This window comes from Nostoc sp. FACHB-280 (genome assembly GCF_014697615.1).
Classification (GTDB): Bacteria; Cyanobacteriota; Cyanobacteriia; order Cyanobacteriales; family Nostocaceae; genus Nostoc_B.
This window is the reverse complement of sequence record NZ_JACJSD010000052.1, coordinates 1-45790: the sequence shown is the minus strand read 5'-3', so window position 1 is coordinate 45790 and position 45790 is coordinate 1. Positions and strand designations below refer to the sequence as shown.

The following is a 45790-nucleotide window of genomic DNA, read 5'->3' as shown; positions in this document are numbered from 1 at the left end:
AGCAAGAACTTATTCTGATTTAGCGAAAGCGATTGAAAATGCTTTTAGCCAAGTCTCATTAAATGACATTTATAATTGGTTTACACATTCTTGTTACTGCACCTCACCAGAGTAGAAAACGCTATATATATAAACATAGAGACGGGAAATTTCCCGTCTCTTTTAAATTTAAAAAATAATTGCGTTTTAAGAATTTAGTGATTACAGGCTAGATAAAAGCCCAAAAACGCCATGTCCAGTAAATACTTCTAATGCTATCAGCGAGATAAAACCAATCATTGCTAAACGACCATTGAGAAGTTCTGCATAGGGTGTAAAGCCAGTGCGATCGCCTTGCTCATCTACATAAACTTTTGGCTCAACCGCAAAGTTATTCATCTTGCCCTGATCATCAACAATAGAACCGTTGGTACGCATTGAATTTTCCCCAATTGCTTTCGCTTGTAAAGAAGTGTAACAGTATTGGTAAACTTTTGTAAAGTATCTGAGTCTACCCAAAGCTATATGATGATGGTCTGAGTTTTGAGTCATGTGTCACAAACAGGCTCTACTCCTCATGTCAACTCTGAGAAAACCCATGCAGCGATTCCGAGTAGAGGTTATTACCAAAACACCAAATCCGCAGCAAGTTATTTACGCTGCGATGCACCAGGACTATACTGACGCATTTGTGGTTGATGAACGAGACTCATGGCCTTCGGAATCACAATGCGGTGAAGTTATTGTTAAACGACTGTTAGCAGGAGAACGGGGACACTACGGGCCGCTAGAACATCCGCAAATTGTCTTCAACTGTGGTTATTTTCCCCACAGCGTCATGCAACAAGCCCGGACTCATCGCGTCGGCGTGAGTTTTGATGTCCAATGTCTGAGTGGAGATAGTGAGGTTACTTTTGTTAAAACTTCGGGTGGTTTAACAAAAATCAAAATTTCCGAACTTTACGATTTATGGACTAACGGTGAAAAAGCCCTTCGTGAAAGAAAAATTCGAGGACGTAAGGGAGAAGCACCAGGAATATATCGCAGAGATTGTAAAACACGACTGCGAAAAATGAAATTGCGTGTTCTAAATGAAGAAACGGGCATTTTTGAAATCGGCAACATTAAAGAAGTTTTTGACCAAGGACTACAACCTGTTTACCGCTTAACTTTAGAAGATGGCAGAACGTTAGACTGTACAGAAAATCATCGCTTGCTAACTGAGCGAGGTTGGCAGACTATGGGAGAAGCTTTAGAGTTAGTAACGAATAATAATAGAGAAGTTATTACATATAACCAAAATTGTTACTTAATGACCAACGGAGTTATTGTTGGTAAGGGGTTGTATCAAGATAAAACTTGGTTGCAAGAACAGTTATCGGCTGGTTTAACTGCGAGACAAATTCATAACCAGGGATTAGAACTAGAATTTGCCCAAAATTTTGTTCCTATTGTGGCTCTTGCTCAAAAACCAAAACCCACGGGACGAAAATTAAAAGCGCACCCAATGAAAGTTGTGCAAGTGCGTTATTTAGGGTTGCAAAAAACTTACGATTTAGAAGTAGATGGCAAATGGCATAATTTTGTCGCTAATGGTGTAGTTGTTCACAATTCATTTCGTTATACAGGTAATCAATTTTTACAAGTATTAGAAGGAAAAAAAGACATAGAAGATGTATTCTATCTGCGTCCTGTAGGTCATTACACAGATAGACAAGGAAAAAAATATTACTACTCACCAGAGCAACGAGCCGCAGATTTAGAGTGGTGTATGGAAGCTGCTAAAAGATATGCGGCAAGTTTCCAAGCTGGGATGTCAGAAGAACATGCTAGAGGAATAGTACCGTTTGATTATCGCCAGCATTTTGTTGTGAGCTTTAATGTCAGGTCATTTTTGCATTTTTGTGACCTGAGAAATAAAAAAGATGCCCAATTAGAAATTCAGAAGTTGTGCGAATTAATGTGGCCGCATTTTGCCGAGTGGACACCAGCGATCGCACAATGGTATGAAAAGCAGCGTCTAGGTAAAGCTCGATTGGCACCTTGATTTGTGAGGGTAGGGGGACAAGGTGGACAAGGGGGACAAGGTAGAAATTATGTTTCTTCTCCCTTATCTACCCCCTCTACCGTGTCTACCCTCTCTACCTTGTCTCCCTCCCACTCCCTACTACTCAACTACCTCATTCACTGGGAACCTATCAATTAACTGCATCGCCCGGTAGGCGTTGCGTTGCAAAATGTCTGGGAGATGGGGAACATGGGGAATTTGAGATAATAAATCGAGAGTGCGGCGTAAAATTCGCACCACATCGCCTTCATCTAAGCTGGTGTGGCGACAAAGTTCTGTCCACTCCGTACCCAATGCCCATTGTTCAACGATCGCAATTAACTCAAATTCTAACCAGATAGGTAACGCCACATTATATCGCCGTTGCAGTTGGAACATTTGACGGCGGATACCCCGGAGTTTGGCTAAAGCCTCAACCACTTCTTCACTTAAATCAAAGTTAACTCGACTATCGGGGCGGGGAGTTTCTGTCACCAAAGCGGCGACGGCTGCGGCTAAGTGCTGCGGATCTAATTGGTTAAATTCACCACTCGCAAACACTAAACCAAGCCATAATTCGTTTTCACCCCGAATAGCCGCAGCCATTTGTCCTAATTCTGTAGGGACTAAGTTATCCAAACAGCCGAAGTGTTGCAAAATCTCAATTAAATTGAGAAATTCTTCCCAATGGCGTTGTGATTGTTGGGCGACTTGTCCTTGCAGCTGTTCAAGTTCGGCTTCAAGTTCTACATAACGCGCTCGGCGTTTAAAAATTGTCGAAGCATTACCAGACTGGCGCAGTGGATGATTTTCGATTTGTTCTTCCACGGCGGTAACGCGACTGAGTTGTTCGGCAACTTCTGGTGGTAAATTTAGAGTTTCATCGGGGCTGGGAATAAGTTTAGCGATCGCGGCTGTTTGTTCATTCCCACGGTAAGATTGTCCTGGCTTAAAGATTAATTCTGATGGTGGGAGGATATCTCCTGGCACGTCCAGGCGGGGTAGTTCCGCATGTAAATTCATCACATCTTCCGTTGTCGCCACATACCAACGGTTATCCTGTCCCAAACAAACCAAATATGGTGCTTGTACTCCAGGGCTTTTACCAACTAAAACTGCCATCACAGGTGCAGAAACAGTGATATTTTTGCCTTTGAGACTTAATAATGTGCCAGAAACAGCAAAGCCCAACATCATGACTAACTCTTCTTGACGGTCATCTTGGGCTTGTCTTTGCAGAGTTTTTAATAACTGGCGTTCAGTTTTCAGACGTTGGCGTAATTTCTCATAAATAGCAATTTCGTTTTCATCTACAGCCGCGATTTGTTCATGGAGTTGAGCTAACTGGGCTTGCAGTTCAGCAATCTCATCGAATTCTGGTTTGAGGTGCAAGTTAGCTATATACTGCCCAAAACTGCGTTCTACTAGTTCTCTGGCTTGTTCTATGGTGTGAGTTTGCAGCAAATTCAACACCATACCGTAGCTTGGTGTAAATTGGCTGACTAGAGGATCTGGTTTTGATGTTGCCAGATATGCTGCTTCCTTCGCGCCTTCAAAGGGAGTTTGGACTGTCACCACATGACCTTGTTTATCCATCCCCCGCCGACCAGCCCGACCAGCCATTTGCAGAAATTCGGAGGCATTTAACAAGCGGTGTCCGGTATCGGTACGTTTTGACAAGGTGGAAATTACTGTGGTACGGGCAGGCATATTAATCCCTGCGGCTAAGGTTTCCGTCGCAAATACCACCTTAATCAACCCTTGCTGGAATAATTCTTCCACCAGTACTTTCCACGCAGGTAAAATCCCGGCATGGTGGGCAGCAATACCGCGATAAAGGGGGGCAATTTGTCCCGAACGTCCGGCTTCGGGGTTACGGTTTAAGAAGTCGTCGATTTGTTCTCGTAAAATTTGTGACTCTTGGCCATTCACCAACCATAAATCACCCACCTCGGCCACAGCTTTATCGCATCCCCGACGGCTGAAGATAAAGTAAATGGCGGGGAGCATATCTCGCTGTTGGAGTTGGCTTAAGGTATAGATGATGCCTGGGGCTTCTGGTCTGCCGTTTTTACCTTTGTCAGCTTGTCCTTTGCGATGTTTCTTAATGAGGCGGGGATTAATTTTGTTTTGCGTATCATTCAGCAACGGAAACAGACCTTTGGGATTACAGAAATGAAATTCCAAAGGCACTGGGCGAAAATCAGAATAAATCAAGTCTGTGGGGCCGTGGACTTGATTTAACCAATCTGTTAATTGTTCGCTGTTGGCAACTGTGGCGGAAAGGGCTACAAGTTGCACTTCACGAGGACAGTAAATAATCGATTCTTCCCAAACTGTACCGCGTTGGCGATCGTTCATGTAGTGGCACTCATCCAATACCACTGCTTCTACATCAACCAAGGAAATGCCAACTTGCCCGATGGGTGTGCCATAGAGCATATTGCGGAAGATTTCTGTGGTCATAACCAGAATTGGTGCATCTCGGTTAATAGACGCATCACCGGTTAACAGTCCTACTAAATCAGCACCAAACTTCTCCCGAAAATCGCGGAGTTTTTGGTTAGATAAGGCTTTGAGGGGTGTGGTGTAGAATACGCGCTTTTTTCGAGCTAGGGCGCGATAAATAGCGTATTCTCCGACTAAGGTTTTGCCAGAACCTGTGGGCGCACATACAACTACGGAGCGTCCAGCGTTAAGGGACGCGATCGCATCTTTCTGAAACTGATCCAGATCAAAGGGAAATATCGACCCTAAGTTGATTTCTGGAGACGGTGCGGGATAGTTCACTCAATCACATTTGCAACCAGACTGTTTACTATATTAACGGGTCTTTTGTCAACTTCGTCATTAGTCAATGGTCATTTGTCCTTTGCTATTGACTAATGACCATTGACAAAGGACTAATAACTATTTTCCCAATTCTTGCGATCGCGCTGTGGCGGCTTTGACTGCTTCAATTAAGGCAGAACGAAATCCAGCTTTTTCTAATTGGCTAATGCCAGCAATGGTTGTCCCACCAGGACTAGTTACTCGGTCTTTTAATTCTGCCGGGTGCATTTTGCTGGTGTGTAGTAATTGTGCGGTTCCCAAGACAGTTTGCAAGGCGAGTTGATTGGCGATGCCTCTAGGTAAACCTGCGGCGACTCCACCATCCGCTAAAGCTTCTACTAATATGGAGACGTAAGCCGGGCCACTACCAGATAGGCCTGTGACAGCATCCATCAAGCTTTCGGAGACTTCCACCACTTCTCCCACGGCGGAAAATATCTCTGCTGCTATTTGGTGGTGTTTAGCGTTGGTGTATGCACCTAAACAGATAGCTGTCATCCCCGCCCCAACTGTGGCTGGGGTGTTGGGCATAGCTCTAATTACTGGTAATCCTGGGAATGATGCTTCTAGGTGATGTAAAGGCACTCCTGCCAAAATCGAAATCACCAAAGGGGAATGTTCTGTTAAAACAATATCTGCTAATTCTTGAGCGATCGCACTAAATACTTGCGGTTTTACAGCTAAAAATATGACTTCCTGAGCTTGTTGAAATACCAAGCTATTATCTGTCGTCACAGTCACATTGTATTGCTGCTGTAAAAAAGCCTGACGCGTCGTTTGGGGTTCGCTAATGATTACTTCTGAGGGCTGGTAGATGCCCCGATCAAGCAGGCGGGATAACAGCGCCTCTCCCATTACCCCACCACCAATTAAGCCAAATTTTCTAGTCATTTATGATTGGTCATTAGTCACTTGTCATTAGTCATTTGTATCTTAGAACGAGGGACAAAGGACGAAGGACAAAAGACTAACGACTAATTTCAATTTATTGCGCCATGCGATTAGGTTCATTACCCCAGTTTGGTGTGGCAGTTGGGGCGGTGCGTACAGGACGCGCTGGCGGTTGTGGTACTTCATGAATAACTCCACCTTGGGTGCTGACTTGCACGCAGCTTGGCGTAAACAAAAAGATGCTTTCTCCAATCCGCTCTTGATGTCCATCTAATGCGTAAGTTCCACCAGCAACAAAATCAACTGCTCTTTGAGCTTGATCTGGATCCATGATTGTCAAGTTGAGTACAACTGATTTGCGCTCACGTAAGGCTTGAATTGCCTGGGGCATTTCTTCAAATGTACGAGGTTCAAGCACTAATACTTCAGAAATCCCGTTTACTGCTCCTGGCATACCAATTACGTTCCCCATCGTAGACTTTGATCCTGTTGCTACATCATTACCCATTGTAGACATGGGTTCCCGCCAACGTCGATTCTGTGTAGTAGCTTCCGCTGGTGCAGGTTGAGGATTTTCCTCTTGATACAAATTTTGGTAGTGATCTGTATCTGGCTCTTCCTCGTAATATTCGTATTCTACCTGCTCGTTCAGCCCTACGAAATCTCGCAGTTTGGAAAATATATTGTTCATTTGGTACGCTCCTGATGCAAATTACCTTTATCGATTTGGCTGATAGTTGATGTAGCCACTAAAGATCACTACAAAGGACGGACAATCTAGTAATCTTATCGTTGTTTGTAGCTTCTGTTACAACTATAGATAATGAATGGACGCTTTTGTAAACGCCTGTACCTTAACCTAGATACAATAATGAGTCAAGATTATATCCCAAAGATTTTAGGATATAAAGCTTAATTGCAGGTTTTTTTGATGTTTCGTTACTTTTGTTAATAATTTTTTTAGTGTTTTATTGTACCAGCAGTCTAGGACTATTATCTGTATTTCCTACCTAGAACCTCTGGTACAAATAATAAATAATTGCTGTCAGCAAAATTAATGGCGATCGCCAAATAAAATAGTTCCCAATCTTACCATCGTTGCTCCCGCTTGGACTGCCAGTTGATAATCTCCAGACATACCCATCGAAAGTTCCCGCATTTGAATATTTGGCAAGTTTTGTAACTGAATTTGTTTTGCTAAATCGTATGTGCTATTAAATACATTGAGAATTTCCGCCTCCGTTAACCCCAGAGGCGGAATTGTCATCAATCCTTGAATTTGTAAAAACTGGCACTGGTTGAGTTCCCCTAAGTCAGCCAGTAATTCTGGAACAGTCCAACCTGATTTTTGCGGGTCTGGAAGGATTTTGACTTGCAGACAGACTTTGGGGGAAACTCCTAGCTGCTGGGCTAATTGATTTAATCGCTGCGCCAGCTTTAAATTATCTACAGAGTGAATCCACTCAAATAGTTCTAGTGCCTTTTTGGCTTTGTTACTTTGTAAATGTCCAATCAAGTGCCAAGTAATATCTGATAAGTCTTGCAACTGAGCTTGCTTACTGGCAGCTTCTTGGATACGGCTTTCGCCAAAATCACGAATTCCGGCGTTGTAAGCTAAACGAATCATCTCCGCCGGAACTTGCTTGCTGACAGCAATTAACCTGACAGAAGAGGGCAGCGTGGGGCGAATATTGGCAATATGTTCGTCAATCGAACTAATCATTGGAACGTGCGTTGGAAAACACTCTGAAGCTGATCGTACTCCTGAGATGAACCATTACGACGTATAGTCCGTAAACGATTTTCTAACATCATTCTGGCTTCAGTGCGTCCAATGGGTTGAAATTTAATACCTTTAACGTCGTTTGTTACCAGAAAAAATAAGCGTTGGGCATAAAGTGTAGTGAACATATCTTGGTTGTCGTCAACCACACAAATCCGATAAAGTAAGCCCCAAGTTGGATGATTGATGTAGATTTCAGGATTTTCTGGAGTCATTTAAGAGTCAAGGTAGGAGTATGTATATTGATTTGTAGTTTTAGACAAACATCCAGACGCTGATCATACCTGTTCGTCAGAATATTTAGTTAAAACTACTCCAATTGAGTGATTTCTGCCATCGCTTGGCAGTGATGAAATCCTTGATGATGCCTAGTAGGACTTCGCAGTAAGACGAAAAACCACGGGTGGAGGGGCGGAATCAAGTCAAAAGTCAAAAGTTAAAAGTCAAAGATTCTCTGGCTTTTGAATTGTGACTTCCCTGTAAGGGTGTAGGTGTTCAAAACTCTGACACCGTTCGGCTGACGCAGAAATTGAGCAGTTGGCAAGCTCACTGTATCACTGGGCGCAACTCACCTGTAACCTGTCACCTGTGACCTATCACCTGTAACCTATCCCCTGCTACAAAAATAGCCAAAGCTGACCTAAAACTGATGTTGGCGCTGGCTTCTCTCCATGTTGCCATAATTATTATTTTGTGGCAAAAAATTGCCAACAATTGCCAACTTTTGATGAGTCATCATTCAGGAATTAGGTGTTGCACCAATTTAATTCAGCGTGATTCATGGGTGATTTATGAGGTTCAGGGCTGCTAGTTGTGCTTGGGCTTTGTGCAGAGATTCATACCATTCTCTTTCAGGATCACTGTCTGCCACAATTCCTGCACCCACTTGTCCCCAGACAGTTTTGAGTGCTGAGTGCTGAGTCAGAGATTCTTCCTCTGCCCCCTGCCCCCTGCCCCCTGCCCCCTTGCTTCCTGCACCCTTGTCCCCTTGCACCCCTGCCCCCTGCGCCTCAGATGGAGATGCGGGTGCTAACAGTAGGGTACGAATCAAGATATTTAAGTCCAAGTTACCGCGCCAGTCGAGATAGCCACAGGAACCATAAAACAGGCTACGCCGCACAGGTTCTAATTCTTCAATAATTTCCATGCACCGCACTTTAGGACACCCTGTGATTGTGCCGCCTGGGAACATGGCACGAATCAAATTAACGGCGCTTTGGTCAGATTTTAAAGTACCTTTAACGTTGCTGACAAGGTGCATAACGTGGCTATATCGCTCAATTGTGAGCAGTTCGTCAACTTTTACTGTTCCCCATTCACACACTCGCCCTAAATCATTGCGTTCTAAGTCTACCAGCATGATATGTTCTGCACGTTCTTTAGTATTGCTGAGTAGTTCTTGTGCCAGTTGATGATCTTGTTCTGGGGTTTTACCGCGCGATCGCGTTCCGGCTATTGGTCGAGTCTGCGCTTCCTGATTTTGCAAAAGTACCAACCGTTCTGGTGAACAGCTAACTACTTCACCCCAAGGAGTCTGCCAGTAGCTGGCAAAGGGTGAAGGATTGATTTTCTGTAATGCTTGGTAAATTGACCAGCCAGAAGCCGTTGTAGATGCGGCAAATCGCAAAGAAAGATTCGCCTGAAAGATATCTCCAGCCTGAATATATTTTTTGGCGCGGTTGACTGATGTTTCATAATCTGACTGCGATGTGAAGAACTCAGGGGCAGAAGTGATGGGTATATGCGGTGAGGAGGTAACTTGGTAGAGTGAATTCCCTGAATTTTTATCTTCTAAAAGAATTTTTAACCTATCTACATCATTAATGTCACTACCTGCTAACCAAAGAATTTGTTCAACATGATCTAAAACGGCAAACGATTCCGGTTCATACCAAAAAGCCACGGGGAAGGGTAAAGTATCAGATTTAGCAAAAGGTAACTGTTCAATTTCCCAAGCAACATCATAGCCAAGCCAGCCTAGCCAACCGCCGGTGAAGGGGAGATTAGGAGGTGGGGGGTTAGGGGTGCAGGGGGGCAGGGGGGCAGGGGGCGATGGGAGAAACATTTCTTCCCCTACACCCTTATACCCTTGTACCCCTAAACCCCTACTTTGTAGCAACTCCTCCAAAAATGGGAAAACCTGACCTAATTGCGGTGTCCACATCTGCGGTACACCATCGATGATGCGGGGTGCGCCTGCACAGATGGAATAGCGGCTGAGTTGGGGTTGACTTGTGGGGGTTGGGTAGGGGCTTTCTAGCAGGGTAGCAATGCCTGATGATGTGGTATGGAGAAATAGGGCGGCGAAAATTTCCGCGCCAGTACGATTTTCTAGGGGGAGCGATCGCCAATGCCAAGGCTTGGTCATAATGAGTGAACAGCTTAAAATTTATTACCGGAAATTACCCGCACTCCCCAGAATAAAGTTAAAGTGGCGATCGCAAACCAATCCCATCTTTTGAGTCGTAATTCATGCCACTGCACTTTGTGTTCGTTAGGGCTGGTAAAACCGCGCACCATCATTGCATTTGCCATTTGGTCTGCCCTTAAGAGCAAATTTTCTAACAGTCTTTCGGCGACAATCATCCAAACTTTAACCGCACCTTTTAACCCTAGTTTTTTCCAATTAATCGCCCTGGTCATGACTGAGCGAATCAAATTCTGTACTTCTTCTAGAACTAGGGGAATAAATCGCAAAGATAAAGTTAAAGTCAAGGTAATTTCGGTTACAGGCAACTTGAGTCTGCGTAAGGGCTGCATAAGACTTTCAATAGCCGCCGTGATTTCTTCTGGCGCAGTTGTCAACAGATACAAGTTGGTGCTGTAGATTACCGTAAATAAAATGGTACTGAGGCGCACTGCCAAATCTAAAGAACGGCGGGTGATTCTGACTGGCCCTTGATGGAAGAGGACGTAGGAGTATTTCTTAGTGCTGAGTGCTGGTTGGGGAGTTGGGACGGGTGAGTTAGACTTAGGAGCTAATATTTGCTCATTAGCTGGGAGACGGGGTTGATAATTCACACCCAAGCCATCGGGGCTAACGGCGGCAATAAATAATACTAAAACTGTAAGGGTTAATAACCAACCTAATTGTTGCTGCCAAACTCGGCGGGGAATTTTGGCAACTAAGGTAAACAGAATTAACAGCACGACTAACAAGATGCGCCATTCGTTAGTCGCAAAGCTGTAACTCGTTAAAAAACTCATCAACCAAGCAATCTTGACGCGGGGATCAAGTTTATGCAGCCAAGTTTGCGGTTGTTCTAAATATAGCCCTAGTGGGAGCGATCGCAGTAAATCCATAAGATAAGGTAAAAGTTAAAAGGCAAAAGTAAAAAGAGAAAATTTTACCTTTTTACTTTTTACTTTTTACTTCATTACACGCGAGTTGCGCGGTTGACATTACCACTTTCCATATCCCGGACTTTCTTACTCCGCCAGAGTAGACGAATGGGTGTACCTTTAAAGCCTAGTTGTTGGCGGAATTGTCTTTCGATATAGCGGCGGTAGTTGTCGTTGAAGCGTTTCGCATCGTTTACAAACAGAGCAATTGTCGGTGGTTGGCTGCTAACTTGAGTACCATAATAAATCCTGCCCTGACGACCACCGCGAGAAGTTGGGGGTGAGTGCCATCTTACCGCTTCTTCTAAAACTTCGTTGATTACCGATGTCGTCACACGTCGCTTGTGTTCTGCTGCTGCTTGCACAACTAATTCTAAAATTTTTTCTACCCGTTGTCCTGTTAAGGCGCTGACAAAGATAGTCGAAGCCCAGTCGGTAAAGTGTAGTCGCTCTTGCAGACTTTTTTCGTAATCGTAGATAGTATGAGAGTCCTTTTCAACAGCATCCCATTTATTGACAACAACGATGCAAGCTCGACCTTCTTCGATGATCCGCCCTGCTAATTTTTGGTCTTGTTCGGTAACTCCGTCTAAAGCATCTAAGACTAATAAAACGACATCGGCGCGGCGAATGGCTTTAAAAGCACGATTGATGCTGAAAAATTCCGTCCCGTAGTCTATGTTTTTCTTTTTGCGAATCCCGGCGGTGTCAATCAGCCGATATTGTTGTCCATCGCGTTCGATAAAAGTGTCTATAGCATCTCGCGTTGTGCCGGAAATAGGGCTAACAATGGCTCTTTGTTCACCCACAAAAGCATTTAATAAACTTGATTTCCCCACATTTGGCCGACCAATGATCGCTACTTTAATTTCTTTGGTTTCTGGTATTTCTGTTACCGACGGAATGTGTTTAATTAACTCGTCGAGTAAGTCGCCTGTACCGTTGCCATGAATTGCAGAGATCGGGTACGGTTCTCCTAACCCCAATTCCCAAAACTCGGCCGCTTGAATTAAGCCTTGTTCTGGAGATTCGCATTTGTTCACAGCCAGGAGTACTGGTACTGGTTGTTGGCGTAACCATTCAGCGATTTCTTCATCAGCTGATGTGGGGCCTGTTTGACCATTCACTACAAAAATGGCCGCACTTGCTTCGTTGAGGGCTGCTAGTGCTTGCTGACGAATCAATGGCAAAAATTCGGTGTCATCGTTAAAGACTAAACCACCTGTATCTACCACTAAATACTCGCGATCATTCCAAAAAGCAGGCAGATAAGTGCGATCGCGGGTCACACCTGGTTCATCGTGGACAATCGCCGTTTGTTCCCCAGCGAGACGATTAACCAGGGTGGATTTGCCGACATTCGGTCGGCCGATAATTGCAACAATTGGCAGTCCCATAAAACCAGGAGTAGAGAAACAGTAAGTATATCACATCTGTTTATTTTAGCGACTTTAAGTCTTTATTTAATTTTCTCTGATAAAAGAAAATTAACCTCGAAATTTTAAATAACAAGCTTGGCAAGAAAACTGGCAATCACAGCGAAGGAGATTGTGTGTTGAAAACTCGTAAGTGGTTGATAAAAGCCAGCAGTTCAGCTTTTCGATGTATAAGATTGTGCTTATTGCTTGGCTGCTGCACTTTACTATACGCCCATTTAATTGAACCGAATTGGATTGAAATTAATTCTTTACAACTGACATTACCCAATCTCGCCGCAGAATTTAATGGTTATCGCATTGTCCAAATTAGTGATATTCACCGCGATCGCTGGATGACTCCGCGACGACTCAAGAGAATAGTCAGACTAGTTAACCAACAAAAACCCGATTTAATTGCAATTACAGGTGATTTAGTCACACGTAATTTACCACAATTCATCCCTTCATTAACAGTTTCTTTAAATCACTTCACACCCAAAGATAAAACTGTAGCCATATTAGGAAATCACGACCACGAGAATGATACTCCAGCAATTATCAAAGCCATAAAACAAAGCAATATTGTTTACTTAGGCAATGATACTTACACACTCAAACGCGGAAATGCAATGTTACATATTGCGGGTGTAGATGATGTGCAGATGGGTAAAAGCCGCCTAGATTTAGTAATGCAGAAATTACCCAAAACAGGCGCAGCAATATTGTTAGCCCATGAACCAGACTTTGCTATTACCAGCGCAGCAACAGGACGATTTGAGTTGCAACTGTCAGGACATTCTCACGGTGGACAAATTCGCCTACCGTTAATTACACCGCCTATACTCCCACCTTTCGCAAGACAGTATTATTTAGGAAAATATCAGGTAGGTAAGATGTTTTTGTATACTAACCGAGGTTTAGGAATGACAGGTTTACATCTGCGTTTCTTTGCTCGCCCTGAAATTACTGTGTTTACATTGGTTGCACCAATGTATTGAAATAATTGAGAGTGTAATTTATAAATTCCAATTGCGGCGGAAATGGAAGAAGCCTTCTAATTTATCTTGCACATCGGGATGGTTATTTAATCTTTGCTGATATTCTTGGACGGTTTGGGCGATAATTTCGGAAAAATTAGGATATATGGGTGCTAAGTTAGCTAAATCTTTAACTATAATTTTTTGGTTGATGGCTAACGCAATTACATTTATTAACTCTCCGGCGCTTTTACCTAAGATAGTCGCGCCTAAAATTTCGCCGTTATGTAGGACAATTAATTGACAAATACCTGTAATGTCGCTATTAATTTGGGCTGCTGCTAGAGATTTAAAATACTGTCGTAAAACTAAAAATTCATCAGGGTGAAATTGCCTAATAGCTTGGGCTTGGGTTAAGCCAACTTGCGCTAACATTGGCTGGGTAAATATTCCCCAAGGTATGTCTTGATAATTCACCTCTAATCTAGGGAAAAATAGGGCATTGTTGAGGGCAATTCTGGCTTCATAATTAGCAATGTTGATAAAGTCATAACCACCGATGACATCACCGCAAGCATAAATACGTTTGTTGGTAGTTTGCAATTTATTGTTGACTACTAAACGATGCTGATACCATTTCACGCCGACGGCTGCTAAGTTTAAAGAGGCAAAATTTGGTTGTTGTGCAGTAGCTACTAAAATTTCATCAGTTTCAATTGCTTTATCTCCGGCTTGCACCCATTTTTTATCATCAATTTGTCTGACTTGCGTGACGGCTGTTTGCGTCAAAATATGTACACCATCAACTTCTAATTGGGCTTGTAGCAGTTGAGCAATTTCTGGGTCAATATTTGGCAGAATATAAGGATGTTTAATAACTAATGTCACAGTACAACCCAAACGGGCTAAAGTTTGGGCGATTTCAATACTTTGAGGCACGCCACCCAGTATTACCCAATTTTGGGGTAATGTTCTTTTTTTCAAAGATTGCCAAATATTATTTACGGTAATGTATCCAGTATTTTGTAACCCTTCAATATTGGGAATTTTGGTACGGGAACCACTGGCTAATAAATAGGTGCGTCCCCTTAACAAGCGGAAGATTTGCTGAGGTGCAGATTGGGTTGATTTTTCATCATTTTGATAAACAGCAAATGCCAAATGTGGCGAAGGTTGAAATTCACCTTTGCCAAAAATGACATCAACGCCTTGTGCGGCTAATGTGGCTGGAGAATTCAGTTCTTGGATGTTGGCGGCAACTGTGTCAGCATATAGTATTGCCTCTTGCCACGCGAGGGATATATGGCATTTTTCGGCGATGTCCGCATGATTGGTACGAATACCAAAACCATCAGCTTGATTGAGAGACTGTAAGCGGTTGGCAATTTCGCTGAGGGTGTGATGATAAATAAATCCGTAATTTATTTGTGGTTCTACTAGGGCAACTTTAGCGTGTAATTTGGTTGCAGCTAAAGCCGCATAGCGTCCGGCGAGGCTACCGCCAATAATCACGACATCATAATCAATGGTCATTAGTTGTTAGTCAATGGTCATTTGTCATTAGTTAATTGTAGAGACGCTAATCATTTCGTCTCTACAATTGTTGGGTGACGAATTACTTACTAATTGTTCAGTAATGCTTGCAGGGCTGTTAATAAACGTTGGTTATCGGACACAGAACGCACAGCGATGCGGAAGAAGCGATCGCCTAATTCTTTAAAACTCAGGCAATCTCGAATTAAAATCTGATGATGCTGGAGTAATTGTTGCTGTAACTGCAAACTCGATTTTTGTGATTGCACAAGTAAAAAGTTGGCAGCACTGGTGTAAGGTTGCAGTCCAGGAATGGCGGCTAAACCTTGAAACAGTTGGTTTCGGGTAGGTGGTAGCCATTGCCAAGTTTGCTGTTGAAAATTTTGGTCGCTGATGACTGCAATAGCGGCGGCCGCAGCGAGATTGTTGACAGGCCAAGGATCACGCCACGTCTGCCACCGTGACAAATGATCCGGGTGGGCGATCGCATATCCCAGTCTTAGCCCCGGTAGACTGTAAAATTTGGTTAGCGATCGCAACACAACTAAATTCTTATGTTCCTGCACCACAGAAATCAGGCTTTGTTCTGCTTCTGGTGGCACAAAATCCATAAACGCTTCATCCACTACCACTAAGGCAAATTCTTCTAACAGGGGTAAAATTTCCTGCCGTGAAAACATTTTGCCTGTAGGGTTGTGGGGATTGTTTAACAATAACCCATATTGTTTGGTGAGTGAGCTAGGGGGCAGGGGTTGAGGGGTGGGGGGGAGAAAAACTTCATTTTGTCTCCTTGTCTCCTTGTCTCCCTGTCCCAAATTGATCGGGAACTCCAGAACTTTAGCGTTGTAAGCCGTCAAGGTGCGGTAGTAATCACCAAAGGCTGGAGTCAATAAGATTGTTGCAGATAATTCTGCTAATTCTCTACCTACCAAAGTTAATAATTCGGCGGAACCGTTACCCGGCAAAATCCACTCTGGCGGTAATTGATGGAAGTGACTGAGAGCAAGTCTCAGTTCACTATATTCTGGTTCGGGATAGTGCCTCAGACTACCAATTTGAGATTGAATCGCAGCGATCGCACTATCCGGTGGCCCTAATGGACTGATGCTCGCAGAAAAATCAAGAATAGCATCACGGGGACAGCCAGCCAGTGCTGCTGCCCAGGCTAAATTTCCCCCGTGTGCTGGTTGCTGCATCAAAATCAAAATTCCCCAAATTAAACCTAAGATTTTGGGGGTGCAACTCTTTCTCTAAAGAGTTTACCAGCAGAGAAAGCAGGCACTTTAGTTGCGGGAATTTCCATTTTTTCGTTTGTTTTGGGGTTACGACCTTCACGGGCTTTGCGTTCCCGTGATTCAAAGGAACCAAAACCGACCAGTGTCACCTTATCACCAGAAGAAACCGCTTCAATAATGGTTTCTAAAGCAGCAGTTAAGACTGCATCTGCTTGTTTTTTGGTAACGCTGGCTTTTTCTGCGACTGCATCAACCAATTCGCCTTTGTTCATATAAACTCCTTCAGGTTTAGTTGAGATTTCTTTTAGATGTACTGTGTAGCATCTTTACTGAAACCTCTGTTTGCGGAACTACAAAAGTCGTGTTTCGGGAGTATTTTTACTCAAAATCGCTACACATCCCTTCTGCTCGACTTTTCAATGAATCATTCTAAGGTGTAGTAGCCAGAAGTGGATATATGAAACCGTTAATTTATATGGATTTCAGGATTTTTTGGGTTTTTTGGGGGTGTGTTGCACTCAAAACCACCCTCAAAGTAGGAATAAATACTTAGTAAAAACCCCTGTTGTGAGCGCAACAATTAAATTATTGGGCGAGAGAAAAACCCCTGTTGATGTTTCTTTGCTGCCTGATTTCGCCAAATTTCCCAGGTATGATTTCCCTAGTAGCGATCGCGCTTCATTTCTCTGGATTCAGGACATTCAGACGATTCCGCCCATTCGCAATCACCTGATTTTTGCCTTTAGCATCAGTTATTTACGCCCTTGGACAGTGATTTTAAGACTCCGTGCCGTGTAATTGTAAAATAACTTAACGTTTTACAAGCCTGGACGATGCTGAATCCAAGGTTTTGCAGCTTCAATTTGGGCGGCGAGACTAATTAACGTGGCTTCCGCCGCAGGTTTACCCACCAGTTGCACACTCACAGGTAGACCATGACTATCAAAACCTACAGGTAATGCGATCGCAGGTTGTCCGGTGGCGTTGGCAGGGGGACAAGGGGCAACCCAACGCATAATATTCTGAAATGTCTCTTCGGGACTCAACGCCGCCCACTCGCCGACGCGAATGGGGGAATGTAAATACACTGGCAACACCAACACATCAAAATTCTCGAAAAATGCCACAATTTGCCGGGAGACGATTTGCAATTGGGATAAAGCCCGGAGATATTCAGCCACAGAACCAGTACGCGCCAATAACCAACGGTTCACAGGCTGCAAAGCTTCCACAGGCAATCCCGATGCAGATACTCCTGCTTGCCAAACCATTTGGAATGGTTCGACCAAGCCGCTAAAATCTGGGCAGGCTTCTGTAACACTGTTACCCAATTGTTCTAATAACTGGACTGTTTGCAATACACCTTGCTGACAGTTCGCATCAGCCGTTCCCAAAGGCAGGATTTTTGTTGAGAAGGCAACGTGTAAGCCCGAAACTTTCGCTTGGGTAGCAGCCAGAAAAGAAGGTTCAGGATCAGGTAGCCAGTAAGGATCACCAGTGAAGTAACCAGAAATAGCATCTAACATCGCGGCTGCATCAGCCACAGTCCGGGCGATGGGGCCATTAACAGCAATTCCCCCCAAGCGATCGCCTACCGGGGCTTTGGTGACTCTGCCCCGTGAGGGTTTAATCCCAACCAAACCACAACAAGCCGCCGGGCCACGAATTGAACCACCACCATCAGAACCTTGAGCGATCGCACATAATCCGGCGGCGACGGCGGCGGCTGCACCACCACTAGAACCGCCGGAAGTATATTCTAAATTCCAAGGATTTCTAGACGGGGGAAAACCTGTGGGTTCGGTGTAAGGAAAGGAACCGATTTCGGAGGTGGCAGTTTTACCAAGAATAATGAACCCTGCCTGTTTAATCCGCGTTACCACGCCATCATCATAATTAGGAATGTTGTTTAATAACGCCGGACTGCCGTAGGTACAAGGCACACCAGCCACGGTATTCAGGTCTTTAATCGAAATTGGCACACCAAAAAAAGGCGGCAGTTCGGCGGCTGTTGCCAGCATTTCGGTTTTTGCTTGGGCATCAGCGATCGCGAGTTCTGCCGTTACCGTAAAATAACTTCCCAATTGGGGATTCAACCGCTCAATTCTTTGTAAATATATTTCCACCAACTCCAGTGGCGACACCTCCCGATGGCGGATTAATCGCGCCAACTCCACCGCCGGAGTAAACGCTAAATCAATTTCATTCATATTTGACTTTTATTACCAATTGTGCATTTATCGAAAATTTTTCAATTGAGTTTGTTACTTTCGCAGTAGTTTCGGGAAGTATGAATCAATAGCGCCTCAGATTTGCTATCTATCAGGACGCTGAATCTACCACCAACTAAGACGAAGCTTGTTTTCAAGCTACCACCTTGCTGCATAGTCATTTTAATTGTTTCACATCAACTTTCGGCAAATCCCCAAGGGATATTTATGGCTGATTTAGAAACGCTGGTAAATGAATTACCAAAAATCGTGCATAGTCTGAGGCTAAATATTGGACATGCTCATGACATCATGCAACAGATTGTCATGATTAATCATGCTCAAGAGCAAATCCGCAATATTCAAGAAAAAATCAAGTCTAGCCAGTTAGAGAAAACACCGATAACGACAGGCGCTTATTTAGATGTAGCACCAAAGCCAGTTATAGATGGAGATTACACAGTCTACATATATAAATATGATTATCCTGGGTTACTGACAGGGAAATTTGGGCAATTACCAGTAGATATTTCCCTTAAGCAAATTCAGTCCAAAATCGAAGTTTGGGTTGATTGGGGTGATTTAATCCAAGCGATCGCAGCTGATATTCTAAGTGATATCAAATTAGTCCAACAACTCAACCTTGATGCTAGTCATGACAGTATTCCTGCCACATTTCAAGCTGTCGAAGAGGTTTTAAAAATCCAACTCGATTTGAATAAGCCAAAAATCTTACAACAACAAATTCAGCAGATTATTCAAGCTCAAGAAGATGCTTTTAAAATTAAGGAAAGATTAGAATTTATTTTTGACAATATTAAGCAAAGTCATAACTTATTGAGCATTTTACTCGGAGTCTCAGCTTTTTGTGGTCAATCCGGCTTTGCCCTAGAGTGGTTAGACGATGATCAAGAATTAATTATATCTGGTGATGGCAGATTACAAGAATTAACAGATATTATCAATGATTGTGAGTTTTACCAAAGTAAAATTGATGCTTTAATTTTGCAGATTAGTACTTTGAGAGTTAAATCAGAAAAAAAATTACCTAAACCCAAAACTGAACAATGGAAATTATTTGAGTTTAACTTGCCAGAAAAGTTTAAACAGCAACACTTAACTCATTATGGCGGAATATTTGTGGTGAGTTTATTAGCTTTAGGTTTTGGGGGGTGGATAATTAAAGCAGAACTGCCTAAACTCCAACAACTGCGCTCTAAAATTAATCAAGAAGAAACTGCGATCGCTAATTTAAAAGCTGCACAAAATCTAGGTTTAGAAGCCTCTGGGTTAGTACAATCACCACCTCATCCTTTAGTTGTTTGGCAACAAGCCGAATCTAAATGGCAAGACGCAATCAAATTACTAGAAAACATCCCTCAAACAACATCTGTTTTTATTAAAGCGAAAGATAAATTAGTACGTTATCGCTTAAATCATCAAGCAATAAGTCAAAAAGTAATTACCGAAAAACAAGCTTTAAACAATTTAGCAACAGCCCATAAATTAGCTATAGAAGCAAACTTTTTGATTCAAAGTTCACCTCATTCTCGTTCAATCCGCCGACAAGCCAAATCTAAATGGCAACAGGCAATTAATATTTTAAAGACAATTCCTGCAAATACATTTGTGTCGCAACAAGCTAAAGAAACACTAGTAAATTATCAAACCAATTACCGAGAAATTAGTAAAAATATTTAAATACAAGGAACAGAGGCTAGGGAAATGTGCGTTACTAGGATAAAAACGGATGTAATATGATACTCATATTTGATTTTTAAACAGGTAATACCAATTCACGAAATCACTGATACAAATCTCTTCCTCTGAACCTCTGCTTTCTCTGCTCCCTCTGCTTGTCAATTTGTATCATTCTTAAAGTGAAACGGTATAAGTATACATGTAGTGGCGTTGCAAGGCTAAAATGTTGCATTCAAAAATCTCTCTTATCTGCGTTCATCCGCGTTTATCTGCGGTTAATTTTTCCAATATAATGTACTACTACATTTATATTTATCTGCCTTGTCTCCCTTGTCTTCCTTGTCTCCCTCATCCCCCAACAATGAGATATTTTCAATTAGATAATAAATGCCCTTCCACCCAACTTTCTAAATCAGCTAAAACTTCTTGATAATTGAGGTCATCTTGCAGTTCATGATATGCGTCTGGATAGACAATTATAGTCTTATCTTTACAAGTAGTTAATTGCTCATAAAAAATCTGGCTTCCTTCTGGTAATGTAATTCTGTCCGCGCCACCGTGGAGAATTAATAATGGTAATTGCCATTTGTTAGTGTGATGATTAATCCAACTAACAGTATTCAAAAATTCCGTTGCTAAACGAGCCGTTCCTAAAGTGTGTCGTAAAGTATCTTGAGCATAGATAGCTAACACTTTTTCATCTCTTGTGCCAGCAGATAAATCAAGACCAGTATTTAAAGTGAACCTTGGCCATACTCGTGATAGCAATTGTCCCAGTAATAGCTTAATTTTTGACACCCCAACTTTTCCTAAACTGGGGGCAAGAAGAATCACACTTTTCAGCACAGCAGCAGCTTGGGGATAACGTAAAACATAGTCTAAAACAACTATTGAACCTAAACTATGACCTAACAGGAAAATTGGTAATTTGGGGTATTGAGCTTGAATTAATTCTAAAAAAATTCGCAAATCTTCGCGGAACTCAGCCCAAGAATTAATATATCCTCTTTGTCCTGGGGAACGTCCATGACCACGCAAGTCAAAGCTATAAGCAGCATATTGTTTAGGAATAAAATGTTGAACTATGTTATTGTATTTGCTACTATGACCGCCTAACCCATGTACAATCACTAATACAGCTTTGACATTATCTGTTGGTTGCCAGCTTTGGTAATAGAGGTCAATTTCACCAATACCCCGAAATGTACTTTCGTTGTGGTTAATCATAAAATTAATTTTGCAATTTCTCTATACAATTTATAAGAGAAATTTTTGATTTTATACTGATAATTAAAATTTGTATATTATTCTCTAGTCTACATAGGCACAAGTTTATCTATTTCCATCTGCATAGCCTGCGGTAAGCATCTCGTGCTTATACGTCTGCGTTGATCTGCGGTTAATTATTCTTGCTTGTATCTCACTAGAATGAGAATTGCGAAAATTACACAGATGAACATTTTCATTTCTAAAGTTCACTAGATTCAGAACCCTGGCTTCTTGAAGAAGTCGGGGGTTTCTGTTTTTAGTGATTATCTATGATTACCATAGATAATCTATATGATTAACATCAGGTTATCAAAAGAATTAAAACTATAAATCATTGTTAATGATATTTTTTTATCTAAATAGTATTTACTATATTTTATGATCTACGGTAATTACTGATGAGAAGCACAATGGTTTAGTGCAATCCATTTGACAATGCTTCATAACAGTCAAATATCGTAGATAAATTTTTTGAATATTCTATATCTGTGAGGAGTTGTCATGGCTAAGTATCTCCTAGCTTCTGCTAGTGGAGCTAGTTTTTTATGTTTAATTAACGGATTGTTACCCATACAAGCCCTAGCTGACTCCGTACCAATAGATAATAATTCATTGGTAAATGTTCCGCAAAAATCAGCAATTATCAACAGCCAAGTTGCTGGTACTGAAACTAAGTTGATTCTCGCTGATGGTAGCCAACCGGAAGCACCAGCTATCAAGGGTAAGCCAGAGGTACAAGATTCCTCACCATCTAATAAGTTGCAGACATCAGACAATAACGACAACCCTCAAGTAACATCTGTATCACAATTATCTGATGTGCAACCAACTGATTGGGCTTTTCAATCCTTACAATCTTTAGTTGAACGCTATGGTTGTATTGCTGGTTATCCCAATGGTAGTTATCGTGGCAATCGTGCTATGACTCGTTATGAGTTTGCAGCAGGCTTAAATGCTTGTTTAGAACGAGTTAACGAACTCATCGCCACAGCGACTTCTGATTTAGTTAAAAAAGAAGATTTAGCAACCTTACAAAAATTACAAGAAGATTTTGCAGCAGAACTCGCAACTCTCCGGGGACGAGTAGATGCACTAGAAGGACGCACAGCCGAACTAGAAGCCAATCAATTTTCTACTACTACTAAACTCAATGGCGAGGTAATTATTGCCGGGATTGGTGCTACAGGTGGCGCACCTAATCAGGGCGATCCTAATATTATTTTGGTAAACAGAGTCCGGTTAAATCTCAACACTAGCTTTACTGGGAAAGATTTATTAATAACGGGTTTGCAAGCTTACAACTTTTTGGGTGGTGTAGATGGAAGTGGAAGCTTACAAAATAGTTTAGGGTTAGCTTCGGATTTATTGGTTTCTAGTAGTGCTAGGACAAGTTTTGAACCGCTTTTTCCTGGTTTTGATGTGAAAACTTTATCAGCGCAGTCAGCGAACAGCGTACAACTATATAAATTACTGTATGTTTTTCCAGTCGCGGATAAACTAACTTTGTTTGCGGGAACTGCGGCGGAAGCAACAGACGCTTTTCCTGCTATCACACCTTTTTATGGTGAAGGAAATGAGTCGATTTCGCGGTTTGCAGGTTTAAATCCTGTGGCGCGAGTTTCTGGTGGAACTTCGGGAACTGGTTTAGCATCGGCGGCGGGATTTATTTTTAGTATTTCTCCTCAGTTAGATTTAAGAGCTTTATATGGGAGTGTTAACGCTAACATACCTCAAGAAGCAGGTGATATTGTTCCTGGGGTTTCTAACACGCCTTTAGGTGCGGGTGTGTTTGGTGGTAGTAGTGTGTTCAGCACTCAGTTAACTTTTAAACCTACTAGTTCGATAGATGTGGGTTTAAACTATGCCCACAGTTATCACGAAATTAACATCTTAGGTACGGGATTAGTTCGTGATGATATTGGCGCGTTAGCTGGCGTTGATTTAGGAACACCTGTAACTCTCAATTCTGTTGGTGGTACAGTAACTTGGCGCTTTTCTCCCAAGGTTGCTTTGTCTGGTTATGGTGCTGCAATGTTTGTGGATGATTCTTCGGGTGCTGTTGATGCTTCCACTACCTTTACTAGCTGGATGGTAGGGCTGCACTTTAATGATTTATTTAAATCAGGGAATAATGCCGGGATTCTTTTTGGACAACCGCTGTTTCGTTCGGATGCTAGTGGTTCGGCACAACTGGCTCCAGATGGAGTAAATCGTGCTACTCCTTATCATTTAGAGGCGTATTATCGCTTTAAGCTGACAGATAATATCAGCATTACTCCTGGTGCTTTTGTGTTGTTTAACCCTGAAGGTGACAGCAGAAATGAAACGACAACTGTAGGTGTCCTGCGGAGTACGTTTACTTTTTAGGGAAGAATTCAGGAGTCAGAAGTCAGAATTCAGAATGATTAGTGAATCGAGCTTTTGCTAGATAGAGATGCTCATAATTTAGAAGTCGAGTATTAAACTGCGATCGCTTCTGAGAGAGGATTGATAAAGTAAACCTCAACTAGTGGCGTGGCAACACTAAAGTAGGGCATAAATATAATTCTTGTAGAGTGGACATCCTGCCCGCAGCAGACGGGCGAGAAGCCCATCCCATAAGAAATTTATCATGCAATATTTTTAGCCTTGCCACGCCACTACGAGAATTTTTACTTTATAAATAACCTCTGAGTTCTTTATTCTGTATACTTACCATTTGAAGATTCGGGAAGTGGCTAGAAAATATGCAAAATCCAGAATTAGATATAAATAAGTATGTTGAGCAAGCTGCTTTATTATTAGATTTGCCAATTAAGGATGAATATTATGAGGGAGTGGTAGCGAATTTTGCGAGAATTCAAGCGATCGCCCAAATAGTAAACTCATTTCCTCTACCCGCAGAAGTTGAGGCTGCACCTGTATTTGAACCATAGTTTATTATCATTTCCTTGATGCCTTACGTAAATGCACTGAGTTTTCATAATAACTAGCAAGACTAAGATATTAGCCGATAATGTCATTGGAAAAATGCCATGACGAATTTCAATGCTGCTAGTTCTTTGAAGTCTGCGGCTATCGGCAAATTTTTGGTGCGGGTGCTGTGGGTAGTGGTGGGAGTTGGGATTGTTTCGACGTTGTTCTCGTTGTTAGCTGTCATCGCGCAACCAGTTTATCAAATACTGGCAAGTTTAGATGGAGTAGTATCAATAGTGGCGTTGCTGACGAGTATCGCTTCAATTATTATTTTTTTGATTTGGCTACATCGTATCCATACAGATTTAAAAAATCTCTTTCAAGAATATCCGATTAGTCCAGGGGGTGCGATCGCTAGATTTTTGATTCCTATCTACAGCCTTTGGGGTATAGCGAATACTTTATCCACCTTTGCGGACAAATTTAAAACCGAAGGTGGCGATTTAACCAGTGCTGGTGAACAAGTGAGATCGTTAATAGCTCCCCTTTATGGTTTTATGATAGGCTCAAGGGCAGTCAATCGCGTTGTTTTTGAAGCTTATAAACATCCTGAAGATAAATTTCTGCCTGTGTGGCTGTTATTATCTTGCTTCTTAGATTTAGGTTTTACCGTTGTTTTATTGCAACTCATCAAAACTATGCGAACTGCTGTGACTCAAAAAGCTAAACGCACTGTTGCCTAAGTGATGAATTTAGATTTAGCTGATGCCTTATCAATAGCGGCTGCTGTGTGCAGTGGTCAAGTGAGTGCAGTCGAAGTCACTCAAGCTGCACTCACAAAAATTGCCACCATAGACTACAAAATTAACAGTTTTACCACTGTCACCACAGAAATAGCTTTAGCAGATGCAGCCAAAATTGATCAAGAAATCGCCCAAGGTAATCATCCAGGGTTACTGGCTGGTGTCCCTTTTGCTGTGAAAAATCTGTTTGATATTGCTGGTATCACCACCTTAGCTGGTGCAGAAATTAACGCCGAAAATCCCCCAGCTACCCAAGATGCAACCGCAGTCGCCAAGTTGAAACAAGCTGGTGCTGTGCTGGTTGGCGCTTTAAATATGGATGAGTACGCCTATGGATTTGTTACGGAAAACTTTCATTATGGTGCTACTCATAACCCTCATGATTTACAACGCATTGCAGGTGGTTCCTCTGGTGGTTCGGCGGCGGCGGTGGCGGCTGACTTAGTTCCCTTCACCCTCGGTTCTGATACGAACGGTTCCATTCGTGTACCGGCGGCTTTATGTGGTGTATTTGGTTTCAAGCCAACTTATGGAAGGTTATCCCGTGCTGGTGTGGCTTTATTTTCTAGTAGTTTTGACCATATTGGCAGTTTCGCCCGTTCGGTAAGGGATACGGCGGCGATTTTTGATGTGTTGCAAGGAAAAGATGAACGTGATCCGATTTCTAGCCAACGTCCGCCAGAATTGTGTTTAGCCCAACTCCATCAAGATATTTCTCATCTGCGAATTGCCATAGCCGATGATTATTTTATTCAAGGTGCAACCCCAGAAGCTTTAGCCGCAGTTCACAAAGTTGCAGAGGCTTTGGGAGTAACTCAATCTGTCACCATACCAGAAGCTAAACGCGCTCGTGCAGCAGCTTTTGTGATTACCGCCAGTGAAGGTGCAAATCTGCATTTAGATAAATTGCGATCGCGCCCCCAAGATTTTGACCCCGCAACCCGCGATCGCTTTTTGGCTGGGGCGTTAATTCCTAGTAGTTGGTACATCCAAGCCCAACGATTTCGCCGTTGGTACCGCGATCGAGTCCGCGCGGTTTTTCAAAATGTCGATATCATTCTCGCCCCCACCACACCAATTGCTGCACCATTCATCGGTCAGCAAACCATGATTTTAAATGGTGAGGAAATTTTAGTGCGTCCACATTTAGGATTATTTACCCAACCCTTATCTTTTATTGGTTTACCTGTTTTATCAGTGCCAATTTACCATCCAGATGCTTTACCTTTAGGTGTGCAGATTATCGCCGCCCCCTACAACGAAGCATTAATCTTGCAAGTTGCAGCATTTTTAGAGTCTCAAGGGGTAATATCGTGTCCGGTAAAAGACTTATGATTAAGACCGCAGGGGAGCAGGGGGCAGGGAGCAAGGGAGAGGGTTTGGAGCTTTATTTACCATTAAACATAGTGCAATTTAAATGACGATTAGCTTAACATCCTGCCCTGTAAAAGACTAATCATCAAGACATCTAGGGGCAGAAAGAAAAAGTTTCTCTAATTTTTGACTTTTTCAGAAGATTTTGCAATCTCGTAAATAGCATTAATCGCAACATCAATATCAGCCCGCGAAACATCTAAATGTGTGACGGCTCGAATCGAATTACCAACGGCTCCCATTTTGACACCACGCTCTTGTAATAAAGTCAGAAATTGACCTTTGTCAATTCCGAGTCCAGATACATCAAAGAAAACAATATTTGTCTCTGGTTGGGGATTTTGGACTGTAATTCCATTAATTTCACTCAGTTTTTTAGCCAAGTGAGCCGCATTGTCGTGGTCTTCTTGTAAACGTTCAATATGATGATCTAGTGCATACAGACAGCCTGCGGCTACAATTCCGGCTTGACGCATTGCACCACCAAAAATATGTTTATATCGGCGTGCTTGGGCGATAAATTCTTTGGTTCCTGCCAACACTGCACCGATGGGTGCGCCCAGTCCTTTAGTAAAATCAACCCACACAGAATCAACACAAGCAGCAAAGTCTTTGGCTGGAGTTTGCGATGCAATCACAGCATTTAGTAATCTTGCTCCATCCATGTGGGTAGCTAAACCTTTTTGCCGGGAAAAATCACAAACCGCACGTAGTTCTTCCAATTGCCAAACTGAACCGCCACCAAAATTGTGTGTTTGCTCAACACACAATAAGCGAGGATTTGCTGAGTATAAGTAAGGTGCAGTCGCAACTCTTGTCAATGCTTGCGCCACAGCATCAACTGTAAAAATTCCCCTCTCGCTGGTCACTGCTTCCATTAACACACCAGAAGTCATGGCTGCACCACCAGATTCGGCGCGGATGATATGTGCCATTTGTTCTACTAGCACTACATCCGCAGGGCGAGTATGAGTTTTAATGGCGACAAAATTGCAAATGGTTCCACAGGCGAAAAACAGAGCTGCTTCCTTGCCGAGTAAATCTGCAACTCGTTCTAATAATAAATTAACAGTCGGATCTTCGCCTTTCTGCTCGTCGCCTACCTCAGCATTAGCGATCGCCTGTCGCATCGCCTGTGTCGGCTTTGTTTCAGTATCACTTGTTAATAAAATCATCGGCACTCCTAGAAAATAAATATATTAGTTTAACCTTGCATAAGTTTAGAACTGCTATCAATAAATATAAGACTGCCTTGGATTCATCTCATCAAAAGGCAGTCCTGATTCAGTGGTTATTTTGTTCTAATTGCATCTATCACTTTAGCTGAGGTTTTTCCTACAAAAGTGTTATTTAGCATTGTGTGAGAATCATCTGTAGGGCCAACATCAGAATCTGGATGATAAATAATAATTCTTAAAGAATCATCAATTGCAGAGAAGCTATGTAACTTGTTTTCGGGCAAACAGAATACTGTTCCTGGCTGCATTTTGAATGTTCCCTCCTCTACCTGACAAGTTCCATTACCCTCAGCTACCAGTCCAATTCGTAATGAAGGATGAGTATGGGGAGTTTGCGACACACCAGGAGGAACATAGAGGAAATTTAAGCAAGGTTCACCACGTCGTAAAGGGTTAATCAACACTGTTGAAGAGCAACCATCAATATAATTTAATCTTCCTAATGGTTCAATTGGCCCGCCAATGGTGAAAAGTCCAGTGTAATTAAGTCTTGTTGCAACTAATACTTTTCCTGAACCATTTAAAGAAAAGTTTCCTGGAACTGCGGCAAAGGTATTTTTCTGCAATAAAAACTCTCCATTAGCACTTTTGAGAGTAACTTCCCCTTCAGAAACAAATATGTAGTGTGTGTCCTGTTCACTTTCATTAACATCAATCGAATTAATCACCCAATAAGCACGCGATGGATGATTTGCCATTGTATAGTCAATTTCTCTTGCTTCTAAGAATCGCTGACAGTAAAAATTCTGCTCTGACTGCATAGAAGTGCTGAATATATCCGACTCTATCGCAATATTTTGTCCTTGTTTTTGTAGTAGGATTGCAGTTGTTTGTTGCATAATTTATTGATGTTTTTTGTCTTACTCGTTGCAAAATTTCTGAATGCAGTATTGAAATAGATTCTTTACCTGGTGTTAAAAATTGAATATTGCCTTAAATGAAATATGCTGTTATGGCTAGTAAAATCTGCTTTTTTACTAATCAAAAGCATTAAAAATTGAAATATGCCTATTTCGCCACTATTAGAAAAGGCAATATATCAAAAGTTTATGAAACGTTGATTTCCAATACTACATATCTAATTCATAGATCAGTACTTGCAGTTCAGTACTGTTTGGGTGAAAGCGGATAGAATAATCTTTTGATTTTGTTTTGAACAGCAGAAATTAGTAAAACTACTGATGTACACAAAATCATCATAGTACATTTACTTAAGTCGTTTTCTGAAGATTACATGAAGAATCAGTACAAATATTTTTAATAATTGTATTTTTTTTATGTTATTATTTTTACTTTCCGGTTATATATAAAGTTTTAACAATCCTAAAAGCAAATCGCACCAGGCAACACAAGCTATTCCTTGTCTTGAATTTATTTCAGTATCATCTTCAAATTCAAAAAACCCGATGCTGTCAGACTTACGTAATTTAGAATTAGCTATTGGTATAACTAACTCCATCCTTGCATTTCCACTAATTCTATACATAGTTCATTAATCTGTTCCAAATCAGGTTTCGCAGGTAGAGTTGATTTCTCATAGACAGCATCCATTTGTGCTACTAAATTTTCTGCCATTTGCATTAACTGTTCATAACTATATTCACCTTTGAGAATAGCTTTTAAATCATCAATATCTCCAGCCATTCTTCTATCAACAATTAATTCGCCGCGTTGCAATATTTCTAAGCCACTGCGAAGTAATCTAATACAGTGCATTCCATGTTTCAGGTCAAATCCAGACTGTCTTTCCATTTCGGCTCTAACTGGATTGCGGTTTTTTTGCCAAGATAAATATGCTTTCCATTCGCGCACAGCAATTTGATAACTTTGACTTTTTTGCAGCAGTCGAATAAAGTCTTTCCGACCATAAGTTAATTTTTCGGTATATTCTAAAGCTTCATTGGGTAAAGTATATTGTTTGAGTACTCCTTTAAAATCAATATCTGCTGTTAATAATTGATATAGTTGCTCGGCTTCTTCTAAAAACTCAATTCGCCCTCTAATTAAGAGATACAAATACTCCAAAAAAGCATTTAACTCATCTTTACTGAGTGGCTCTTCATTTTCTATCCCATAATCAGCAGGTAACGGTTGCTTTTGGGGTGGATTTAATAACCATTTGCGATGGGTTTCCATCTTTTTGATTTGAGCAAAAGCATAACCTGTATAAGTATGCCTAACTTTCTTTGTTAAAAATAAATGTCTATGTTTAATTAAATATTGTCCGACTTCTGTTAATACAGGATATTTATGCAGCCACAGCAATTCCAAAACATTAGGATTTGCCCCTGCTAATAATTGCAAGATTTTTCTTAATTCATAAATAACCGTATCTTTATTGCCATCAATAAACGGAAATATCCCTGGTTCATCCCAACCAGCGTCTTTTTGTTCTATATTGTCAAATCCCAAATAATATCTTTTAGGCGCAATAAACACGCCCCGAAAATCTAAATCTGAGTCGGGACGATTTAACCCATAGCCGTGACTACCAGCTAAACCAATCAAAATGCTTCTTTGTTCGACTTCTATTCTTTTCATATCAAATGATTAAAATAGCTATCTTAGCCTGAATTCAGAAAAATACTGTGTGTTTCGGGTCAATGCAGTATCAGCATACAACCCAAAATTATGTAAGTATGTGGACACAATTATTGAGAAGACGTTTTTAGGCTTTGCTCAAGTATTTCAAAGTGAGAGAAAATTTTTAAAGGAAGATTAACTTAGATAAATTTATGTGTTGGGTAATTTAAATGCACCAAACTGCGAAAGTTTCAATTATTATTCCCACTCTCAACGAAGCCAAGAATATTGCAGGTGCGATCGCCAGTACTCAATCTGGTAAAAATATAGAAGTGATTGTTGTCGATGGTGGCTCGTCTGATGACACTATCAATATTGCTCAGTCTTTGGGTGCGAAAGTGATTTCCTCACCACCTGGACGCGCAAAGCAAATGAATGCAGGTGCGGCAGTGGCTAGTGGTGAGGTGTTGTTATTTCTTCATGCAGATACTCGTTTACCTGTTGACTTTGATGTTTTGATTTGTACAGCTTTGCAACAACCGGGAGTGGTGGCTGGTGCGTTTGATTTGCAGATTGATCACCCAGCTTTGGGGTTAAGGTTGGTGGAGTTGGGTGTAAAATGGCGATCGCTTTTTTTCCAAATGCCCTACGGTGATCAAGCAATTTTTTTAACACCAGAAATCTTCCAAAAAATTGGCAATTTTCCTGAACTGCCCATTATGGAAGACTTTGAATTAATTCGCCGATTAAATTCTACAGGACGCATTGTAATTATCAACACGCCAGTAGTAACTTCAGCGCGGAGATGGTTACAAAAGGGAATTGTAAAAACTACCTTACTTAATCAAATTATTGTAATTGCTTATTTATTTGGTATTTCACCAACCCGCATTCGTAGTTGGTATCGTCGGGAAAAATTTAAGCAGAATTAAGCTATTTTTCATTTAAATGGAGTAATTTAGTTAAAAGAGAGATACTGGCACAAATAATTTAGGATGCAAAAATTATGGTGACACAACCACAGCCTAAATTCCAAGGTAAACTGAAATTTATTCTCTTAGTGATACTTGTCGCCGCTTTGGTTATTACTGCTAGGTTTCTTAATTTTTCAGCAATTTTTACTAATTTAGTTGCTCAAGTCAACAGCCTGGGAATTTGGGGTGTTGTTGCATATATAGGTGTTTATAATTTAGCTACATTGTTATTTATTCCTGGCTCTGTTTTAACTTTAAAAGCTGGCTGTTTATTTGGCTTAGTTTGGGGTTCAGTATATGTATTAATTGCCGCAATTATTGGGGCAGTTTTGGCTTTTTTGATTGGGCGTTATTTTTCTAGAAATTGGGTGTCAAGGCAAATTGAACACCACCCTAAATTAAAAGCTATTGATGTCGCAGTAGCTAAAGAAGGATGGAAAATTGTTTTACTCACAAGGTTATGTCCCTTGTTTCCTTTTAATTTATTAAATTACTTTTTTGGGGTCACGCAAGTTTCCCTTAAAGATTATATACTAGGTTCTTTCGGGATTTTGCCAGGGACAGTTATGTATGTCTATATTGGGACATTAGCAGGCAATTTAGCTATGACTAATATGTCTAGTCAAACACTAACGCCCGAAGCCCAAACTTATCAATTAATGATGCAGATAATTGGCTTAATTGCAACTGTGGCTGTAACTATTTATATTACCAGAATTGCTCAAAAAGCTTTATCGCAAAGTATGGCAGTTACAGAAATAGTTCAAGAAAAGAATCAATAAGATTTGATAATGATGGAAAAAATATTTTAATTTAATAAAATGGAAAACAAATTTTTAGTAAAAAATTATCATTGGCAAAACTTAATTAAGGCTCATCATTTATCAAACATAGCTTTGATCAGTGTAGCGATCGCCATTTTACTTCACTCAGAATCAGCCTTTGCCCAAACAGCAGCACAAAGCAATACATTTAATCCCCAAACCCTTTTACGTGATGCTTTACAATGGATTGATAGTCAAGGAACAGTAGGTGCGATCGCGTTTATTGGGCTGTATATTATTGCTACTGTAGCTTTCTTACCTGGGTCAATTCTCACCTTGGGCGCTGGTGTTGTGTTTGGTGTTGTTTGGGGTTCTTTGTATGTATTTATTGGTGCAACTTTAGGCGCGACAGCAGCATTTTTAGTAGGACGTTATTTAGCTAGAAATTGGGTTGCAAATAAAATTGCCAATAATCAAAACTTTAGCGCCATTGACCAAGCAGTTGGTCGAGAAGGATTAAAAATTGTTTTATTAACTCGACTTTCGCCTGTATTTCCCTTCAATTTATTGAACTATGCCTTTGGTGTCACCGGAGTTTCCCTAAAAGATTATTTTATTGGTTCAATCGGGATGATTCCTGGCACAATTATGTATGTTTATATTGGTTCCTTAGCCGGAAATTTGGCATTAATAGGCACTGAAGGTCAACCGAGTAATCCTACCGTACAATGGGCAATTCGGATCATTGGCTTTATTGCCACAGTTGCCGTTACTGTTTATGTTACCCGCATTGCCCGGAAAGCTTTAGCAGAAGAAGTAAAAATAAACGAAGAAGCATCCAGCCCCGACGAATGGAATTCGCGGCTATAAAAACGTAGACGTGCAAGCGGCTTCGTTTGGTGCAAGATGTGAATATACAAATTTATTCATATTGATTTGGTATTACATTTCACACTTCACACTTCACACTTCACACTTAAAACTATGTCTAATTCAGAATTATCAAGAGTTATTGTCCGCCCGGTAGATGAATACAATCAAAAATTAGTTTCTTATGTACATCCGCCAGATTGGGTAAATCCACAGCCTGCTGATTGTTATGATTTAGTTGTTATTGGTGCGGGAACAGCCGGTTTAGTAGTCGCTGCGGGTGCAGCAGGTTTAGATTTAGGTTTAAAAGTCGCATTAATTGAAAAGCATCTCATGGGTGGAGATTGCTTGAATGTGGGTTGTGTACCATCAAAATCTATTATTCGTTCGGCGCGGGTAATTGGTGAAATTTGGCACGCTAAAAATTTAGGAATTAATATTTCCAAACAACAAGTAGAAGTTGATTTTGCCGCAGTCATGGAAAGGATGCGCCGCATCAGGTCGGGAATTAGTCATCATGACTCCGCAGAACGTTTTAAAAATTTAGGTGTTGATGTTTTCTTGGGGAATGGTTGTTTTACTAGCAACCAAACTGTAGAAGTCGGTGGTAAAATTCTGCGGTTTAAAAAAGCGGTAATTGCGACTGGTGCTAGGGCGGTAAAACCATCAATTCCGGGAATTGAAAATGTTGGTTATTTAACTAATGAAACTGTGTTTTCTTTGATTCAGCGTCCAGATAAATTAGCTGTGATTGGCGGCGGCCCAATTGGTTGTGAATTAGCACAAACTTTTCAGCGTTTGGGTTGTGAAGTAACGTTGTTACATCGCGGTTCTCATCTGTTAAATAAAGAAGATGCAGATGCAGCCGAAATTGTTCAAAATGTGTTAATTCAAGAAGGCATTCGTGTAGTATTAAATTGCCAATTAGAAGAAGTGGTTGCTGTTACTGAAGGTAAGCGACTTTATTTTTCTAGTAACGGTTATCGAGATTCCGTCACCGTAGATGAAATCTTAGTAGGTGCGGGACGTGCGCCCAATGTGGAAGGTTTAAACTTAGAAGCTGTGGGAGTAAAATACGACACTCATCACGGTATACAAGTCAATGATTATCTACAAACAACCAACCCAAAAATTTATGCGGCTGGCGATATTTGTATGAATTGGAAATTTACCCATGCGGCGGATGCAGCAGCCAGAATTGTGATTAAAAATACGCTGTTTTCTCCCTTTGGTTTAGGACGTTCTAAACTTAGCAGCTTAATTATGCCTTGGGTAACATATACATCCCCAGAAATTGCTCATGTGGGAATGTATGAACATGAAGCAAAAAAACAAGGGATTGAGGTAGCAACAATTAAAATTCCTTTTAGTAGTGTAGACCGTGCGATCGCAGATGGTGAAGAAGCTGGATTTCTCAAAATTCTCCACAAAAAAGGTTCTGATCAAATTCTTGGTGCTACCATTGTTGCCATTCATGCAGGTGAGATGATTTCAGAAGTCACCACCGCAATTGTAAATAAAATTGGTTTGAGTAAATTAAGCAGCGTTATTCATCCCTACCCCACCCAAGCCGAAGCCATTAAAAAAGCCGCCGATACTTACCGTCGCACTCTTTTGACTGCAAATACCAAACGCATTCTCGGATTTTTGACTAAGTTTTCATAACGGTTCAATGTCCTGGAAAATTGTGAATCTGAGCATCATTCATTTTTTATCTGGCGATGGTTGGGTGCAAAGGCATGAACAATGAAAACAGTTTGAGCTATGATAATTCCCATTGCGGTACTTCCAAGAGCAACTCTAGCTTGAAATCTATCAAGCTCATCAAGCTTTTGTGTCTCAATTCTAATTGCGTTACTGAGACGGAATTTCCAAAAAGCTGCTTCTCCATGAAAAAGAAAGCTCATGGGCAAACTAACAGCATAACCAAGAATAGTAAATGCTAAGGCTGTGGGAATGGTCAGCTTTAAGTTTTGCCAGAGTAAGGAGCGCATAGTGAAAAAATTATGTTTGAAAATATCTTTAAATATGTAGCCATATTTATCAGTATAGTACTCAAAAATAAAAGCGATCACCTGTTGTGTTCGTGGTGCGATCGCCCTTTACAATCAATCTATAACAATCCTAAATGATAGACAAACACTCTCCCTTGTCCCCCTTGTCTACCCTGTCCCCCTTGTCTCTATTGTTCCCCTATCAAATAGGATGATTAATTTCTGCTATTCGGACGTTGAATAATTGTTTCCACAACTCGCCGTTTAGCTTTTGTGTCAATTCCTACCAAGCGGACATATTCACCGCTATATTCAGTAAGATGGGATTCTAAAGTTGAAATCGCATCCGATTCCGCATCGATGTGAATTGTCCCGCAACTTTGCCAAGCACCTGTACGAAAACGCCGTTCATCGACATGTTCAAAAGTAACTTTCAAACCTTGAGACAAAATTTGCCGAATTTGTTCTTGTGTTTCTAGCGATATATGAGTGTTGGAAGGCTGCTGTTGACGAGATCCATTTGTGGACGGCTGAGTAGTGGGTGTTTCCGCCACAGATGACGCTGGTTGATAATTTCTTCTACCTCGATTCAAGCGATTATATTCATCCACCAACTGCGAATTTTCCACCCGTTTTTGTTCACCCACCATAAAATGACCAGACTCAATTAAGTGAGACAAACTAAAATCTGGCTTTTTAAATTCTGGCGGCCCTTCCACACTATTGACCACACGCAAAGATATGCGTTCATAACCGACTTGATGAATAAAGTCGCGGATTTGTTCATCATAAATTCGGGAACGCAATGCACTAAAAAAGTCAATTGATTGATTAGAAAAGGTATCAACTAACTGTTCAATATCCCGCTTAGAGAGTCCATCTGGTGCAAAAATCCCGCCGACAATTCCAACTTTGTCATCCCGGTTAGGTTCCCAATAAAACTTTTCCATCCGTCCGTCTCGAATTAACGGCGCATACAAAGTGGAAAAATCATTACCTGTAACGATAATTGGTACACGCCGGATAGGATTTGCATCATAGCTTCCCGGTAACTGCACATCTGTGGGATTGTCTGCAATATTCATCAGTGTGGCATTTACCAACTGTGTGTTTACAGTATATTGAGTTCCTTCATCAAAGCGGCCTGCACCTGCGTCTAAATCGTTAATCATCAGTACGCACATTTTACCGCGCACTTTAATCAGTTCTGCTGTTTCTCGATAGCGTAGCCGAATCAACCGCGCCGGGTCTCCCGCATCTGGACTTTCTAATTCACCGCCAGAAATGAGTGTCACTTCCACACCCATTTTTTCAAAAGCTAACTCACACTGAAAGGTTTTTCCTTCACCTTTACGTCCATGAATGCCTAAAATCAAAGGAACTCTCACACCAGGAAGATTTAAGAAGTTCTTAGTGATGTGAACAGCAATTTTATCCAAAAATCGAGGAGCAATATAATAACTCATAAATATCCCTGGTGAAGACTAATTTATTAATGCTAAGTTTTTTTGGTGACTAATGTTTATTAATCTTGCGGTAGAATTTCAGCATCGCTACCACAAACGCTTAATCGGATAAGCATCAAAAATTGTATCAGCACTTAATATAGGTAAATTTTCTACTATTGCCTGAGCAATTAACATTCTGTCAAAAGGGTCACGATGGTGTAATGGCAGTTGGGAAACAGTACTAACGTGACCAATTTTGATATCTAATACACTGAAGTCATTAATACTAATTTGCTGGGTAATTAACATTTCTAATGGGAGATTAAAAGTTAACTTTCCTATACCCTGCTTAATTCCCATTTCCCAAATACTAGCAATGCTGATAAAAATTCTGTTATCTTCATCATTGATTAACTCTAGTACTTGATTACTTAGTCTTAAATTATCTGTTACATACCAGATAAAAGTATGTGTATCCATCAAAAAAAGCACTACATATACTCCTGAAAATCTTCTAAAGGCGCATCAAAGTCATCAGCCATAGTGATTAATCCTTTTGCACTTCCAGGTTGACGACGGCGTTTCACTGGCAATATAGGAATTAACTTCACAGCCTGCTGATTATCTTTTGTGATGATAATTTCTTCACCATCAAGCGCCGCGTCAATCAATTCTGATAAGTGTTGAGATGCTTCAGCTAAATTAATTTGCTGCATAAAAAATACCTTTTGCTAATAAAATTATAGCGTTGAATAAATAATTTAAGATTTATTTGCTAATTGTTGTATAAATATTTGATGTTCTTGTGAGTTTAAACCTCTTTGCAGTACTGCCAAAACTTGGGTCATTTCTCCAGTTAACAGCGCAGTTACATCCAAGCATAAACCAGGAAAGACATGACTTTTAATAATCCCATCTATATCTGGTGTTAATGATTTATATTCACCATTCTCTAAAATAAACCAATCAAATTGATTCTCAAAAACCTGCCAAACAATATATTCTTTTACACCATTGCGTCGATATACGCGCTTTTTATCATACAAGTCATTAGCCGCACTACTCGCAGCAACTTCGGCAATTAATTCTGGTGCGCCTTCTATATAATCATCTTCACTAATACTTGTTTGTCCACCCAGTTGTTCATCAATTAACAGCACAACATCTGGCTGTAGTTCATTATCTAAATCTAAGCGGACTGTGGAATTATCACCCAACTCTACACCAGGGGTCGCAACTTTGTAATTTCCTAGCCAAATTATCAAGTTTCCGTGGGGTTTTCCATGACTTTTAAAACGTAAGGGTGAAGCCACGTATACAACTCCTTCTATTAGTTCTGCTTTTTTAGTATGAGGCATGGCATAATAACGACGTTCAAATTCTTGGCGAGTTAGGCGATCGCCACTTTCTAAAGGTGGTATTTTAATATCTGATGCTGTCATCTTTAGATTCCTTGCAAAAGTTTTACTGCCTCTAGTATAAGCAATTCTTAATTAAACCAATTTAACCAAGACTCCCAATTAGTAACAAAATGATTCGCATAAAACGCAAATTTTCACTTCTGATAGTGGTTGGTTATTCATTTTTTTAATTACCATATAAGTTTAATTATTTATTTAATATATCCGCCATGAATATTCTTGAATTTATTTAACAATTCAATATTGTTATTCCAATTATGAGTCATAATAGTTATTTATTGGATATCTTATTAGAGACATTTACGCCAAAATTCTCCACAAGCTAATACCAATTTAATGTAAAGTTGCACATATTTCGATCCCCCTAAATCCCCCTTAAAAAGGCAGGAGGCAGAAGGGAAGAGGATAGTAGCCTTGTTTACCTTTCTTAACTTAGTTATGTTTTTTCACGTCGACTTACTTATTTACTAACAATTTTGCCCAGCCATTATTTTATTTAATCTCAGAAACTACCGTTCCTTATGCAGAGATTATAAATTTATATAAAGGTTGGATTGCTAAAGTCAAAAAATCTAATGAAAAATTTTTAGAAGTGATTTGATGGCAATTAAGATTAAGTGGACAATGGCAAAAATTTTGTTAAACCCTGATTTTTATGTTGAGGGTATTGCCCATCCCACTGGCGTAGCAAGCTTTAAATGTTGCACTAAATTTAGTGTTGACACGTCACTAGACCCTTTCATTCCTGTGTTTTTTCAGAGTATGAACGCAGAAATTTGCCAAAGTCCCTTGCTTCCCTGAGTTCAATGTGTGATACTCTTAATCCAAGATGAAAATACGGTAAATCGATATAATTACCGTTTTTGATAAGGATAAGACTCATGCAGCTACTATGGTTCATCCCTACCCACGGCGATGGGCGCTACTTGGGAACAGCCACCGGCGGGAGGTCTGTTAGCTTTCCGTACTTTCGACAAATTGCACAAGCAGTAGATGACCTAGGTTACACAGGGGCATTATTACCTACTGGGAGGTCTTGTGAAGATGCCTGGGTTGTGGCATCAACTTTAGTATCCCTAACTCAAAGGATGCGTTTTTTAGTGGCGATACGTCCGGGGTTGATGTCGCCAACGTTAGCTGCAAGAATGGCGGCGACGTTTGACCGTTTGTCTGGGGGGAGGTTGTTGATTAATGTTGTGACTGGTGGTGATCCGGTAGAGGCGGCTGGAGATGGCTTGCATTTGGGTCATGATGAGCGTTATGAATTAACAGATGAATTTTTGACGGTATGGCGATCGCTTGTTAGTAGCGAAACAGTTGACCTCAAAGGTGAGTATCTAGATATTCAAGGCGGCAAAATTGTGTTTCCGCCTGTGCAGCAACCCTATCCGCCGTTATGGTTTGGTGGTTCCTCGGCTATTGCCCAAAAAATCGCCGCCAAGCACGTTGATGTTTATTTAACTTGGGGTGAACCACCAGCGCAAGTTGCCGAGAAAATTGCCGCAGTTCGCAGACTTGCAGAGATTGAAGGTAGAACTTTGCGGTTTGGCATTCGGCTGCACGTCATTGTGCGGGAAACTGAAACTGAAGCTTGGGACGCAGCCAATCAATTGATTCGCTATGTAGATGATGAAGCCATTTCCAAAGCCCAAAAAGTTTATGCGCGGATGGATTCAGAAGGACAGCGCCGCATGAGTCAGCTACACAAAGGTAGCCGCGAAACACTCGAAATTAGTCCCAATTTGTGGGCGGGTGTGGGTTTAGTGCGCGGTGGTGCAGGTACAGCACTGGTAGGTAATCCTGATACAGTCGCCGCCAGAATGCAGGAATATGCAGACTTGGGAATTGAAACCTTTATTCTTTCTGGTTATCCCCATTTAGAAGAAGCTTATCGCGTTGCAGAATTATTATTCCCCCGTTTGCCGTTAGAGAACTTGCCCAAAGTCGAAGAACAACACATTATTAGTCCCTTTGGCGAGATTGTTGCTAATGAAGAATTCCTGAAGCAGCAGCCTCAGCACAAAGCTGCGTCTATATCCTAAAAAGTAAAGGGATGAGAGATTACATCATATCCAGTTAATCAGTTCTGATTCCAGAAATCTGTGCAGAAACGTTAAAACTCTCTCCCCTCTTCCTCTGCGGTCTTAATGATAAGTCTTTCAAAGAACACAATATTAGCCGCTATGTTACATCAACACATTGACGAACAAATTGCACAAAAAGAAGCTTGGGCATTGCGGCGACAGTTAGGCATACCCAACAATAAACGTTTGTGGGTATTAGCCTGCATGGATGAACGTTTACCAGTAGAAAAAGCTTTAGGAATTGGCGAAGGCGATGCACATATTTTTCGTAATGCTGGCGGGTTAGTTACAGATGATGCCATTCGATCAGCAATGTTAACCACACAGTTTTTTAACACCAAAGAAATTATTGTGATTAACCATACCGAGTGCGGCATGATGAGTGCTTCTGGAGACTTTCTCAGTGAAGTGTTACGCAGCCGAGGAATTGAGGTGGATGAAGTTGCAGTTGATCCCGCCTTACCAGAGTTGAAACTACCCAAAGGTGTGTTTTCCAAATGGATTAAAACCTTTACCGATGTGGACGAAATCTGCAAACAGCAGGTGGAATTGCTACGTCAATCTCCGTTGATTCCCGATGATGTGGTGATTCATGGCTACATTTGGGAAGTTGAGACAATGAGTTTACGCCGCCCCTACCAACGTTTAAGTGAGAAGGTCAACACAGCCGAGGCTATGCAGACCAAAAAGACAAAATCACCGTGAATTAATTGTATAAATTAGGAGTGTATTTACATGACTCGGATTTTAGCGATCGCTGGTAGTCCTTCCCATCCTTCCAGAACCTATGGAATTTTGGAATACACAGCCAAACTTTTAGAAAAAGAAGGCCTACACATAGATATTATTTCTGTGCGCGATTTACCTGCGGAAGATTTAGTCTTTGGCAAGTATGACAGCCCCGCCTTAGAACAACCCAAAGCTTTATTAGCCCAAGCCGACGGCGTAATTATTGCCACCCCAATCTACAAAGCAGCTTACACAGGCATACTCAAAGCATTTTTAGACCTACTCCCCCAAAAATCATTGACTGGGAAAGTTGTATTACCATTGGCGACTGGCGGCACAATTGCCCATTTACTAGCTATTGAGTATGCCCTGAAACCCATCTTAGGGGAGTTAGGCGCACGGCACATTCTCGCCACTGTGTATGCAGTCGATAAACAAATTCAAAAGCAACCCGATGATAGCGTCCTGCTAGATGAAGAACTCGAACAAAGGCTCAAAGATGTACTACAAGAGTTCGTCAAAGCTGTGAAATTCTCTGCTATTGAATCTCCACAACTAGCACACGCCAATTAAAGCACAAGTTTATACCTCCGCTTACTTGCTACAGATGGGTAAATTTTATCCATCTGTTTACTTTTGAGGAGTGCAGACAGAATTTGTATGAAAGCTGATATCAATTCACAAAATTACTGATACAAATCCTGCCTCTACTTGCTGATATGTATCATTATTTAAAGTGAAATGGTATTACTCTATCTCCCTTATCCATTCATGATTTCCTCAGAACCGAAATCCCCCCTCAAAACGCGCCTCAAAGGTATTTCCACTCATACCCAAGCGAGATTCCCAAAAAATACCATCACTCGGAATCTCACGCTTAATTAATAACCCATAAGAAAAATCATTAACTCTGCTTCTAATACCACGGCTAATATCTCGAAAATTTTGCAGATAAGCACCAAAATGCCAATTATCATTTATCTTCTGCGTGCCTTCTAGAGTGTAGAAAAATTTTTCACTGATTTCTACCGTAGTTTTCAACTCTACTCCTGTACTAAATTCCCATGCACCTTGAAAAAATCCTGCTTGTCTGAGACGACGAATTTGATCATAAAATATAATTCCTGTAGTCAATGAATAATTATTCCTGTCTTTATCTTGACGAATAAAAGAATAACTCAAATTAATATAAGCAGGATTTTGATAATTGCTGCCACTATTCCAATGAAATCTTAATGCAGGAATATGGCTAGTAATAGCTTGAGGTTGCCCAGCAGCATTTAATTTTATATGACTATTAATATAGTTTAATAATCCATTAGTATAAAAACCTAATGCTGGCTCGGAAGTTCCAAGTTCATTAGTAATATCAAAAGCATTATTTGAATTTAAATTCAACCAAATCCCAGAATTAATACTATAGTTCCAATTACCAGCAGCCCCAGCCCATAAAGTTTCGATTGCAGGTAAAGATAAATAGCCATTAAAAGTTTTTATATGAGTAACCAGTCGTCCATTCTGGCTGAGTTCAATATTGTCAAAAGCTAAATCAAATGAACGTATATTTACCGGAACTGTTGTACTATCAGATGAATTATAGTTTTGGACAAAACTCTCGCCGTTAGGACTAATTAAAGCCACCTGTAAAGCTGCGGAACGGTTATTAGAAGCTGTCGGTATTTGTGTTGCAGGAATCGGCACATTCACCGAACTTAAACGGCCAAAACTGTGATTAGAAACATCTATTTTAGAAATATAGGTTTTACCTTCTCTCCAAGTACGTTCGCCATTGATAAACTGCACGGCTCGACGATAATTACCTGTGCGAATTTGGAAAATACTAGAACTAGTTGGTGTAATTGTACTGGGAAAAGTATAAATTCCAGAAATTTGTTCTAAACCACTTGTCCGATTACCTAAAAACAGAGTTCTGTTGAGAATTTGATTAATTTTTCTTCTCTGTTCTGGTGTAGCTTTTGAGTTAATAGGCGCAAAATTTTCTTGTCGAGAGAATCGCGCTTTGGCTTCTTGTAAACTGCTCGTTATTTCAGGAGGATTGATAAATTCAAAAAAACCTCCTAATAGCATTCCCAAAGAATTATTAGCAGTTTGGATTTGATCGACATCTATTGGCTCAAGAGAAAAAGACAAAGAAACACCAGGATTACTATAAATATTAGTGTAAGTTGCTTTGTTGACTAATGAATCATATTGCAACAAAGTCCGATTATGGGGACGACTGAAATAAAATCTCTGCCAATTTTGATTTTCTGTTTTATCTCTAGTTCTCAATAGCGTTTGTTGTTGACCTAAAGTCACCCAAAATAGCGAATTTAGGTAAGATAAATTACGTTGTTGGTCACTAATATCAGGATTTAGCAAAATGTCAAACAAATCAGAGTTATCAAATTGTTCTCGACTCCCTGGTTTGATTCCTGGTATAGAAGTAGTTGGAGCTTGAAATCTTGTTAGTTCACCAGTTAAAGGATTTCCCCAAATAAAACCAGCTTGTTCTAAATTATTTTGAGGAACTACCGTACCTCTATGTAGAGTAACATCTCTTAATAATGGTTGTAAGTTACTAGTGGGAAAAGATTGTAAAATTAAAGGAGGACGATGAGTATTCAAGCTAGAAATATTAGGAACTATCGAAGTTATTTGTGAACCATTGGCTGTAATTGGACTATTAATTTGAACAGGCGGTGCAGGAATACCTACCGGATTGACTAATTCAGCAGCAATTGATTGAATAGAAAATTGATTGAAGCTAGTTCCTCCTACCAGTTCTTGAAAGTCTTGGGGAAGGGAAGAAACAGCTTGCATTCCCCAAAGTCTCTGCGTTAACCGCACAATTTGAATACGTTTAAAGTCTGTGGTTTCTCCTTGATATGAAATACCAGTTTGCCAACCCTGAGTTTCTACTACAATTCGATTATTAGGTAATACCCAATAAAATTGATCTGCTTGCGGAAAGTGGGTAAAATTAAATCGATCAACTATGGGAGCTTTTGCGGAAAACTTAATCGAAAAATCAATATAATTGGCATTTTTAAAAGGATTGAATGAGGATGTAGCAAAATTTAAGTTATATCTGGGGTCAATTATCCAAGGATATCTCGTAGCACTGTTAGTCAGAGCATTAAGCATTAATAGCTGTAACTTTTTTTTGCTGTCAACAGAATTCTGTTCCGGCTCATTTAGATTAGTCGGCTTTTTAATATCAAATTCAGTATGATAAAAATCTGGGTTGAGAATTGGACTAAATAAATTTGGCTGATTTAAATTATTAATATTGGGAAAAACTTGGACTGGTTCTGATTTTATACTTTGTGCATTACATATATTTATGGAATTACATCTAATGTTGTCCCCAAACTTGTAATTAGCAAAATCTTGGTTATCTGTATGTTGAGAATTGATTAACTCTTGAATTGAGATAGTTTTAGCTTCTACTTTTTTAGGAATTAATTGAGGTAGAAATAATAATGTAAACAGCAATAGATAATAATATTGCTGTTTATGCAAAAATAGGCTAAACATGAGCAAAACCAATATATAAATTTAGACTTTAATCCAGCAATAAAGTCCTAAATATTTGATATTTTTTTTGTGTCCTCTTTGGTAAAATATTATGTCTTATATTAAGTGTAGATACACCCTACATATTGCTGAAAATTTTAGGCGATCACAGTCTTTAATTCTATTGAACTAAAGACTGAATTAACTATCAGCCTCAACAGCTATATTAAATAGTTTTAGGTGAGTTTAATTCTGGAATAATGTCTTGAAAATATGTTGAAATACTCAAATTATAAACTAAAATATTATATGATTAACTAATGGGCGATCGCACTTAGCAATCAACCCAACTTAAGCTCTAGCTTCAGATTTTTACCAAGGTAGCTTGCTCCCATCCCAGGAAAAAAATTGCCCATTATCGCCAGGTTCCAATTTTTCAATTACAGTTAATAATTGGCTTACAGTACGTTCTACAGAAAATAATTTTTCTGGGGGTACACTGCGCTGAAATGGACGAGAAAGGCGTGTATCTGTTGTTCCTGGATGTAAAGTCACAACCAACGTTTGAGGACAACTTCTACCATACTCAATTGCGGTTGTTCGCATTAACATATTTAGCGCCGCTTTAGAAGCACGATAACCATACCATCCACCTAATTGATTATCGCCAATGCTGCCCACTTTAGCAGATATAGAGGCAAATACACTAGGTTCTTGATGACGAAATAAAGGTAGTAAATGTTTAGCTAATAACACTGCACCAATACTATTAATTTGAAAATAGCGCAGTAAATTTTCGGGATTAATATGTTTTAAGCTTTTCTCTGGTTGTAAATCCCCTTCATGTAACAGTCCAACACAGTTAATTACTAAGTGCAGCTTATTGATTTGTGTGCTGATATTTTTTACCACTGTAATAATCTGTAATTCATCAGTAATATCCATCTGTAGAGAAGTTAATTTATCAGGATATTCATCTGTTAACTCTAGTAATTCTTGGGCAGTTTCTTCTTGTCGATATGTGGCGTAAATTTTGTTAATTCTGATATCTTGAATCAATTGTTTAACAAACCCTAACCCAATGCCTTGACTGGCTCCGATAATTATTACATTGGCATTGTTAAAATTTTCTTTAAAAGGCATTTCAGTTAGTTTGTTAATTTAGTAATTCAATAATATTACATTTTCTTGATTGATTATCAAGCTTTTAACCGATAAAACAAATGAGGTAAATTAGCATACATCATTTCTCTCTCATATTTAAAACCTAACTTTTCCATCACTCTTTGCGAAGCTTGATTTGTTGTTAGGGTAAAGCAAACTAATTCTTGTAAATCTAGGAGTTTAAAACCAATTTGCAAGATTTTCTCACCCATTTCGGTAGCTAAACCTTGTCCCCAAAATTTAGCCATCAGAGCATAGGCGAGTTCAACTTCGTTAATCCCATCTATATTAGTATTACGCAGACCAGCACGCCCGACAAATTGATGATTAATTTTATCTCTAAATACCCATAACCCATATCCATAACGCTGCCAATGATGTAAGTTATTGAAAATAAACAGCCTTGTTGCTTCATCAGAACGTACACCACCTAAAGTTGCCATAACTTGTTTGTTTTGGTGCATCCGATTTAATTCATTTAAATGTTGAAATTGCAGCCTCTCAGCTAACAGTCGATGCGTCTTAAATGTCTCTAATGACTGCATATTCTTATCCAATAAATTGTTGCTTAAGACTTAATAACGAACTGCGAAAAACGTTTACAAACATCTCTCTCTTGTCACCATATCAAATAAAACTGCTATACTAAGCTCTTGTGCATTTAAATTGTGATAATAGTATCGCCTTTATTTTTGAGTTTTCGTCCCCATTTAATAATTAACGCTCCTTCATTTAAGAGTTGATGTAATAAATATTCTAGGTCTTCAATTGAT

39 protein-coding genes and 2 pseudogenes are annotated in these 45790 nt (G+C 40.4%); 16 read left to right on the top strand and 25 right to left on the bottom strand.

Annotated features, from left to right (window positions below):
* Positions 1–201: 201 nt before the first annotated feature.
* Positions 202–417 carry a chlorophyll a/b-binding protein gene (locus H6G75_RS27560; protein WP_190970150.1) on the bottom strand — a complete coding sequence of 72 codons (216 nt, stop codon included), beginning with the start codon at positions 415–417 and terminating at the stop codon, positions 202–204.
* A 160-nt stretch (positions 418–577) separates the two neighbouring features.
* Here H6G75_RS27560 and H6G75_RS33815 point away from each other — a divergent pair.
* Both H6G75_RS33815 and thyX read left to right on the top strand, forming a co-directional pair.
* Positions 578–1588: pseudogene (locus tag H6G75_RS33815) on the top strand (FAD-dependent thymidylate synthase); the annotation flags it as partial.
* 3 nt (positions 1589–1591) lie between these two features.
* Positions 1592–2026, top strand: a pseudogene (gene thyX / locus H6G75_RS33810) (FAD-dependent thymidylate synthase); the annotation flags it as partial.
* A gap of 120 nt (positions 2027–2146) precedes the next feature.
* Here thyX and H6G75_RS27550 read toward each other — a convergent pair.
* From H6G75_RS27550 to der, 8 genes are all read right to left on the bottom strand, one after another.
* Entirely contained in the window at positions 2147–4816 is a 2670-nt protein-coding gene (locus H6G75_RS27550; RefSeq protein WP_190983087.1) for an RNA helicase, read from the bottom strand.
* Between the two features lie 120 nt (positions 4817–4936).
* Positions 4937–5749, bottom strand: coding sequence for a pyrroline-5-carboxylate reductase (gene proC / locus H6G75_RS27545; RefSeq protein ID WP_190983086.1), 813 nt, complete (start codon positions 5747–5749; stop codon positions 4937–4939).
* 94 nt (positions 5750–5843) lie between these two features.
* Complete coding sequence (locus H6G75_RS27540; protein WP_190591644.1) at positions 5844–6440, bottom strand: cell division protein SepF; 597 nt, start codon at positions 6438–6440, stop codon at positions 5844–5846.
* Positions 6441–6803: 363 nt separating this feature from the next.
* Positions 6804–7472, bottom strand: coding sequence for a YggS family pyridoxal phosphate-dependent enzyme (locus H6G75_RS27535; RefSeq protein ID WP_190983085.1), 669 nt, complete (start codon positions 7470–7472; stop codon positions 6804–6806).
* On the bottom strand, positions 7469–7747 hold the full coding sequence (gene pipX / locus H6G75_RS27530) for a transcriptional coactivator PipX (protein ID WP_190983084.1): 279 nt from the start codon (positions 7745–7747) through the stop codon (positions 7469–7471). Before pipX ends, H6G75_RS27535 begins: the two co-directional genes overlap by 4 nt.
* A 563-nt stretch (positions 7748–8310) precedes the next feature.
* Positions 8311–9900 (bottom strand): anthranilate synthase component I, encoded by a 1590-nt coding sequence (locus tag H6G75_RS27525; RefSeq protein ID WP_190983083.1) that lies wholly within the window; start codon positions 9898–9900, stop codon positions 8311–8313.
* 14 nt (positions 9901–9914) lie between these two features.
* Positions 9915–10835: an energy-coupling factor transporter transmembrane protein EcfT gene (locus tag H6G75_RS27520; RefSeq protein WP_190983082.1), complete on the bottom strand. Its 921-nt coding sequence runs from the start codon at positions 10833–10835 to the stop codon at positions 9915–9917.
* Positions 10836–10909: 74 nt separating this feature from the next.
* Positions 10910–12271 carry a ribosome biogenesis GTPase Der gene (gene der, locus H6G75_RS27515; protein ID WP_190983081.1) on the bottom strand — a complete coding sequence of 454 codons (1362 nt, stop codon included), beginning with the start codon at positions 12269–12271 and terminating at the stop codon, positions 10910–10912.
* 155 nt (positions 12272–12426) lie between these two features.
* Between der and H6G75_RS27510 the strand changes: the two genes are divergently transcribed.
* Positions 12427–13290, top strand: a complete 864-nt coding sequence (locus tag H6G75_RS27510; RefSeq protein WP_313934915.1) for a metallophosphoesterase — start codon at positions 12427–12429, stop codon at positions 13288–13290.
* 18 nt (positions 13291–13308) lie between these two features.
* On the opposite strand, the gene H6G75_RS27505 is transcribed toward H6G75_RS27510, so the two are convergent.
* From H6G75_RS27505 to H6G75_RS27495, 3 genes are all read right to left on the bottom strand, one after another.
* Entirely contained in the window at positions 13309–14802 is a 1494-nt protein-coding gene (locus tag H6G75_RS27505; protein WP_190983079.1) for an NAD(P)/FAD-dependent oxidoreductase, read from the bottom strand.
* A gap of 89 nt (positions 14803–14891) precedes the next feature.
* Positions 14892–15998, bottom strand: coding sequence for a threonine-phosphate decarboxylase CobD (gene cobD / locus H6G75_RS27500; protein WP_190983078.1), 1107 nt, complete (start codon positions 15996–15998; stop codon positions 14892–14894).
* A gap of 26 nt (positions 15999–16024) precedes the next feature.
* Positions 16025–16309 carry an HU family DNA-binding protein gene (locus H6G75_RS27495; RefSeq protein ID WP_015111786.1) on the bottom strand — a complete coding sequence of 95 codons (285 nt, stop codon included), beginning with the start codon at positions 16307–16309 and terminating at the stop codon, positions 16025–16027.
* A gap of 295 nt (positions 16310–16604) precedes the next feature.
* On the opposite strand from H6G75_RS27495, the gene H6G75_RS27490 reads away from it, so the two are divergent.
* Positions 16605–16835 carry a hypothetical protein gene (locus tag H6G75_RS27490; RefSeq protein WP_190983077.1) on the top strand — a complete coding sequence of 77 codons (231 nt, stop codon included), beginning with the start codon at positions 16605–16607 and terminating at the stop codon, positions 16833–16835.
* 20 nt (positions 16836–16855) lie between these two features.
* Here H6G75_RS27490 and H6G75_RS27485 read toward each other — a convergent pair whose 3' ends face one another.
* Entirely contained in the window at positions 16856–18247 is a 1392-nt protein-coding gene (locus tag H6G75_RS27485; RefSeq protein ID WP_190983076.1) for an amidase, read from the bottom strand.
* Positions 18248–18475: 228 nt separating this feature from the next.
* Here H6G75_RS27485 and H6G75_RS27480 point away from each other — a divergent pair, with 228 nt between their 5' ends.
* Positions 18476–19948 carry a hypothetical protein gene (locus H6G75_RS27480; RefSeq protein WP_190983075.1) on the top strand — a complete coding sequence of 491 codons (1473 nt, stop codon included), beginning with the start codon at positions 18476–18478 and terminating at the stop codon, positions 19946–19948.
* Positions 19949–20320: 372 nt separating this feature from the next.
* Here the strand turns inward: H6G75_RS27480 and H6G75_RS27475 are convergent, their stop codons facing one another.
* Positions 20321–21175 (bottom strand): alpha/beta hydrolase, encoded by an 855-nt coding sequence (locus tag H6G75_RS27475; RefSeq protein WP_190983074.1) that lies wholly within the window; start codon positions 21173–21175, stop codon positions 20321–20323.
* A 543-nt stretch (positions 21176–21718) separates the two neighbouring features.
* On the opposite strand from H6G75_RS27475, the gene H6G75_RS27470 reads away from it, so the two are divergent.
* The 4 genes from H6G75_RS27470 to H6G75_RS27455 all read left to right on the top strand — a co-directional run bounded on the left by H6G75_RS27470 (position 21719) and on the right by H6G75_RS27455 (position 26250).
* On the top strand, positions 21719–23584 hold the full coding sequence (locus H6G75_RS27470; RefSeq protein ID WP_190983073.1) for an iron uptake porin: 1866 nt from the start codon (positions 21719–21721) through the stop codon (positions 23582–23584).
* Between the two features lie 359 nt (positions 23585–23943).
* On the top strand, positions 23944–24132 hold the full coding sequence (locus tag H6G75_RS27465) for a DUF4089 domain-containing protein (RefSeq protein ID WP_190983072.1): 189 nt from the start codon (positions 23944–23946) through the stop codon (positions 24130–24132).
* Positions 24133–24231: 99 nt separating this feature from the next.
* Positions 24232–24855, top strand: a complete 624-nt coding sequence (locus H6G75_RS27460; protein WP_190983071.1) for a DUF4328 domain-containing protein — start codon at positions 24232–24234, stop codon at positions 24853–24855.
* A gap of 3 nt (positions 24856–24858) precedes the next feature.
* Positions 24859–26250: an AtzE family amidohydrolase gene (locus H6G75_RS27455; RefSeq protein WP_190983070.1), complete on the top strand. Its 1392-nt coding sequence runs from the start codon at positions 24859–24861 to the stop codon at positions 26248–26250.
* A gap of 158 nt (positions 26251–26408) precedes the next feature.
* On the opposite strand, the gene H6G75_RS27450 is transcribed toward H6G75_RS27455, so the two are convergent.
* The 3 genes from H6G75_RS27450 to H6G75_RS27440 all read right to left on the bottom strand — a co-directional run bounded on the left by H6G75_RS27450 (position 26409) and on the right by H6G75_RS27440 (position 30068).
* The gene (locus H6G75_RS27450) at positions 26409–27464 is read right to left on the bottom strand and encodes a low specificity L-threonine aldolase (RefSeq protein ID WP_190983069.1); all 1056 of its coding nucleotides are present in this window, start codon (positions 27462–27464) and stop codon (positions 26409–26411) included.
* Positions 27465–27580: 116 nt separating this feature from the next.
* Entirely contained in the window at positions 27581–28366 is a 786-nt protein-coding gene (locus H6G75_RS27445; protein ID WP_190983068.1) for a cupin domain-containing protein, read from the bottom strand.
* A 610-nt stretch (positions 28367–28976) separates the two neighbouring features.
* Complete coding sequence (locus H6G75_RS27440; protein ID WP_190983067.1) at positions 28977–30068, bottom strand: DNA polymerase beta superfamily protein; 1092 nt, start codon at positions 30066–30068, stop codon at positions 28977–28979.
* Between the two features lie 212 nt (positions 30069–30280).
* On the opposite strand from H6G75_RS27440, the gene H6G75_RS27435 reads away from it, so the two are divergent.
* From H6G75_RS27435 to H6G75_RS27420, 4 genes are all read left to right on the top strand, one after another.
* Complete coding sequence (locus H6G75_RS27435; protein WP_190983066.1) at positions 30281–30982, top strand: TIGR04283 family arsenosugar biosynthesis glycosyltransferase; 702 nt, start codon at positions 30281–30283, stop codon at positions 30980–30982.
* 74 nt (positions 30983–31056) lie between these two features.
* Entirely contained in the window at positions 31057–31806 is a 750-nt protein-coding gene (locus H6G75_RS27430) for a TVP38/TMEM64 family protein (protein WP_190983065.1), read from the top strand.
* A gap of 39 nt (positions 31807–31845) precedes the next feature.
* Entirely contained in the window at positions 31846–32658 is an 813-nt protein-coding gene (locus tag H6G75_RS27425; RefSeq protein ID WP_190983064.1) for a TVP38/TMEM64 family protein, read from the top strand.
* A 114-nt stretch (positions 32659–32772) separates the two neighbouring features.
* Entirely contained in the window at positions 32773–34323 is a 1551-nt protein-coding gene (locus tag H6G75_RS27420) for a mercuric reductase (RefSeq protein WP_190983063.1), read from the top strand.
* A 35-nt stretch (positions 34324–34358) separates the two neighbouring features.
* On the opposite strand, the gene H6G75_RS27415 is transcribed toward H6G75_RS27420, so the two are convergent.
* The 5 genes from H6G75_RS27415 to H6G75_RS27395 form a co-directional block, all read right to left on the bottom strand.
* On the bottom strand, positions 34359–34733 hold the full coding sequence (locus H6G75_RS27415) for a hypothetical protein (protein WP_190983062.1): 375 nt from the start codon (positions 34731–34733) through the stop codon (positions 34359–34361).
* Between the two features lie 134 nt (positions 34734–34867).
* Positions 34868–36118 (bottom strand): ribulose bisphosphate carboxylase small subunit, encoded by a 1251-nt coding sequence (locus tag H6G75_RS27410; RefSeq protein ID WP_190983061.1) that lies wholly within the window; start codon positions 36116–36118, stop codon positions 34868–34870.
* 87 nt (positions 36119–36205) lie between these two features.
* A complete protein-coding gene (locus tag H6G75_RS27405) occupies positions 36206–36592 on the bottom strand; it encodes a PIN domain-containing protein (RefSeq protein WP_190983060.1) in 387 nt (128 codons plus the stop codon).
* Entirely contained in the window at positions 36592–36816 is a 225-nt protein-coding gene (locus H6G75_RS27400; protein WP_190965793.1) for a type II toxin-antitoxin system Phd/YefM family antitoxin, read from the bottom strand. The genes H6G75_RS27405 and H6G75_RS27400 overlap by 1 nt, the downstream gene beginning before the upstream one ends.
* A gap of 45 nt (positions 36817–36861) precedes the next feature.
* Positions 36862–37542, bottom strand: coding sequence for a Uma2 family endonuclease (locus H6G75_RS27395; protein ID WP_190983059.1), 681 nt, complete (start codon positions 37540–37542; stop codon positions 36862–36864).
* Positions 37543–38402: 860 nt separating this feature from the next.
* Here H6G75_RS27395 and ssuD point away from each other — a divergent pair.
* The 3 genes from ssuD to ssuE all read left to right on the top strand — a co-directional run bounded on the left by ssuD (position 38403) and on the right by ssuE (position 40907).
* Entirely contained in the window at positions 38403–39563 is a 1161-nt protein-coding gene (ssuD, locus tag H6G75_RS27390; RefSeq protein ID WP_190983058.1) for an FMNH2-dependent alkanesulfonate monooxygenase, read from the top strand.
* Between the two features lie 141 nt (positions 39564–39704).
* Positions 39705–40310, top strand: a complete 606-nt coding sequence (locus H6G75_RS27385) for a carbonic anhydrase (RefSeq protein WP_190983057.1) — start codon at positions 39705–39707, stop codon at positions 40308–40310.
* A gap of 30 nt (positions 40311–40340) precedes the next feature.
* Complete coding sequence (gene ssuE, locus H6G75_RS27380) at positions 40341–40907, top strand: NADPH-dependent FMN reductase (protein ID WP_190983056.1); 567 nt, start codon at positions 40341–40343, stop codon at positions 40905–40907.
* Between the two features lie 207 nt (positions 40908–41114).
* Here ssuE and H6G75_RS27375 read toward each other — a convergent pair whose 3' ends face one another.
* From H6G75_RS27375 to H6G75_RS27365, 3 genes are all read right to left on the bottom strand, one after another.
* On the bottom strand, positions 41115–43874 hold the full coding sequence (locus H6G75_RS27375) for a hypothetical protein (RefSeq protein ID WP_190983055.1): 2760 nt from the start codon (positions 43872–43874) through the stop codon (positions 41115–41117).
* A gap of 351 nt (positions 43875–44225) precedes the next feature.
* Positions 44226–44996, bottom strand: coding sequence for an SDR family NAD(P)-dependent oxidoreductase (locus H6G75_RS27370; RefSeq protein ID WP_190983054.1), 771 nt, complete (start codon positions 44994–44996; stop codon positions 44226–44228).
* 56 nt (positions 44997–45052) lie between these two features.
* A complete protein-coding gene (locus H6G75_RS27365; protein ID WP_190983053.1) occupies positions 45053–45562 on the bottom strand; it encodes a GNAT family N-acetyltransferase in 510 nt (169 codons plus the stop codon).
* Between the last annotated feature and the right edge of the window lie 228 nt (positions 45563–45790).

Excerpts from the sequence above, each read along its gene's own strand:
- H6G75_RS27560 (WP_190970150.1), bottom strand. The coding sequence starts at position 417 with ATGCGTACCAACGGTTCTATTGTTGATGATCAGGGCAAGATGAATAAC.
- proC (WP_190983086.1), bottom strand. The coding sequence starts at position 5,749 with ATGACTAGAAAATTTGGCTTAATTGGTGGTGGGGTAATGGGAGAGGCG.
- H6G75_RS27540 (WP_190591644.1), bottom strand. The coding sequence starts at position 6,440 with ATGAACAATATATTTTCCAAACTGCGAGATTTCGTAGGGCTGAACGAG.
- H6G75_RS27535 (WP_190983085.1), bottom strand. The coding sequence starts at position 7,472 with ATGATTAGTTCGATTGACGAACATATTGCCAATATTCGCCCCACGCTG.
- pipX (WP_190983084.1), bottom strand. The coding sequence starts at position 7,747 with ATGACTCCAGAAAATCCTGAAATCTACATCAATCATCCAACTTGGGGC.
- H6G75_RS27525 (WP_190983083.1), bottom strand. The coding sequence starts at position 9,900 with ATGACCAAGCCTTGGCATTGGCGATCGCTCCCCCTAGAAAATCGTACT.
- H6G75_RS27520 (WP_190983082.1), bottom strand. The coding sequence starts at position 10,835 with ATGGATTTACTGCGATCGCTCCCACTAGGGCTATATTTAGAACAACCG.
- der (WP_190983081.1), bottom strand. The coding sequence starts at position 12,271 with ATGGGACTGCCAATTGTTGCAATTATCGGCCGACCGAATGTCGGCAAA.
- H6G75_RS27505 (WP_190983079.1), bottom strand. The coding sequence starts at position 14,802 with ATGACCATTGATTATGATGTCGTGATTATTGGCGGTAGCCTCGCCGGA.
- cobD (WP_190983078.1), bottom strand. The coding sequence starts at position 15,998 with ATGCAGCAACCAGCACACGGGGGAAATTTAGCCTGGGCAGCAGCACTG.
- H6G75_RS27495 (WP_015111786.1), bottom strand. The coding sequence starts at position 16,309 with ATGAACAAAGGCGAATTGGTTGATGCAGTCGCAGAAAAAGCCAGCGTT.
- H6G75_RS27485 (WP_190983076.1), bottom strand. The coding sequence starts at position 18,247 with ATGAATGAAATTGATTTAGCGTTTACTCCGGCGGTGGAGTTGGCGCGA.
- H6G75_RS27480 (WP_190983075.1), top strand. The coding sequence starts at position 18,476 with ATGGCTGATTTAGAAACGCTGGTAAATGAATTACCAAAAATCGTGCAT.
- H6G75_RS27475 (WP_190983074.1), bottom strand. The coding sequence starts at position 21,175 with ATGATTAACCACAACGAAAGTACATTTCGGGGTATTGGTGAAATTGAC.
- H6G75_RS27470 (WP_190983073.1), top strand. The coding sequence starts at position 21,719 with ATGGCTAAGTATCTCCTAGCTTCTGCTAGTGGAGCTAGTTTTTTATGT.
- H6G75_RS27465 (WP_190983072.1), top strand. The coding sequence starts at position 23,944 with ATGCAAAATCCAGAATTAGATATAAATAAGTATGTTGAGCAAGCTGCT.
- H6G75_RS27460 (WP_190983071.1), top strand. The coding sequence starts at position 24,232 with ATGACGAATTTCAATGCTGCTAGTTCTTTGAAGTCTGCGGCTATCGGC.
- H6G75_RS27455 (WP_190983070.1), top strand. The coding sequence starts at position 24,859 with ATGAATTTAGATTTAGCTGATGCCTTATCAATAGCGGCTGCTGTGTGC.
- H6G75_RS27450 (WP_190983069.1), bottom strand. The coding sequence starts at position 27,464 with ATGATTTTATTAACAAGTGATACTGAAACAAAGCCGACACAGGCGATG.
- H6G75_RS27445 (WP_190983068.1), bottom strand. The coding sequence starts at position 28,366 with ATGCAACAAACAACTGCAATCCTACTACAAAAACAAGGACAAAATATT.
- H6G75_RS27440 (WP_190983067.1), bottom strand. The coding sequence starts at position 30,068 with ATGAAAAGAATAGAAGTCGAACAAAGAAGCATTTTGATTGGTTTAGCT.
- H6G75_RS27435 (WP_190983066.1), top strand. The coding sequence starts at position 30,281 with ATGCACCAAACTGCGAAAGTTTCAATTATTATTCCCACTCTCAACGAA.
- H6G75_RS27430 (WP_190983065.1), top strand. The coding sequence starts at position 31,057 with ATGGTGACACAACCACAGCCTAAATTCCAAGGTAAACTGAAATTTATT.
- H6G75_RS27425 (WP_190983064.1), top strand. The coding sequence starts at position 31,846 with ATGGAAAACAAATTTTTAGTAAAAAATTATCATTGGCAAAACTTAATT.
- H6G75_RS27420 (WP_190983063.1), top strand. The coding sequence starts at position 32,773 with ATGTCTAATTCAGAATTATCAAGAGTTATTGTCCGCCCGGTAGATGAA.
- H6G75_RS27410 (WP_190983061.1), bottom strand. The coding sequence starts at position 36,118 with ATGAGTTATTATATTGCTCCTCGATTTTTGGATAAAATTGCTGTTCAC.
- H6G75_RS27400 (WP_190965793.1), bottom strand. The coding sequence starts at position 36,816 with ATGCAGCAAATTAATTTAGCTGAAGCATCTCAACACTTATCAGAATTG.
- H6G75_RS27395 (WP_190983059.1), bottom strand. The coding sequence starts at position 37,542 with ATGACAGCATCAGATATTAAAATACCACCTTTAGAAAGTGGCGATCGC.
- ssuD (WP_190983058.1), top strand. The coding sequence starts at position 38,403 with ATGCAGCTACTATGGTTCATCCCTACCCACGGCGATGGGCGCTACTTG.
- H6G75_RS27385 (WP_190983057.1), top strand. The coding sequence starts at position 39,705 with ATGTTACATCAACACATTGACGAACAAATTGCACAAAAAGAAGCTTGG.
- ssuE (WP_190983056.1), top strand. The coding sequence starts at position 40,341 with ATGACTCGGATTTTAGCGATCGCTGGTAGTCCTTCCCATCCTTCCAGA.
- H6G75_RS27375 (WP_190983055.1), bottom strand. The coding sequence starts at position 43,874 with ATGTTTAGCCTATTTTTGCATAAACAGCAATATTATTATCTATTGCTG.
- H6G75_RS27370 (WP_190983054.1), bottom strand. The coding sequence starts at position 44,996 with ATGCCTTTTAAAGAAAATTTTAACAATGCCAATGTAATAATTATCGGA.
- H6G75_RS27365 (WP_190983053.1), bottom strand. The coding sequence starts at position 45,562 with ATGCAGTCATTAGAGACATTTAAGACGCATCGACTGTTAGCTGAGAGG.